50 protein-coding genes and 1 other RNA gene are annotated in these 56,267 nt (G+C 70.0%); 29 read left to right on the top strand and 22 right to left on the bottom strand.

Translation table 11 applies throughout. The features are described 5' to 3' along the window. Positions 1 to 56 precede the first annotated feature (56 nt). Positions 57 to 1,415, top strand: coding sequence for a UDP-N-acetylmuramate:L-alanyl-gamma-D-glutamyl-meso-diaminopimelate ligase (gene mpl / locus LRX76_RS04425; RefSeq protein ID WP_231802658.1), 1,359 nt, complete (start codon positions 57 to 59; stop codon positions 1,413 to 1,415). Between the two features lie 7 nt (positions 1,416 to 1,422). Then, positions 1,423 to 1,983, top strand: coding sequence for an LON peptidase substrate-binding domain-containing protein (locus LRX76_RS04420; RefSeq protein WP_231802463.1), 561 nt, complete (start codon positions 1,423 to 1,425; stop codon positions 1,981 to 1,983). 240 nt (positions 1,984 to 2,223) lie between these two features. Here LRX76_RS04420 and LRX76_RS04415 read toward each other — a convergent pair whose 3' ends face one another. Next, positions 2,224 to 4,236, bottom strand: coding sequence for a bifunctional DedA family/phosphatase PAP2 family protein (locus LRX76_RS04415; RefSeq protein ID WP_231802461.1), 2,013 nt, complete (start codon positions 4,234 to 4,236; stop codon positions 2,224 to 2,226). Between the two features lie 54 nt (positions 4,237 to 4,290). Beyond that, complete coding sequence (locus LRX76_RS04410; protein WP_231802459.1) at positions 4,291 to 4,968, bottom strand: HAD family phosphatase; 678 nt, start codon at positions 4,966 to 4,968, stop codon at positions 4,291 to 4,293. 256 nt (positions 4,969 to 5,224) lie between these two features. Here LRX76_RS04410 and LRX76_RS04405 point away from each other — a divergent pair, with 256 nt between their 5' ends. The 5 genes from LRX76_RS04405 (at position 5,225) to LRX76_RS04385 (ending at position 11,587) form a co-directional block, all read left to right on the top strand. Further along, positions 5,225 to 5,881: a serine/threonine protein kinase gene (locus tag LRX76_RS04405; protein WP_231802457.1), complete on the top strand. Its 657-nt coding sequence runs from the start codon at positions 5,225 to 5,227 to the stop codon at positions 5,879 to 5,881. A gap of 209 nt (positions 5,882 to 6,090) precedes the next feature. Next, complete coding sequence (locus LRX76_RS04400) at positions 6,091 to 6,909, top strand: NAD(P)-dependent oxidoreductase (protein WP_231802455.1); 819 nt, start codon at positions 6,091 to 6,093, stop codon at positions 6,907 to 6,909. Positions 6,910 to 7,139: 230 nt separating this feature from the next. Next, on the top strand, positions 7,140 to 8,321 hold the full coding sequence (locus LRX76_RS04395) for a glycosyltransferase (RefSeq protein WP_231802453.1): 1,182 nt from the start codon (positions 7,140 to 7,142) through the stop codon (positions 8,319 to 8,321). A gap of 82 nt (positions 8,322 to 8,403) precedes the next feature. Next, the gene (locus LRX76_RS04390) at positions 8,404 to 10,290 is read left to right on the top strand and encodes a glycosyltransferase family 39 protein (protein ID WP_231802451.1); all 1,887 of its coding nucleotides are present in this window, start codon (positions 8,404 to 8,406) and stop codon (positions 10,288 to 10,290) included. A gap of 70 nt (positions 10,291 to 10,360) precedes the next feature. Then, the gene (locus LRX76_RS04385) at positions 10,361 to 11,587 is read left to right on the top strand and encodes an acetylornithine transaminase (protein ID WP_231802449.1); all 1,227 of its coding nucleotides are present in this window, start codon (positions 10,361 to 10,363) and stop codon (positions 11,585 to 11,587) included. Between the two features lie 380 nt (positions 11,588 to 11,967). On the opposite strand, the gene LRX76_RS04380 is transcribed toward LRX76_RS04385, so the two are convergent. After that, entirely contained in the window at positions 11,968 to 12,582 is a 615-nt protein-coding gene (locus tag LRX76_RS04380; protein WP_231802656.1) for an HAD family phosphatase, read from the bottom strand. Between the two features lie 342 nt (positions 12,583 to 12,924). Between LRX76_RS04380 and LRX76_RS04375 the strand changes: the two genes are divergently transcribed. From LRX76_RS04375 to azu, 6 genes are all read left to right on the top strand, one after another. After that, entirely contained in the window at positions 12,925 to 15,276 is a 2,352-nt protein-coding gene (locus tag LRX76_RS04375; protein ID WP_231802654.1) for a TonB-dependent receptor, read from the top strand. 73 nt (positions 15,277 to 15,349) lie between these two features. Next, complete coding sequence (locus LRX76_RS04370) at positions 15,350 to 16,945, top strand: flavin monoamine oxidase family protein (protein ID WP_231802447.1); 1,596 nt, start codon at positions 15,350 to 15,352, stop codon at positions 16,943 to 16,945. Then, positions 16,942 to 17,370, top strand: a complete 429-nt coding sequence (locus tag LRX76_RS04365; RefSeq protein WP_231802445.1) for a cytochrome c — start codon at positions 16,942 to 16,944, stop codon at positions 17,368 to 17,370. Before LRX76_RS04370 ends, LRX76_RS04365 begins: the two co-directional genes overlap by 4 nt. Positions 17,371 to 17,408: 38 nt before the next feature. Next, on the top strand, positions 17,409 to 17,912 hold the full coding sequence (locus LRX76_RS04360; RefSeq protein ID WP_231802443.1) for a RidA family protein: 504 nt from the start codon (positions 17,409 to 17,411) through the stop codon (positions 17,910 to 17,912). A 63-nt stretch (positions 17,913 to 17,975) separates the two neighbouring features. After that, the gene (locus LRX76_RS04355; RefSeq protein ID WP_231802441.1) at positions 17,976 to 19,163 is read left to right on the top strand and encodes a pyridoxal phosphate-dependent aminotransferase; all 1,188 of its coding nucleotides are present in this window, start codon (positions 17,976 to 17,978) and stop codon (positions 19,161 to 19,163) included. Between the two features lie 36 nt (positions 19,164 to 19,199). After that, on the top strand, positions 19,200 to 19,712 hold the full coding sequence (azu, locus tag LRX76_RS04350; protein ID WP_331716750.1) for an azurin: 513 nt from the start codon (positions 19,200 to 19,202) through the stop codon (positions 19,710 to 19,712). Positions 19,713 to 19,775: 63 nt separating this feature from the next. Here azu and LRX76_RS04345 read toward each other — a convergent pair whose 3' ends face one another. Both LRX76_RS04345 and hemL read right to left on the bottom strand, forming a co-directional pair. Then, the gene (locus LRX76_RS04345; RefSeq protein ID WP_231802439.1) at positions 19,776 to 22,517 is read right to left on the bottom strand and encodes a LuxR C-terminal-related transcriptional regulator; all 2,742 of its coding nucleotides are present in this window, start codon (positions 22,515 to 22,517) and stop codon (positions 19,776 to 19,778) included. A 255-nt stretch (positions 22,518 to 22,772) separates the two neighbouring features. Then, positions 22,773 to 24,065: a glutamate-1-semialdehyde 2,1-aminomutase gene (gene hemL, locus LRX76_RS04340; protein WP_231802437.1), complete on the bottom strand. Its 1,293-nt coding sequence runs from the start codon at positions 24,063 to 24,065 to the stop codon at positions 22,773 to 22,775. Between the two features lie 472 nt (positions 24,066 to 24,537). Between hemL and LRX76_RS04335 the strand changes: the two genes are divergently transcribed. From LRX76_RS04335 to LRX76_RS04320, 4 genes are all read left to right on the top strand, one after another. After that, the gene (locus LRX76_RS04335; protein ID WP_231802435.1) at positions 24,538 to 27,762 is read left to right on the top strand and encodes a TonB-dependent receptor; all 3,225 of its coding nucleotides are present in this window, start codon (positions 24,538 to 24,540) and stop codon (positions 27,760 to 27,762) included. 135 nt (positions 27,763 to 27,897) lie between these two features. Further along, positions 27,898 to 29,130: a dipeptidase gene (locus LRX76_RS04330; RefSeq protein ID WP_231802433.1), complete on the top strand. Its 1,233-nt coding sequence runs from the start codon at positions 27,898 to 27,900 to the stop codon at positions 29,128 to 29,130. A 438-nt stretch (positions 29,131 to 29,568) separates the two neighbouring features. Further along, a complete protein-coding gene (locus LRX76_RS04325) occupies positions 29,569 to 31,329 on the top strand; it encodes a M14 family metallopeptidase (protein ID WP_231802650.1) in 1,761 nt (586 codons plus the stop codon). 218 nt (positions 31,330 to 31,547) lie between these two features. Then, positions 31,548 to 31,739 carry a rubredoxin gene (locus LRX76_RS04320; RefSeq protein WP_231802431.1) on the top strand — a complete coding sequence of 64 codons (192 nt, stop codon included), beginning with the start codon at positions 31,548 to 31,550 and terminating at the stop codon, positions 31,737 to 31,739. A gap of 170 nt (positions 31,740 to 31,909) precedes the next feature. On the opposite strand, the gene LRX76_RS04315 is transcribed toward LRX76_RS04320, so the two are convergent. From LRX76_RS04315 to LRX76_RS04305, 3 genes are all read right to left on the bottom strand, one after another. Beyond that, positions 31,910 to 32,755: a SirB1 family protein gene (locus LRX76_RS04315; RefSeq protein WP_231802429.1), complete on the bottom strand. Its 846-nt coding sequence runs from the start codon at positions 32,753 to 32,755 to the stop codon at positions 31,910 to 31,912. 71 nt (positions 32,756 to 32,826) lie between these two features. After that, a complete protein-coding gene (locus LRX76_RS04310; RefSeq protein ID WP_231802427.1) occupies positions 32,827 to 33,279 on the bottom strand; it encodes a DUF192 domain-containing protein in 453 nt (150 codons plus the stop codon). 124 nt (positions 33,280 to 33,403) lie between these two features. After that, a complete protein-coding gene (locus tag LRX76_RS04305) occupies positions 33,404 to 33,970 on the bottom strand; it encodes a hypothetical protein (RefSeq protein ID WP_231802425.1) in 567 nt (188 codons plus the stop codon). Between the two features lie 201 nt (positions 33,971 to 34,171). On the opposite strand from LRX76_RS04305, the gene LRX76_RS04300 reads away from it, so the two are divergent. Continuing rightward, complete coding sequence (locus tag LRX76_RS04300) at positions 34,172 to 34,546, top strand: helix-turn-helix domain-containing protein (protein ID WP_231802423.1); 375 nt, start codon at positions 34,172 to 34,174, stop codon at positions 34,544 to 34,546. Positions 34,547 to 34,606: 60 nt separating this feature from the next. On the opposite strand, the gene LRX76_RS04295 is transcribed toward LRX76_RS04300, so the two are convergent. The 8 genes from LRX76_RS04295 to LRX76_RS04260 form a co-directional block, all read right to left on the bottom strand. Continuing rightward, positions 34,607 to 35,041: a Fic family protein gene (locus tag LRX76_RS04295; RefSeq protein ID WP_231802421.1), complete on the bottom strand. Its 435-nt coding sequence runs from the start codon at positions 35,039 to 35,041 to the stop codon at positions 34,607 to 34,609. A 10-nt stretch (positions 35,042 to 35,051) separates the two neighbouring features. Beyond that, positions 35,052 to 35,273 (bottom strand): AbrB/MazE/SpoVT family DNA-binding domain-containing protein, encoded by a 222-nt coding sequence (locus tag LRX76_RS04290; protein WP_231802648.1) that lies wholly within the window; start codon positions 35,271 to 35,273, stop codon positions 35,052 to 35,054. A gap of 93 nt (positions 35,274 to 35,366) precedes the next feature. Then, entirely contained in the window at positions 35,367 to 36,014 is a 648-nt protein-coding gene (gene rpiA, locus LRX76_RS04285) for a ribose-5-phosphate isomerase RpiA (protein WP_231802419.1), read from the bottom strand. A gap of 164 nt (positions 36,015 to 36,178) precedes the next feature. Then, a complete protein-coding gene (locus LRX76_RS04280) occupies positions 36,179 to 36,649 on the bottom strand; it encodes an EVE domain-containing protein (RefSeq protein ID WP_231802417.1) in 471 nt (156 codons plus the stop codon). After that, positions 36,646 to 37,236: a 5-formyltetrahydrofolate cyclo-ligase gene (locus tag LRX76_RS04275; protein WP_231802415.1), complete on the bottom strand. Its 591-nt coding sequence runs from the start codon at positions 37,234 to 37,236 to the stop codon at positions 36,646 to 36,648. Before LRX76_RS04275 ends, LRX76_RS04280 begins: the two co-directional genes overlap by 4 nt. 328 nt (positions 37,237 to 37,564) lie before the next feature. After that, a non-coding RNA gene (gene ssrS, locus LRX76_RS04270) (6S RNA) lies at positions 37,565 to 37,749 on the bottom strand. Positions 37,750 to 37,847: 98 nt separating this feature from the next. After that, positions 37,848 to 38,147 (bottom strand): cell division protein ZapA, encoded by a 300-nt coding sequence (locus tag LRX76_RS04265; protein WP_231802413.1) that lies wholly within the window; start codon positions 38,145 to 38,147, stop codon positions 37,848 to 37,850. Then, positions 38,144 to 38,365, bottom strand: a complete 222-nt coding sequence (locus LRX76_RS04260; protein ID WP_231802411.1) for a TIGR02449 family protein — start codon at positions 38,363 to 38,365, stop codon at positions 38,144 to 38,146. Before LRX76_RS04260 ends, LRX76_RS04265 begins: the two co-directional genes overlap by 4 nt. Positions 38,366 to 38,543: 178 nt before the next feature. Here LRX76_RS04260 and LRX76_RS04255 point away from each other — a divergent pair, with 178 nt between their 5' ends. Both LRX76_RS04255 and LRX76_RS04250 read left to right on the top strand, forming a co-directional pair. Next, positions 38,544 to 39,092 carry a UPF0149 family protein gene (locus tag LRX76_RS04255; RefSeq protein ID WP_231802409.1) on the top strand — a complete coding sequence of 183 codons (549 nt, stop codon included), beginning with the start codon at positions 38,544 to 38,546 and terminating at the stop codon, positions 39,090 to 39,092. Beyond that, positions 39,092 to 40,447, top strand: coding sequence for an aminopeptidase P N-terminal domain-containing protein (locus tag LRX76_RS04250; protein WP_231802407.1), 1,356 nt, complete (start codon positions 39,092 to 39,094; stop codon positions 40,445 to 40,447). Before LRX76_RS04255 ends, LRX76_RS04250 begins: the two co-directional genes overlap by 1 nt. A 93-nt stretch (positions 40,448 to 40,540) precedes the next feature. On the opposite strand, the gene pepQ is transcribed toward LRX76_RS04250, so the two are convergent. The 5 genes from pepQ to rph all read right to left on the bottom strand — a co-directional run bounded on the left by pepQ (position 40,541) and on the right by rph (position 44,956). After that, on the bottom strand, positions 40,541 to 41,863 hold the full coding sequence (gene pepQ, locus LRX76_RS04245; RefSeq protein ID WP_231802405.1) for a Xaa-Pro dipeptidase: 1,323 nt from the start codon (positions 41,861 to 41,863) through the stop codon (positions 40,541 to 40,543). Positions 41,864 to 41,993: 130 nt separating this feature from the next. After that, positions 41,994 to 43,145 carry a radical SAM family heme chaperone HemW gene (gene hemW, locus LRX76_RS04240; protein WP_231802403.1) on the bottom strand — a complete coding sequence of 384 codons (1,152 nt, stop codon included), beginning with the start codon at positions 43,143 to 43,145 and terminating at the stop codon, positions 41,994 to 41,996. A 100-nt stretch (positions 43,146 to 43,245) separates the two neighbouring features. Beyond that, positions 43,246 to 43,845, bottom strand: coding sequence for an RdgB/HAM1 family non-canonical purine NTP pyrophosphatase (gene rdgB / locus LRX76_RS04235; protein WP_231802401.1), 600 nt, complete (start codon positions 43,843 to 43,845; stop codon positions 43,246 to 43,248). Continuing rightward, positions 43,842 to 44,234 (bottom strand): VOC family protein, encoded by a 393-nt coding sequence (locus tag LRX76_RS04230; protein ID WP_231802399.1) that lies wholly within the window; start codon positions 44,232 to 44,234, stop codon positions 43,842 to 43,844. Before LRX76_RS04230 ends, rdgB begins: the two co-directional genes overlap by 4 nt. Next, a complete protein-coding gene (rph, locus tag LRX76_RS04225; protein ID WP_231802397.1) occupies positions 44,231 to 44,956 on the bottom strand; it encodes a ribonuclease PH in 726 nt (241 codons plus the stop codon). Before rph ends, LRX76_RS04230 begins: the two co-directional genes overlap by 4 nt. Positions 44,957 to 45,066: 110 nt before the next feature. Here rph and LRX76_RS04220 point away from each other — a divergent pair, with 110 nt between their 5' ends. From LRX76_RS04220 to LRX76_RS04180, 9 genes are all read left to right on the top strand, one after another. Next, positions 45,067 to 45,927 (top strand): YicC/YloC family endoribonuclease, encoded by an 861-nt coding sequence (locus tag LRX76_RS04220; protein WP_231802395.1) that lies wholly within the window; start codon positions 45,067 to 45,069, stop codon positions 45,925 to 45,927. A 128-nt stretch (positions 45,928 to 46,055) separates the two neighbouring features. Continuing rightward, complete coding sequence (gene gmk / locus LRX76_RS04215) at positions 46,056 to 46,688, top strand: guanylate kinase (protein WP_231802393.1); 633 nt, start codon at positions 46,056 to 46,058, stop codon at positions 46,686 to 46,688. A gap of 113 nt (positions 46,689 to 46,801) precedes the next feature. Continuing rightward, complete coding sequence (gene rpoZ / locus LRX76_RS04210) at positions 46,802 to 47,101, top strand: DNA-directed RNA polymerase subunit omega (RefSeq protein ID WP_231802391.1); 300 nt, start codon at positions 46,802 to 46,804, stop codon at positions 47,099 to 47,101. A gap of 203 nt (positions 47,102 to 47,304) precedes the next feature. After that, the gene (locus LRX76_RS04205) at positions 47,305 to 49,473 is read left to right on the top strand and encodes a bifunctional (p)ppGpp synthetase/guanosine-3',5'-bis(diphosphate) 3'-pyrophosphohydrolase (RefSeq protein ID WP_231802389.1); all 2,169 of its coding nucleotides are present in this window, start codon (positions 47,305 to 47,307) and stop codon (positions 49,471 to 49,473) included. 133 nt (positions 49,474 to 49,606) lie between these two features. Further along, positions 49,607 to 49,990: a RidA family protein gene (locus LRX76_RS04200; RefSeq protein ID WP_231802387.1), complete on the top strand. Its 384-nt coding sequence runs from the start codon at positions 49,607 to 49,609 to the stop codon at positions 49,988 to 49,990. Positions 49,991 to 49,994: 4 nt separating this feature from the next. Next, positions 49,995 to 52,154: an ATP-dependent DNA helicase RecG gene (gene recG / locus LRX76_RS04195; protein ID WP_231802385.1), complete on the top strand. Its 2,160-nt coding sequence runs from the start codon at positions 49,995 to 49,997 to the stop codon at positions 52,152 to 52,154. 147 nt (positions 52,155 to 52,301) lie between these two features. Continuing rightward, positions 52,302 to 53,237 carry a nucleoside hydrolase gene (locus LRX76_RS04190; RefSeq protein WP_231802383.1) on the top strand — a complete coding sequence of 312 codons (936 nt, stop codon included), beginning with the start codon at positions 52,302 to 52,304 and terminating at the stop codon, positions 53,235 to 53,237. Positions 53,238 to 53,322: 85 nt separating this feature from the next. After that, positions 53,323 to 53,565: a type B 50S ribosomal protein L31 gene (locus tag LRX76_RS04185; protein WP_231802381.1), complete on the top strand. Its 243-nt coding sequence runs from the start codon at positions 53,323 to 53,325 to the stop codon at positions 53,563 to 53,565. Between the two features lie 229 nt (positions 53,566 to 53,794). Beyond that, positions 53,795 to 55,084, top strand: coding sequence for a citrate synthase (locus LRX76_RS04180; protein WP_231802379.1), 1,290 nt, complete (start codon positions 53,795 to 53,797; stop codon positions 55,082 to 55,084). 254 nt (positions 55,085 to 55,338) lie between these two features. Here the strand turns inward: LRX76_RS04180 and LRX76_RS04175 are convergent, their stop codons facing one another. Further along, positions 55,339 to 55,980, bottom strand: a complete 642-nt coding sequence (locus LRX76_RS04175; RefSeq protein WP_231802377.1) for a hypothetical protein — start codon at positions 55,978 to 55,980, stop codon at positions 55,339 to 55,341. Between the last annotated feature and the right edge of the window lie 287 nt (positions 55,981 to 56,267).

The raw sequence follows: 56,267 nt of genomic DNA, 5'->3' as shown, positions 1-56,267 counted from the left end.
ATGCGCACCTGCGTGCCGCGCTCGCCGATCACCAGGCGATGGGCGACAATCCGGGCATGAGCAAGATCCACATCCTCGGCATCGCCGGGACCTTCATGGGCGGCGTGGCCGCCCTGGCGCGCGAGCTGGGCCACGAGGTCGAGGGCAGCGACCAGTCGATCTACCCGCCGATGTCCACCCAGCTGGAAAAGCTGGGCATCGCGCTAAAGCAGGGCTACCTGCCGCAGAACATCGGCGCCGACAGCGCGCAGGTGCTGATCGGCAACGCGCTCTCGCGCGGCAACCCGGCGGTGGAGGCCGTGCTCGACGCGCGCCGCAGCTACACCTCCGGGGCGCAGTGGCTGGCCGAGCAGGTGTTGCCGGGCCGCACCACGCTGGCGGTGGCCGGTACCCACGGCAAGACCACCACCACCAGCATCCTGGCCTGGCTGCTGGAGTCGGTCGGCCGCGCGCCGGGCTTCCTGATCGGCGGCGTGGCCGAGGACTTCGGCGTCTCGGCGCGGCTGGGGCAGGGCGCCGAGTTCGTGGTGGAGGCCGACGAGTACGACACCGCGTTCTTCGACAAGCGCAGCAAGTTCGTGCATTACCGGCCATGGGTGGCGATCCTCAACAACCTGGAATACGACCACGCCGACATCTTCCCCGACGTGGCGGCGATCCAGCGCCAGTTCCACCACCTGGTGCGCACGGTGCCGGGCGGCGGGCGGCTGATCGTCAACGGCGAGGACGCGCGGCTGGCGCAGGTGCTGGAAATGGGCTGCTGGACGCCGGTGGAGCGTTTCGGCCTGGACCCGGCGTTCGAATGGAGCGCGCGGCTGCTGGCCGACGACGGCAGCCGTTTCGAGGTGCTGCATCGAGGCCGGCCGCTGGGCACGGCGCAGTGGGCGCTGCTCGGCCGCCACAACGTGATGAACGCGCTGGCGGCATTGGCCGCAGTGCATGCAGTGGGCGTGGACCCGGCGCAGGCGATCCCGGCGCTGTCCACCTTCCACAGCGTCAAGCGACGCCTGGAACTGCTGGGGCAGCGGCGCGGCGTCAGCGTCTACGACGACTTCGCCCACCATCCCACCGCCATCCGCACCACCCTCGAAGGCCTGCGCGCCAAGGTCGGCGATGCGCGCATCGTGGTGGCGATGGAGCCGCGCAGCAATTCGATGCGGCTGGGCGCGCATGCCGCCGCGCTGGCACCGGCGCTGGAAATGGCCGACGAAGTGGTGTTCCTGGCGCGGCCGGAGTTGCAATGGGATGCCGGCAAGGTGATCGCCGCCGTGCGCGGCCAGGCCTACGCGGTGGCGGACGTGGATGCGCTGCTGGCGCGGCTGGGCGAGAGCGTGCACGACGGCGACCACGTGGTGTTCATGTCCAACGGCGGCTTCGACGGCGCGCCGCGGCGGTTCCTGTCCGCGCTGGAGTGACGGGCCGATGGAGCGCAGGCTGCCGCTGTTCCCACTGCACACGGTGCTGCTGCCGGGGGCGGCGATCGGCCTGAGGGTGTTCGAGCCACGCTATCTGGACCTGGTGCGCAGCGGCGAGGGCTTCGGCATCAGCCTGATCCTTCAGGGCAGCGAGGTCGGCGTACCGGCGGTTCCGGCGGCGTGGGGGACCGAGGCGCGGATCGAGGATTTCGACGTCGGCAGCGATGGCGTGCTGGTACTGCGCCTGCGCGGCGCGCGCCGCTTCCATGTCCGCCAGACCCGGTTGCGCGACAACGGGCTGGTGGTCGCGCAGGTGGACTGGTGCGAACCGGATCCGGATGACGAACTGCTGCCGCAGCATGCGCTACTGGCGACGGTGCTCGAACGCATCGTCGAGCAGGCGGGAGCGGCCTATGCGCCGGCCCACCCGGCATTGCTGGAGCAGGCCGCCTGGGTCGGCTGGCGGCTGGCCGAACTGCTGCCGCTGAGCGAGCAGCAGCGCCTGTCGCTGCTGCAGCAGGCCGATCCGCACCGGCGCCTGGACCAGTTGCTGGCGTGGATGCCCTGAGGCCCCGCGGAGTCGCTCCCGCGACGGCATGGGGCGGGCCATGGCCCGCCGCGCGGCGCTCGCACTGCCGGGTACACGCAGCAGGGCCTCGATCGTCTTTTACCTGCGGCGTCAGTCCGCGAACCTGGCCAGCTCGGTGCTCACGGCAAGCGCCGCCGCGGTGGCCCAAGGCCCACCCTGTGCTCCCGGATTGGAAATCATCGGCGCCTGGAAAGGCCGTTGTTCCTGACCTGCCGGCTTCTACGGCGCCGGCGGCGGCGCACCCTCGGTACGCACCAGCAGCACCGGCAGTGCCGATTGCGGATGCACGTCGCCGCGGTGGGGCAAGGGACCGAGTGCGTCCCGCACCGCGGCCAGCGCCGGGTCGGCATCGCGCAGCGGCAGCCACAGCCCGACCAGGCCGAAGTGGCGCGCGTAGCGCAACGTCTGCGCGCTGCCCAGCCACAGCGGTTCGTCGCCGGGCTGCAGCCGCGCCGGCGCCGGCCACAGCCGCAGCGCGTACTGCTCGTCCGGGCGTTCGCCCTGGCGCAGCAGCAGCAGCGATTCGACCTGGGTATCGAGCGTGGCCGGCAGCACCGGGCTGTCGTCGGCATCGGCGTTGGCCTGCAGCAACTGCAGGGCCTGTTCCCAGCCGGCCTGCGGCTGTACCCGCCAGCCCTGCGCCTCGAACTGCGCGCGCAGCGGCGCCAGCGGGCCGGCGACCTGCACGTCCAGCGGCCAGCGCTGGTCGTCGTCGAACTCGTTGCGGCGTGCCGGCAGGGTGCGCCAGGCCTGGTCCCACCAGTGCTCGCCGGCGATGTCCACCGGCACCGGCGGGGGCGGCTCGAACTTGACCAGCTTGCGTTCGATGTCGCGCGGCGAAAGCAGCAGCGCCGCAGCCACGAACGTGCCGTAGAACAGCCACGACACCGGCTTGACCCAGAACGAGCGGTGCATGCGGCGGCGATAGGCGATGCCCAGCAGCAGCAGCCAGAAGATGCCGAACAGCATGCCGCCGACCACGTCGCTGAGCCAGTGCGCGCCCAGGTACAGCCGCGAGAAGCCGATCAGGGTGACCACCGCGCCGGACACCAGGTAGGGCCATACGCGGGTGCGCCCGGGCAGTTCGCGGGCGATCAGCACGGCGAAGAAACCGAAGGCGATGGTCGCCATCGTCACCGCCACCGAGGGGAAGCCGAAGCCGCTGCTGGCCGCCGGCGGGCGCACGACGTGCACGGTGGCGCCGAGCAGCTTGGTCAGCGCCAGGCCGAAGGCCAGCGCCGCCAGCCAGTGCGCGGCGGCCATCCAGCGCCGGCGCCAGAGCAGGTAGCCCATCGCCGCGCAGATCGCCGGCAGCAGCACCTGCCAGTCGCCCAGCGAGGCCAGCGCCGCCATCGGGTAGTCGGCCAGCGGATTGCGCAGGGTCAGCATCAGGTCGTGCACGGCCAGGTCCAGCGCCAGCGGCTCGCCGTGGGACACGACCGCCATCAGCAGCGCGAACCAGCCCCAGCCCAGCAGCAGCAACATCAGCGCCAGCATCGCCAGCGGCACCGCCTCGCGCCGGCTCGGGTCGAACAGCGCGCCGGTATAGCGGCCCAGCGTGGTGTGCCGGCGCGACCACATCAGCGCACGCGCCAGCCAGGCGTCCAGGTGGCCGGCCGACCAGCGGTAGCCGTACAGCACCAGCGCCCAGGCCGCGCCCAGCAGCACGCCCAGCAGGCCCAGCACCAGCACCAGCCGGCCGGCCACCGCGGCCACCGCGTCGTAGGCGTGTCCCAGCACCCAGCCCGGCAGCAGGAACAGCACCGCCCACGACACGCAGGCGATGCCGCTGGCCAGCGTGTAGCGGCGCAGCGGCATCTTCGCCATGCCGGCGATGGCCGGCACGAACGGACGGATGGCGCCGACGTAGCGCGCCACCAGGATGCTCTTGAAGGCGTTGCGGCGGAACAGCAGCTCGCCGCGGTCGAGCAGCTGCGGATAGCGCCGGAACGGCCAGAAGCCGCGCATCCGGTTGCCCCAGCGATGGCCGACCCAGTAGCTCAGCGCGTCGCCCAGGAACGCTCCCAGCGCGGCCGCGGCGACGGCGTAGGGGCCGGAGATCTGCCCCAGCCCGATCAGCACGCCGACGGCGAACAGCAGCGGCAGCGCCGGCACGATCGCGCCCAGGATGATCACCGCATCGCAGAAGGCGATGGCGAAGATGACCGCGCCGGCCAGGAGGGGATGGGTTGCGATCCACTCCAGGGTGGCGTCGATCCAAGGCGAGTTCATCGGGCGATTATAGGCGGCCGCGGGCATGAGCCCAGGCGCGCCGCCGGGCCGGGTTCAGGCTGTCGCGGCCGCTTCCAGCAGCGCCGGCAGCCGCTCCATGTCGTGGAACAGGTGGTGCACGCCGGCTTCGCGCAGTTGCGCGGCGCTGCCATGGCCGGGCCCGCCCGGGCAGTAGCCGAACACGGTGGCGCCGGCGGCCAGCCCGGCGCTGGCGCCGGTGGGGGTGTCCTCCACCACCGCGCAGCGGCGCGGGTCAACGCCCAGGCCGGCCGCCGCGGCCAGGTAGACGTCCGGTGCCGGCTTGCCGTGCGGGACCTCGTAGCCGCTGTAGATGCGGCCTTCGAAGTAGCGGTACAGCCCGGTCTTGCGCAGCTGCAGGTCGAGCTTGCCGCGGTCCGAGCCGGAGGCGCAGGCGATGCGGCCGTGGTAGGCCCGGTACAGCGTGTCTACGGCGGCCTCGGCGCCGGGGATCGGCTGCAGGTGCAGCGAGAGCGCCTCGTCGCGGCGGCGCCAGAAGTCCTGCAGCCACTGCCGGGTGAACGGCTGGCCGGTGCGCTCGGCGATCAGCTCGGCCTCGTCGCTGACCTGGCGGCCGAGGAAGTGCGCGTCGCACTCGGCCTGGCTCATCTTCCAGCCACGCTGTTCCAGCACGTCGCGCAGCACGCCCAGGGTGATCGGCTCGGAATCGACCAGGACGCCGTCGCAATCGAACAGCACGGCCGCGAACGGCATTTCATCTGTATTTGGAATAGACATCCGTATAGGGTAGGGCAAGCCGCCGGGGCGGGCATCTCCCCCGGCTGGGGCTGGCAGGCTTTCGTGGTCATGGGCTACCGTGGCGCAGGCTGCCGCGGCGACTGTCGCGCGAGCCGGTGGCCGGTGGCCCGCAAGGCACGGGTGGGGCGCCTCCGGGTGGCGCCGTATGCGGGGTCCGCTCTATGCCCGTGCCCCTGGGCGCGGGAGTGCGTGGAGAACCATAGAATGCGTCATGCCCCCGACATCGTCCGAGCGAGCCCTCAAGTCCGACAGCTTCGGCCGCATCCTGCTGGTGCGCCGGGGCGATGCGGTGTTCGTGCGCCGCGACCTGGCCGCCTCGCCGTGGTGGCTGCGGTTGCCGGCCTGGTGGCTGGCGCGGCGCGAGGCGCGCGCGCTGGAGCGGCTCGGCGGCATGCCGGCCACGCCGCGGCTGCTGCGCTGGAACGGCACCTGGCTGGACCGCAGCTACCTGGCCGGCGACGCCATGTACCAGCGCCCGCCGCGCGGCGACCTGGGCTACTTCCGTGCCGCGCGGCGGCTGCTGCAGCAGGTGCACCGGCGCGGCGTCGCCCACAACGATCTGGCCAAGGAAGCCAACTGGCTGGTGCTGGAGGACGGTTCGCCGGCGCTGATCGACTTCCAGCTGGCGGTACGCGGCAACCCGCGCTCGCCGTGGATGCGCCTGCTCGCCCGCGAGGACCTGCGCCACCTGCTCAAGCACAAGCGCATGTATTGCCGCGAACACCTCACGCCGGTGGAGAAGCGCCTGCTCAAGCGCCACTCGTGGATGCGCGGATTGTGGTTCGCCACCGGCAAGCCGGTGTACCGTTTCGTCACCCGCCGGATCCTGCACTGGGAGGACAACGAGGGGCAGGGACCGAAGCCGTGAAGGCCGGGATTGGGGATTCGGGATCGGGGATTCGTAGGAGCGGCTTCAGCCGCGATGGGGCTTCCCCGGTGAAACCCCATCGCGGCTGAAGCCGCTCCTACGGAAGGCGGTGGGCGGTTACGCTTTACCCCGAATCCCGAATCCCGAATCCCGAATCCCGAATCCCGAATCCCGAATCCCCAATCCCCAATCCCCAATCCCCAATCCCAATGACCACCCTCGCAGGCAAGACCCTGTTCATCACCGGCGCCTCGCGCGGCATCGGCCTGGCGATCGCGCTGCGTGCGGCCCGCGATGGCGCCAACGTGGCGATCGCGGCCAAGTCGGCGGTGCCCAATCCCAGGCTGCCCGGGACCATCCACAGCGCCGCCGAGGCGGTGACCGCCGCCGGCGGGCAGGGCCTGGCGCTCAAGTGCGACATCCGCGACGAGGAACAGGTGCGTGCCGCGGTCGCCGCCACCGTCGATGCCTTCGGCGGCATCGACATCCTGGTCAACAACGCCAGCGCGATCTGGCTGGCCGGCGCGCTGGATACGCCGATCAGGCGCTTCGACCTGATGCAGCAGGTCAATGCCCGTGGCAGTTTCCTGTGCGCGCAGGCCTGCCTGCCGCAACTGCTGCGCGCGCCCAATCCGCACATCCTCACGCTGTGCCCGCCACCCAGCCTGGACCCGAAGTGGTGGGCGCCGCACACCGGCTACACCCTGGCCAAGATGGGCATGAGCCTGGTGACCCTGGGCCTGGCCGGCGAGTTCGGCCCACAGGGCGTGGCGGTCAACGCGCTGTGGCCACGCACGCTGATCGCCACCGACGCGCTGAACATGATCCCGGGGGTGAGCGCGGCCAACGCCCGCCGCCCGGAGATCGTGGCCGATGCCGCGCACGCGGTGCTGACGCGGCCGGCGGCGGGCTTCAGCGGCAACTTCCTGGTCGACGACGAGGTGCTGGCGGCGGCGGGCGTGACGGACCTGGACCGCTACGCGGTCGATCCGGCCTGCGCACCGCTGCCGGATCTGTTCCTCGACTAGCGCGGGTTGCCGAACCCAGGCTGACCGGGGGCACGCCATCGCGGCGCCCGGGATTTCCCGGAGACGCCAAGAAGCGGCGGCCATGGCCGTGACTCTTGTCCTGCGCCGGCATCTGTGCCGCCGGTGTCCGTCGCGTGTCATGGGTGACACGACGTTCCCGCATCCGAACAATCCGTTCCGCGGCACCCCGCCTAGCCTCCCCGCATCGTCCGCAATGCCTGGGAGCGCCCGTGGGAAACGATCTGCCCGATGACGCGGCTGCCGATATCGAAGTCTCCGTCGTCATCTGCACGCTTGACGAACATGCCGCCATCGGCGCGGTACTGCGCGATGTCGGCGCACGACTGGCACATCTGCGGCACGAGATCGTCGTGGTGGACGATTCCCGCGATGACCGTACCGCGGCGGTGGTGCGCGCCTTCGCCGGCGGCGGCCGCTCGGTGCGCCTGCTGCGCCGCCAGGGCGGCAGCGGCCTGGCCTCGGCCGCGATCGCCGGCTGGGATGCCGCCAGGGGCCGCTTGCTGGCGATCATGGACGGCGACGGCCAGCACGATCCGGCGCTGGTCACGCGCATGGTCGAGGCCTGCGCGCGCGAGCAGGCCGACGTGGTGGTGGCCAGCCGCTACCTGGAAAGCCGTGCCTCCGGCCTGGGCGGGCTGCGCCACGCGATGAGCCGCGCGGCGGTCATGCTGACCCACGGGCTGCTGGGAGTCCGGCTGGCCGACCCGATGAGCGGCTGCTTCCTGATGACGCGCCAGTGGTACCGGCACGTGCGTCCGCGGCTGTCCGGGGTGGGCTTCAAGATCCTGGTCGACGTGGTCGCCTCCGGCACGCGCCGTCCCCGCACCGCGCAGATCGCCACCGTGCTGGGCGAGCGCCGCGGCGGCAGGTCGAAGATGAGCGTGCGGGTGGCGCTGGAGCTGGTCATGCTGTTGCTGGAGAAGCGCAGCGGCGGCCTGGTTCCGGCGCGGATGGCCATGTTCTTCGCCGTCGGCCTGACCGGGCTGGCGGTGCACCTGGCGGTGGTGGCGGCGCTGGTGTACGCGGGCTGGCCGTTCTGGGCCGGGCAGGCGGCGGCGATCCTGACCGCCATGACCTGGAACTTCCTGCTCAACAACAGCCTGACCTTCGGCGACCGGAAACTGCACGGCCGGCGCATGCTGCGCGGCCTGCTGCTGTTCTACCTGGCCTGCCTGGGAGGCTCGTTCATCAACGAGGGCGTGGCGCTGGGCCTGCATGCGCTGGGCCTGCACTGGTCGCTGGCGGCGCTGGCCGGCGGCGGCGTGGCGGCGCTGTGGAACTACCATGCCTCCAAGCGCACGGCGTGGTCGGCCCAGGTGAACCGGGCGGAGGCGGTCGCGGTGGAAGAGTGGCCGCAGCCCTCGGCCCGGACCGAGGAAAAGGCCGCCTAGTGCCGCCGCATGCAGGAGCCGCGCCGGTCGCGCAGAATCCGTGCGGCGGCGCTGCGCCGTTGACCTGGAACGAGGTGGCCTGATGGATACCGCTGGCGGCGGCGCACGCGATCGCATCGCGCTGGCGTACCTGGGCGTGGCCGGCGTTGCCGCGGTGTTCGCCTTCGTCGGCTTCGGTGCCAGCAACTACTGGACCGACGAGCTGTTCACCCTGCACGTGATCGGCCACGGCGGCGGGCTTGCCGAGGTATGGCGACGCGCGCTGACCGATACCCATCCGCCGCTGTACTACATGCTGATGTACCCGTGGGTACAGGCGCTGGGCCAGCAGGAGTGGGTGTTGCGGCTGCCCGGCGCGGCCGCGGCCGTCGCCGCCCTGGCGATGTTCTTCCTGGCGCTGCGGCGGCGCTTCGAGGCCCCGGCGTTGGCCTTCGCGACCGCCGTGGCGGCGTTGTCGACGTTCTGGTTCGAGCAATCGCAGAACGGGCGCAGCTACGCGCTGGCGCTGGCGCTGTCGGCGGCCATGCTGTGGGCCGCGCTGGCCTTCCGCGAACGCATGGCCCGGCGCGAGCGCGGTGCCTGGGGCGCGTTGGCGTGGTTGCTGGGGCTGGGCATGGCCGGCAGCCTGACCCACTCCTACCTGCTGCTGTCCACCGGCATGGTCCTGCTGTACCTGCTGCTGGCGGTGCCGGACCGTCGCGCAAGGGTGCTGCTGGTCGCCGGCGGGCTGGCGATCCTGGCGGTCAACCTGGCATACGTGGCGATCCTGCTGCGCTCGACCCAGCAGGACGTGCACAACCTGTGGTTCGACAACGGCGCGAGGTTCTTCTGGGGACAGGTGCGCATCGCCTGGCACGATCTGCTCCCGGCCGGCGGCGTGTACGCGGTGCTGGTGCTGCTGCTCGCCATCGGCCATCGCCGCTGGGGCCGCGGCGCGGCGGCCGCGCGCCTGCCGGCGCCGGCGCAAGAGGCGGCATGGATGTCGCTGTTCGTGCTGGCCGGCGTGGTCGCCAGCGGCATCGCGGTCAGCTACCTGATCGCGCCGTCGTTCTCGGCGCGCAACGTATCCACGGCCTCGCCGTACGCGTGGCTGCTGCTGGCGGCGCTGTACCAGAAGGCCGGACCCGATCCGCGCACGCGCGGCGGGCGCTGGCTTGCGTTGGCGGTGCTGGTGCTGGTGGCGGCGCAACTGGCGCTGCTGCGCGGGCGCCTGCTGCAGCGCAACGAGGCCTGGCGCGACTCGGCGCACTTCATCGCCGCGCTGCCGGCATGCGCCGGGCAGGACCTGGCGGTCGTGCTGCCGTACAAGTTCGGCCCGTCCACGCCGCCGTTCCGGCGCTTGGCCGAGCAGGCCTTCTTCGGCCGCTACCTGGGCAACGGCATGCGCCTGCACGCCTGGCTGCCGGCGGAGATCGGCGACCGTCGGCATGTTCCCGAACTGCAGCGACAACTGGCCGAACGTGCGCGGCAGGCGGCGGCGGGGGGCTGCCCGGTCCTGGCCTGGGGCGTGCACGACCTGGAGGGCTGGACCGCGCTGGAGCTGGCGCAGGACCTGGCACGGCTGCCGGGAGTGTCGCCCAACCGCATCGTGGTGCAGGAATTCCAGCGCTACCGGCGGCGCTCGCTGGGATGGCGCCGGATCGGCGACGGCTGGGTGTTCCTGCTGGCGCCACCGCTGCCGGCCGGGACGCCGCTGCGCGATCCGGGCGCGGCGCTGGCGCTGCCGGCCGCTGCCGCGCTCGGCGAGCGGCGGGTGGTCTCGCATCTGTACCGTTTCGACGGCCGTGACGGTCCCGCCTATACCCTGGACGGATTCTCCATCCAGCGCTGGCCGGCGGGCGGCGCCGCGCCGCGCGAGGACTTCGTGGTGGCGCGGCGCATGGCCTGCGATCCGCCGCCGGGCGCGGGCCGCAACGACCTCTGGCCCGATCCCGCCGCGCCGGGCTGCTCGCAGCGGCCGGCGCCCTGACGCCGTGGCCGATGCGCCGGCCGCCGCGATGCGCGAGAATGCCGGGCTTCTTCCACTGCCCCGCACCGCGATGACTGCCCAGGCCGATCCGCTGTTGTCCCTGTCCGACTACTTCCTGCCGGTCTACCGGCCGCGCCAGGTGGTGCTGGAGCGAGGACAGGGCGCGCGCGTATGGGACAGCCACGGCAAGGAGTATGTCGACCTGGCGGCCGGCATCGCGGTCAGTGCCTTCGGCCACAACGACCCGGAGCTGTTCACCGCGCTGGTCGAGCAGGCCGGCAGGATCTGGCACACCAGCAACGTCTTCTACAGCGAACCGCCGCTGCGGCTGGCCGAGGAACTGGTGCAGGCCTCGCGCTTCGCCCGCCGGGTGTTCCTGTGCAACTCCGGCGGCGAGGCCAACGAGGCGGCGATCAAGCTGGTGCGCAAGTGGGCGTCGCAGCAGGGGCGCAAGCCCGACCAGCGGGTGATCGTCACCTTCCGCGGCAGTTTCCACGGCCGCACCCTGGCCACCGTCACCGCCACCGCGCAGCCGAAGTACCAGGCCGGCTACGAGCCGCTGCCCGGCGGCTTCCGCTACGTCGATTTCAACGAAATCGCGCAGCTGGAGATCGCCATGGCCGCCGGCGACGTGGCCGCGGTGATGATCGAGCCGGTGCAGGGCGAGGGCGGCGTGCTGCCGGCCGCTCCGGGCTTCCTGCAGCAGGTGCGGCGGCTGTGCGACCACCATGGCGCGCTGCTGGTGCTGGACGAGATCCAGTGCGGCATGGGCCGCAGCGGGACATTGTTCGCGCACTGGCAGGACGGCGTGGTGCCGGACATCGTCACCCTGGCCAAGGCGCTGGGCGGGGGCTTCCCGATCGGCGCGATGCTGGCCGGCCCCAAGGTCGCCGACGCGATGCAGTTCGGTGCCCACGGCACCACCTTCGGCGGCAACCCGCTGGCTGCGGCGGTGGCGCGCACGGTGCTGCACAAGCTGCAGCGGCCCGAGCTGGCCGCCAACGTCGGCCGCCAGTCGCAGGCGCTGCGCGAGGGCCTGGAGCGGATCGGCCGCGAGTTGGGGGTGTTCTCGCAGGTGCGCGGGCGCGGACTGATGCTGGGCGCGGTGCTGGCGCCGGCGCATGCCGGACAGGCCGGCGCGATCCTCGATGCCGCCGCCGAGGAGGGACTGCTGGCATTGCAGGCCGGCCCCGACGTGCTGCGCTTCGTGCCGGCGCTGAACATCTCCGATGCCGACCTGGGCGATGGCCTGAAGCGGCTGCGCGCCGCGTTCGAAAGGTATCTCGCGCGGTCCTGAAGCCTGCCGTGGCGGCAGCGCAGGCAGGGCCGAGGGCCGACCCGGGACGGAAGTCGCGCGCCGGCCCCTCCGGGTGCGCTGCGCTTACCCGGGCTGTGCTTCAGCGCGCCGCGCTCGGAAGTCAGCTGGTGCTGGCCTGGTGCCGGCCCGCGCGGTGGCATGAAGGTCGATCGCCATCGTGCAGGGGCGGCGCAAGCTGCGATGCTCTGCTTGCTGCAAGGCCGTGGACAGGTGCCCTGATCTGTGGGGCGACTTCGGTCGCGATGGGGCTCTATCGGTAAGGCCTCATCGCGACTGAAGTCGTTCCTACGGTCGCTCCTACGGTCGCTCCTACGGTCGCTCCTGCGGACGTCGCTGCGGTCCATGCCGGGATGCCCCGGTCAGAGCAGCCGGTAGCGCTTGAGCAGGCGCGCCAGCGATCGGCTGTCGCGCGCGCTGTCGGCATGCAGGCCGGCGGCGCGTGCGCCGCGCACGTTGACGAACAGGTCGTCGACGAACAGGGTCTGCGCCGCATCCGCGCCCAGCCGTTCCAGCGCAAGCCGGTAGGCCGCCGGATCGGGCTTGCGCGTGCCCAGCGTGCCGCTGCACAGGATGCGGCCCCGTAGCGCCGGGGCGGCGGGCACCGCCAGCTGGTTGACGATCGCTTCCATCAACGCGCCGTTGTTGGTCAGCACGGCGACGTCCGTGCCTTGCGAAACCGCCTGCAGCAGGGACAGGGCACGCGGTTCGGGGCGTGTGGCCGCCAGCCGCGCCGCGCTCCAGGTGGCGGCGTCGACGGTGCCCGACAGGCGTTCGCCCAGTTCGGCCAGGTAGCCGGCGGTGTCGACCTGGCCGCTGTCGTAGCGGGTCTCCAGCCCCGAGCCGAACAGCGCCGCTTCGACCGATGCGTAGCGCCGGTCCAGCGCCGCGGCCAGGTGCAGCACGCGCGCGTGCCGCGAGTAGCGCGCGAGCACGCCGTCGAAATCGAACAGCACCAGGCGCAGCGGCGGGGCGATGAAGGGCATGCGGCGATTGTGCCCGCTCGCGGCTGGCGTCGTCCCGGTCGTTCAGCTTCCTGGCTACGGCGGCGCGGCGACGGGTAGTGCGCGCATCGATGCGGCGGCCCGCCGGCGTGCCGACGCGGCGAGGCTTTCGCCGACCCACGCGGCGTCCGCTCCTGTCCGCCCCTACCCGTCGATCGATGACCTACCCGCCGTGCCCGGTCTGCGCCGGGGCCTGTCTGGGTATGTTCGAAACGCCGAGGCGATCGAGCCTGCGGTCCTGCCGCCAGCGGCATCCGGACCCCGGCATCCCGATTCGAACAGCTTTCCAGGAGGTCGACAGCAATGGGCAAACGCATCAAGGCAGCGCGTCTGGCGGATTCGGTTTCGACCGTGCTCAAGGGGGTTCGCAGTTCGGGCAGGGTGCCGCTGGCCTCGCTGCTGGTGGTCGCCGGCATCCAGGCGACCCCGGCATTCGCGCAGAGCAGCGGCACGTCCGACGCCAGGACGCTGGACGCGATCAGCGTCATCGGCACCGGCTCCACGCGCACCACCGCGGCGGTGACCGCCGACGAGATCGAGGCGCAGGTGCCCGGCGTGGCGCCGCAGCAGCTGCTGGCCACGCTCCCGGGCGTGAACGTGCAGACCACCGATCCGTTCGGCCTGTACGAATTCGGCGACTCGATGCGCGTACGCGGGTTCTCCTCCAACCAGATCGGCGTGACCCTGGACGGCATCCCGATCGAGACCGCCGATACCCGCGAGGGCGGCCCGATCTCGCGCTACATCTCGTCCGAGAACCTGCTCGATGCCAGCGTCTCGGCCGGTTCCGGCGACGTGACCCAGCCCTCCTACCATGCGCTCGGCGGTGCCATCCGCTACACCAGCATCGGCCCCAGGGGCGGCGACACCTGGAGCGGCAAGGCCAGCCAGACCTTCGGTTCGGACGACCTGGTACGCACCTTCGTGCGCCTGGACACGCCGGAGTGGTGGGCCGGCGGCCCGGTCGCCTACGTGTCGGCCTCGCGCACCCGCGGCGGCGTCTGGGACCTGGAACCGGCCACCCAGAAGAGCGACCACTTCGAGACCAAGATCCGCCAGGACTTCGAGAAGGGCCACCTGACCCTGGGCTGGATCTGGAACAACCGCAAGGACTACGACGTCCAGAGCTACAACTCCGACGGCTCGCTGGCCTGGGACATCCACGAGCGCCTGACCGGCGACCCGGAGACCGATGCCGAGCACTACACCGAGTGGCAGAACGGCCGCCGCGATTCGCTGCTGAGCCTGGGCGGCGACTTCATGTTCACCGACAGCGTCGGCCTGAAGTTCACCGGCTACTACGAGAACAAGCACGGCTACGGCATCGGCGGCACGCCGCCGAGCACCGCCACCGGCCTTTACGAGGACGCGATGGCCGGCACGCCGGGGCGCACCGACATCTATATCCGCGATCCGCAGCTCTACCAGGTCGACAGCGATGGCAACTACGTGCTCGACGCCGACGGTAACCGGATCGTCACCCATGTCGGCTCGATGACCCGCCGCGAGGAGATCATGTCCGGCGACCGCAAGGGCGTGACCGCGGCGCTGTCGTGGGAAACCGACAGCAACAAGCTCGAGGTCGGCGGCTGGTACGAGACCTACGACTTCGACCAGGTGCGGCCGCTGTACAACCTCACCGACACCGGCGACCTCGACAAGTCGGTGCCGTACATCGTCAACTACTACGACAACCACTTCAGCACCGACGTCACCCAGCTCTACGTCAAGGACACCCTGCGCCTGCTCGACGACCGCCTGACCCTGGAGTTCGGCGCCAAGGGCCTGAGCGTGGACCGCAAGTACCACGGCATCGCCAACCTGGACGACTTCAACAGCAACACCACCCGCAATACCGCCAAGAAGGACAAGGACTGGTTCCAGCCGCAGGTCGGCGCCAGCTTCACCCTGGCCGAGGGCACCGAGGTGTTCGCCAACTATGCGGAGAACTTCAGCGCCGCCCCGCGCCTGGCGCTGACCGCCGGCTACTTCAACCCTGACATCAAGCCGGAGGAATCCAAGAACATCGATGTCGGCATCCGTACCGAGCAGGGCAACTGGAGCGGCTACGTCGCGCTGTACCACATCGACTACCAGAACCGCATCATCGCCCTGACCGATCCGGACCCGCTGGTGATCGCCAGCGAGATCTACCAGAACGTGGGCGACATCAAGACCGACGGCGCGGAGATCTCCGGGATGTGGCGCCCGGCCGAGGGCTGGCGCCTGGGCGCCTCGCTGAGCTACAACAAGTCCGAGTTCAAGGACAACTACTACGGCTACCGCGACGACGGCAGCGGCATCCAGGACGTGCTGCGCCCCTCCAAGGGCAACGAGGTGCCGGACTCGCCCAAGATCATGCTCAGCTTCAACGGCGGCTGGGAAGGCGAGCACTTCTTCGCCAACTGGGATGCCAAGTACACCGGCAAGCGCTACGGCGACACCATGAACACCGACCGCGTGGACGCCACCTTCATCGCCAACGGCAGCGTCGGCTACAAGGGCGGCCGCGATGGCTTCCTCGGCGGCGGCCGGGTGATGCTGTCGGTCTACAACCTGTTCGACAAGGACGATGCGATCGGCGCGGTGTTCCCCAACGAGGACTATGGCTCCTACAACCTGGTCGCGCCGCGGCAGGTCTTCGCCAGCCTTTCCTACGATTTCTGATCGTTGCAGGCACGCGCCGCAACGGGCGGTGACAACACGGGGCCAGGGACGGCCGCAAGCCATAGAGGTCTGAATGCAACACCACCGTGGTTCGATGACGCGCCGCCAGCTGCTGGCCAGGATCGGCCTGACCGCCGGCGGCGCGATGATGTACCAGGCCATGAGCAGCCTGGGCATGGCCGCAGAGTCCGACTGGAAGGGACCTGCGAAGCTGGAGGGAAATCCCGGCGGCGCCTCGGTACTGATCCTGGGCGCCGGCCTGGCCGGCATGACCGCCGCCTACGAGATGCGCAAGGCCGGCTACAAGGTCAAGGTGCTCGAGTTCAACAGCCGCCCCGGCGGGCGCAACTGGACGCTGCATGGCGGCGACAGCTATACCGAGCTGGGCGGGGCGACCCAGCACTGCGGCTTCGACCAGGGCCTGTACCTCAACCCCGGGCCTTGGCGGATCCCGCACCACCACCGCGCAGTGCTGTCCTACTGCAAGCAGTTCGGGGTGGCGCTGGAATCGTTCGTGCAGGTCAACTACAACGCGCTGCTGCACAGCCAGAAGGGCTTCGGCGGCAAGCCGCAGCGCTTCCGCGACATCGATGCCGACTACAAGGGCCATGTCGCCGAGCTGCTTGCCAAGAGCACCCGGCAACGCGCGCTGGACCAGCTGGTCAGCAAGGAGGACCAGGAGATCCTGCTCGAGTCGTTGCGCAACTGGGGCGCGCTGGACCACGACTTCGGCTACGTGAAGGGCAGGGAGAGCAGCGAGCGCCGCGGCTTCGCCAAGTATCCCGGCGGTGGCGTGTCCGGCGCGCCGGAGTTCTCCGAGCCGTTCACCACCTCCGACATCCTGCGCTCGCGGCTGTGGACCGCGCTGGCGGCCGGCAACAACTACGAGATGCAGACCACCATGTTCCAGCCGGTCGGCGGCATGGACCAGATCGGCAAGGCGTTCGCGCGCCAGCTCGAAGGCGTGATCGAGTACCAGGCCAAGGTCACCCGCATCGACCAGGACGACGCCGGGGTCAGCGTCAGCTACCAGGCCGGCGGCGGCGAGCACGTGGCCAAGGCCGACTGGTGCATCTGCACCATCCCGCTGTCGGTGCTCAGCCGCATCCCGATCACCGTCGGCGACGCGATGAACGAGGCCATCGGCAAGCTGCCGTACGCGGCGTCGGTGAAGATGGGGCTGCAGTTCAAGCGCCGCTTCTGGGAAGAGGACGAGGCGATCTACGGCGGCATCAGCTACACCGACCTGCCGATCACCCTGATCAGCTATCCCAGCACCGGCTACCACAGCCCCGGCAAGGGCGTGCTGCTGGGCGGCTACGTGTGGGGCCTGGAGGCCTACGAGTTCACCTCGATGTCGCCGGCCGAGCGCGTGCGCAAGGCGGTGGAGTACGGTGCGCAGCTGCATCCGCAGTATCCGCGCGAGTTCGACAACGGCATCGCCGTGGGCTGGCACCGGGTGCCGTTCACGCATGGCTGCTTCGGCCAGTGGAACGAGGAGCTGCGCTCGCAGTACTACTCCACCCTGTGCCAGATCGATGGCCGCATCGCGCTGGCCGGCGAGCATATCTCCTACATCCCGGCCTGGCAGGAGGGCGCGATCCTCTCCGCGCTGGATGTCGCCGGGCGCCTGCATCACAAGGTGATGGCCACGGGAGGCAGGGCATGAAGCGCAGTCACGCGACCTGGCTGGGCATGGCCGTGCTGGCGGCGGTGGGCGGGCTGATGCTGCCGCCGGCACTGCCGCCGGCGCAGGCGCAAAGCTCCGACGCCACCCCGCTGTTCCCGCAGGCGGCCTTCGCCGAGGTCTCCGGCGAGACGGTGTACGCGGCGATCTGCCAGGGCTGCCACATGCCCGGCGGCGAGGGCGCGCTGGGAGCCGGCGAGTATCCGGCGCTGGCCGGCAACCCCAAGCTGGCGGCATCGCCGTACGTGGCGATGATGGTGCTCGACGGCCGCGGCGGCATGCCCGGCTTCTCGCACATGCTCAACGACCAGCAGGTGGCCGAGGTGGTGCAGTACGTGCGCACCCACTTCGGCAACGATTACCCTGACCGCATCAGCAGCCAGGACGTCCAGGCGCTCAGGCGCTGAAGGCCCGCGCGATTCCCCCATCCTCCAAGGAGCCAACCATGAACCCCAAGACCCCCCTGCGCGCCGCCGCGATGCTCGCCTTGGCGCTGCCGGCCATGGCCGCTGCCGCCGACGTCGTGCGCCACGGCATTCCCGGCAGCGATTTCCCCATCGCCGCCGCGGTCGAGGTGCCGGCCGGCAAGACCACCGTCTACGTCAGCGGCAAGGTGCCGGGCGTGACCAACCCCGACGCGCCCAAGGGCTCGCTGGAGGCCTACGGCGACACCAAGGCGCAGACCGTCAACGTACTCAACCAGATCAAGGAACAGCTGGAGACGCTCGGGCTGGGCATGAAGGACGTGGTGAAGATGCAGGTGTTCCTGGTCGGCGGCCCGGAGACCGACGGCAAGATGGACTTCGCCGGCTTCATGGAAGGCTATCGCCAGTTCTTCGGCAAGGAGGCCAACCAGCCCAACCTGCCGGCGCGCTCGGCGTTCCAGATCGCCGCGCTGGGCAACCCGAACTACCGCGTCGAGATCGAAGTCGTCGCCGTCCGTCCCTGATCGCGCCGGCGGCGCCGGCACCGATCCGATCCGCCTGCATCACCGAGAACCCCGGAGTCCGTCATGAAATCCTCGCTTTCCCGTCGTTCCTTCCTGCGCGACTCGGTGCTGGCCGCCGGCGCCGCCGGCATCGGCATGCCGGCGCTGGCGCTGGCCGATGCCGCGCCGACGGCCGCCGGCGAGGTGCCGCGGGTGCAGATCGGCGCCAACGAGTACCCCGACGGGCCTTCGCCCGCCGCGCTCAAGGCCATCGTCGAGATCGCCCCGCAGGGCGGGCGCTACCTGTTCGAGTCGCAGCTCGAACTGCTCGGCGAACTGTCCCGGCAGCTCGGCGTGGGCATGGACCACCTGATGCCGTACGCCGGCTCGACCGAGCCGCTGGACTACGCGATGCTCGCCTTCACCTCGCCGCAGAAGCCACTGGTGACGGCCGACCCCACCTTCGAATCCGGCTGGCGCGCGGCCGAGCGCAATGGCGCCCGCGTGGTCAAGGTGCCGCTGCGCAAGGACTGGTCGCACGACGTCCAGGCGATGTGCGCGGCGGAGGCGGGGGCCGGCGTGATCTACATCTGCAACCCCAACAATCCCACCGGCTCGGCGACCTCGCGCAAGGACATCGAGTACGCGCTGGCGCACAAGCCGGCCGGTAGCGTGCTGGTGGTCGACGAGGCCTACATCCATTTCTCCGACAGCGTCGTCAGCGCCGTGGACATGGTGGCCGCCGGCGAGGACGTGGTCGTGCTGCGCACGTTCTCCAAGCTCTACGGCATGGCCGGCATCCGCCTGGGCTACGCGGTGGCGCGCCCGGACCTGCTGGACAGGCTCAAGTACTACAGCATCAACAGCCTTCCCGTCACCGCGGTCGCCGCGGGGCTGGCGAGCCTGCGCGATCCGCAGCTGGTACCGGCCAGGCGCGCACGCAACACCCGCCTGCGCGAGGACGTCGTCGCCTGGCTCGCTGCGCGCGGCTATGCGTGCAGCGCCTCGGAGAGCAACTGCTTCATGCTCGACGTGAAGCGGCCGGCGCAGGACTTCATCGACGCCATGGCCACCCACGGGGTGATGGTCGGGCGCAGCTGGCCGGGCTTCCCGACCCAGTCGCGCATCACCATCGGCACCCCGGCCGACATGGCGCGCTTCAAGGAAGCGTTCGCGCTGGTGGAGGCTGGCAAGCAGGGGCCGCTGCCGGTGCCGAAGCGGCAGCGCCTGGCCGAGCGCTACGTGCAGCAGACCGGCGTCCAGTTGTCTTGATCCATCCCTTCGCCGCCGCGCGCGCGGCGAAGTAGCATGGGTACGCGGCCGTGTCCGCGCATCCCGGGTTTCCCGCCACTAAGTTCCAGGAGTCCGTCCGTGAAGTTGTCTTCCGTCTTGCTGGTCGCGTGTTTCGTGTTGCTCGCTCCCTCCGCCTGGGCCCGTACCTGCGCGGTCACGATCGACGGCAACGACCAGATGAAATTCGACAAGTCCGAGATCAAGGTCGCCGCCGACTGCACCGAGGTCAGCCTGACCCTCAAGCACACCGGCAAGATGGCGGCCAACGTGATGGGGCACAACTGGGTGCTGACCAAGACCGCCGACGTCGCCGCGGTGGCCAACGCCGGCATGCGCTCCACGCTGGCCGACAGCTACCTGCCCAAGGGCGATGCGCGGGTGCTGGTCTTCACCAAGACGATCGGCGGCGGCGAGTCCACCACCATCAAGTTCCCGACCAGCAAGCTCGCCAAGGGCGGCGACTACACCTTCTTCTGCTCGTTCCCGGGCCACTGGGCGATGATGAAGGGCAAGTTCGTCTTTGGTTGAGGGCAGGGATTCGGGATTCGGGATTGGCAAGAGCCTCTCCGAATCCCGAATCCCCAATCCCGTCTAGAACCGCACCAGTCCGCGTTGCATGGCCATCGCCAGGGCCGCATCGCGGTTGCCTGCGTCGAGCTTGCGGTACAGGTTCTTCAGGTGGAACTTGACCGTGTTTTCCGACAGGTTGAGCTGGCGCGCGATGTGCTTGTTCGACGAGCCCCTGGCCAGTTCCGCCAGCACCTCCAGTTCGCGGCCGCTGAACAGTTCGCTGGCGGCCTCGTCCTCGTGGTGCAGCTTGTCCAGCAGGGTCTGGATGGTCAGCGCACGGGTGGTGCCGGTGCCGATCTCGCTGTCGTGCTGCCGCGCCAGCCGCAGCATCGCCTTGGCCGGCATGCCCAGTTCGATCACCACCAGCCATGCACGGGTATGGGCGATGTAGTCCAGGGCATGGCGCAGGTAGGGCAGGGCGTCGTCGATCTGCCCGCGCTGCTGCAGCACCAGGGCGATGCGCGCCTGGGTGCGTGCCAGGTGGTGGCGGTTGCCGGCGAGGTCGCAGCGCTCCTCGATGGCGTGCAGCAGCGCCAATGCGGCATGGCTGCGCCCGGACACGCCGTGCCAGTGCGCCAGCGCGAACCCCAGCGCCGCGAGCTGGCGCCAGTTCTGTGGGCGCGCGAGCGCATGGTTGAAGGCGGCCTCGCCGCCGGCGCTGGCCACCAGCAGCTCGACGCCGAGGCCGGCCTGCTGGGTCAGCACGGTTTCCAGGCGCCAGGCGCAGGCCAGGTCGGCCAGGCGCGAGAGCCGGCGCCGGCGTGCCAGCTCGTCGATGCCGTCGAGCAGCGCCAGCGCGTTGCGGCCGCTGCGGTCGCGCTGCTGCGCCAGTGCCAGCGCGGTCTCGTAGCCGGCGGCGAAGATGTCCAGCCAGCCATCGTGCTGTTCGATGAAGGCCAGCGCCGGCTCCAGCAGGTCGGCCGCCTCGTGGTAGCGGCCGTGCTCGCACTGCAGGCGGGCGAGCAGGCAGCGGCACACCGCCTGCAGCACCGGGTCGGTGCCGTCGTGGCGCTCGGCCAGCGCCTGCGCCTTGAGGTAGACGGCCTCGGCCTCGTCCAGGCGGCCGCGGTAGAAGAAGCTCTGGCCCAGGTGGGTCAGCGCATAGGTGGCGCCGACTTCGCTGCCGGCCTGGCGCATCATGCGTTCGCCGTCGCCGGCGAACTGCTCGGCCTGGGCGAACTGGCCGCGTCCCAGCGCCGAGGTCGCGGCGATGCACAGCAGGGTGCCGCGGCCGAGGAAGTCCTCCTCGTCCAGCGCGCTCGCCTGGGAGGCGATCTGGACGATGCCCTGCGGGTTGGCGCAGATCTCGTCGAGCAGGTCGCGCAGCAGCGCGATCACCACCGTGTAGTCGCGCTCGAACGGCGCGCGCACTTCGGCGGGGAAGTCGCGGAAGCGTTCCAGCAGGGTCTGGGCATGGCTGAACTCGCCCAGCTTCATGTGCAGGTAGGCCTGGGTGAGGTTCAGCGCCGGGGTATCGCGGATGCAGGCGTTGCCGAACTGCCGCAGCAGCGCGCGTACCTCGGCCGGGCCGTGCTCGAGCAACAGCTGCCAGCTGCCGGCGCGGGCGATGTAGTCGGCCGCGCGTGGCGCATCGCCGGCCTGCAGGGCATGGCGGACCGATTCCAGCAGCCGCCCCTGGACGGAGAACCATTGCGCGGCGCGCAGGTGCATCGCCGCCGGCAGTCCCGGTTCGCTGCGTTCGAGCTGCAGCCGCAGGTACTCGGCGAACAGCGGGTGGTAGCGGAACCAGTCGTGCTCGCTGTCGAGTGGCACGAGCAGGCCGTGGAAGTGGTCCAGCCGCGCCAGCAGTGCGCCGCTGTCGTCGCGCTGGCGCACCGCGTCGGCCAGCGAGGCGTTGAAGGTGTCCAGCAGCGAGGTCTGCAACAGGAACTCGCGCAGCGGCGGGTCGAGGTCGTTGACCACCTGTTCGGCCAGGTAGGCGGCGATGCCGGCCGAGCGTCCGGAGAAGTTCGCCACTTCGTCGCGCCGCTGCGCGTTGCCGTCCATCCACAGCGCGGCCAGGTGCAGCGCCACCGGCCAGCCCTCGGTGCGCTGGCGCAGCTGCTGCGCGGCCTGCGCCGGCAGGTCGGGACCGAGCAGGGCGCCGGTTTCCTCGTCGTCCAGCGCCAGGTCCTGTGCCAGCAGGTGTTCCAGGTTGCCGTGGACGGCCAGGCGCGACAGCGGCAGCGAGGGCCGGCGGCGGGTCGCCAGCAGCAGGTGCAGGCGCGTGCCGGCATGTTCGATCAGGCGCCCCAGCAATTCGTCGATGGCGTGGCCGCGCACGCGGTCGTAGTCGTCGAGGATCACCACCAGCCGCCGCGGCGCGGTGCGGATGGTGGCGACCAGCGCAGCGAGCGCCAGCGACAGGTCCGCGTTCTGCCAGCGCTGCATCAGCGCCTGCATGGCGGGTGCGGGCTCGGCGCCGGCCTGGCCCAGCGCCTGCCCCAGGTAGGCGACGAAGCGGCCCGGGTCGCTGTCGTCCTCGTCCAGCGACAGCCAGCCGGTGCCGACATCGATGCGCTGGCGCAGGCGCTGGTGCCATTGCGCCAGCAGCGTGGTCTTGCCGAATCCCGGTGGCGCCAGCATGACCGTCAACGGCAGTTCTACCGCGCGGTCGAGCCGGTCCAGCAGCGCGTTGCGTGCGATGGCGGTGATGCGCTGGGGCGGCGGCTCCAGCTTGCTGCCGAGCATCCACTCGGCGGGCAGCCCGTCGCGCTGGGGCGCGGAGGGGCGGGGGGTGAGCAACGCGACGGGCTTGAGCATGGGGGCGGGCACGATCACGGTTGGTCCGATGCGGATGAAAACACCGGGAGGGCGAACGGGTGGCCTGCAGCGGATATCCGCACATGGGGCGGATCGTCGATGCTGGCCATCATCGGGTCCCCACCCTTCGCCCCTCCCTTGACGCTTGGGATTGAACTTATGACAGGAGTGTGTCGGAAGTAAAGGCTTCGTTAAGTTTCAGATGTTCCCATTTGCCGTGATGTGGCCGTGCCTTGCCACGGTGTGGCTGCCCGCTCAGGCAGACGCGGTTTCGCGCAGGGCCTGGCGTGCCGCCTCCACCGTCCGCTCCACGACCTCGGCGGTGTGCGCGCTGGAGACGAAGCCGGCCTCGTAGGCCGACGGCGCCAGGAACACCCCGCGTTCCAGCATCGCGTGGAAGAAGCGATTGAAGGCGGGCACGTCGCAGGACGTGGCCTGGGCGTAGGTCTCCACCTTCTGGTCGGTGAAGAACAGGCCGAACATGCCGCCGACCTGGTTGGTGGTCAGCGGTACGCCCGCCTCGCGGGCCGCTTCCTCCAGGCCGCGGCACAGCGTGGCGGCGGTTTCCGACAGGCGCTGGTGGAAGCCCGGGGCCTGCACCAGTTCCAGCATCGCCAGGCCGGCGGCCATCGCCACCGGGTTGCCGCTCAGGGTGCCGGCCTGGTAGATCGGGCCGGCCGGGGAGATCTGCTGCATAAGCTCGCGGCGGCCGCCATAGGCGCCGACCGGCATGCCGCCGCCGATGATCTTGCCGAAGGTGGTCAGGTCCGGGGTCACGCCGTAGTGGGCCTGGGCGCCGCCCAGCGCCACGCGGAAGCCGGTCATCACCTCGTCCAGCACCAGCAGCGCGCCGTGCCGGGTGCACAGTGCGCGCAGGTGCTGCAGGTAGCCCTCGCGCGGCGGGATGCAGTTGGCGTTGCCGACCACCGGTTCCACGATCACGCAGGCGATCTCGCCGCCGATCCGCTCGAACAGCGCGGTGGCGGCCTCGAAATCGTTGTAGCTGAGGGTGGAGGTCAGCTCGCCCAGCGCCGCCGGCACCCCCGGCGAGGTCGGTACGCCCAGGGTCAGCATGCCGCTGCCGGCCTTGACCAGGAACGAGTCGCCGTGGCCGTGGTAGCAGCCCTCGAACTTGACGATGCGGCTGCGGCCGGTGGCCCCGCGCGCCAGCCGGATCGCCGACAGCGTGGCCTCGGTACCGGAATTGACCATGCGCACCATCTCGCACGAGGGCACCAGCCGGGCGATCGTCTCGGCCATGGTCACCTCGGCCGGGCAGGGCGCGCCGAACGAAAGCCCGTCGCGCACGGCCTTCTCCACCGCCTCGCGCACGGCCGGATGGTTGTGGCCGGCGATCATCGGCCCCCAGGAGCCGACGTAGTCGATGTAGCGGTTGCCGTCGACGTCGTACAGGTAGGGGCCGTCGGCACGCTGGACGAAGAACGGCTCGCCGCCGACCGACTTGAATGCGCGCACCGGCGAGTTCACGCCGCCGGGGATCAGCGGCTGTGCCTGGGCGAAGAGGTCGTGGGAGCGGGAGTGGTTCATTGCTGGGATCCTTGCAGGAGCGGGAGGCACGGGCCGGCAGGTGGCCCGCGCCTATTGTCGTGACTGGGGCCTGCCGGCGCCATGCCGGACAGGCTGCGTCGTGTCTGCAGGCGCTCTGGCCGGGCACGCGCAACCAGGGGGGCTCTCGCCGCTGCCGGCCCGGGTGCGGTTTTAGGCCTTGCTCGGCCCCCATGCGGCCCCGGTGAAATGCGCTGCAGCCGGGACAGGTCGCTGCCACGCGCATACCGCCGACCTACCCGCCGATGCCGCACCTACCCGCCGATGTCCGTGCGGTGGCGGAACTTTCCTGCCTAGCATCGGGCACGCCATCTCGCGCGTCGGCCTCATGAGGTGATGGCGCAAGATCATTTGGCACCGGGACCTTGGCTGTCCGAGGGTCGGGTTGTTTCAGCAGTGCATTGCCGCCGGGCCTTGCCCGCCGGAATTTTCCTCTTGGGAGAGAGCAAAGAAGATGAAGCGGATTCTGCACAGGAATGCCCTGGCCCTTGCGCTCGTGCTGGCGGCCGGGAGCAGCTACGCCCAGTCCACCACCGGCAGCATTTTCGGAACGGTGGCCGGCGCAAGCAACTCGGAGACGGTGCTGCTGGAGAACAACAGCGGCTTCAGTCGCGAGGTGCCGGTGGACGCGCGCGGCCGCTACTCGGCCGGCAACCTGCCGCTGGGAACCTACACCGTCACGGTCAAGCGCGACGGCGCGGTGGTGGACACGCGCGAGAACGTCACCCTCACCGTCGGTGCCGGTACCGACGTGTCCTTTGCAGCCGCCGGCTCCGGTGCCGGCGTGCAGACGCTGGACGGGGTCAGCGTCACCGCCACCAGCCTGCAGTCCATCGACGTGAGCAGCGTGGACACCCGTACCGTCATCACCTCCGAGCAGCTGCAGCAGCTGCCGCTGGGGCGCAGCGCCGAGGCCATCGCGCTGCTGGCACCGGGCGTGGTCGTCAACAGCGGCGGCTACGACAACGGTCCGCTGGGCGGCTCGCTGCCCAGCTTCGGCGGCTCGGCGGCCTCCGAGAATGCCTACTACCTCAATGGCTTCAACACCACCAACTCGGCCACCAGCCTCGGCGGCCTGACCCTGCCCTACGGCGCGATCGACCAGCAGGAGATATTCACCGGCGGCTACGGCGCGCAGTTCGGTCGTTCCAACGGCGGCGTGATCAACCAGATCGGCAAGCGCGGCACCAACGAGTGGAAGTTCGGTGCGTCGGTGATCTGGGAGCCGAACAGCCTCAAGGCCAAGCAGAAGGACATCTACTGGCGTCCGGACAGCCAGACCGCGACTTTCCCTGCCGGACAAGAGCCCGGGGCATACACGTACGCCAAGGCGGCCAACGGCCTGTACCAGCCGCTGAGCGAGGCGGAAGCCAACCAGACGACCTATAGCGCCTACGTTGGTGGCCCCATTGTGCAGGATCGGTTGTTCTTCTTTCTGGCTGCGGAGAAGGTGGATTCCGATGGGGTCCGGATCGTCCCCAATCGCGACGCGGGCAGCGGCGGCCTGACCGACTACGACTACGACCAGAAGCGCTGGTACGCCAAGCTGGACTGGTACATCACCGACAACCACCTGCTGGAATTGACCGGTGCCAGCGACGAGGCCGAGACCAGCGGTAGGGTCTACCGATACGACTACCTCAACCGTGTGCGCGGCGAGTACGACACTGACGAATCCAAGTCGAAGATTGGTCCGACGCTGTATACGGGCAAGTACACCGGCTACTTCGGTGACAACCTCACCCTGACCGCGCTGTGGGGCCGGATGACCACGCCGGACGAAGTGATCCTGTCCAATTACGATCCGGCCAACGGGCCGGTGATCGGCGACTTCCGGCTGCAGAACCCGGCGTACACCGGCGGCACGCCGATTGAGGGCAGGCAGCCGTCCACCAACGGCTCGCTCACCTCGCCCGATCGCGAGTACAGGAAGGACAACCTGCGCCTGAACCTGGAATGGCGCCTGGGCGAGCATACCCTCAGCTTCGGCGTGGACAACCAGAAGGCCCAGGGCAACGAGTTGGGTTCCTACAGCTCAGGCCCCGGCTATTCGTGGACCTATGGCCGGACTGACGATCCTTATGGTGTGAAGAGCGGCGGCCTGATCACCACCGCGGCGAACGCCAACGGCGGCCGCGGCGCGCCCAGCCCGGCGTTGGTGGACCCGGTCTACGGTGCCAGCGGCTATTACGTGACCCAGAACGTCAGCAACTCGCTGTACTCGAACCGCGCCGAGCAGGAGGCCTACTACATCGAGGACAAGTGGCAGGTGACCGACAACCTGCTGCTCAGCCTGGGCCTGCGTGGCGACAAGTTCGCCAACTACCGACCCAATTCCAGTGAGGCCTTCGTCGATACCGACACATTGTGGGCGCCACGCGTGGGCTTCAGCTGGGACGTGTTCGGCGACTCCTCGTTCAAGGTGTTCGGCAACGTCGGCCGCTACTACCTGGGCTTGCCGAGCAACTCGTTCGCCGGCTTGTTCTCCGGCGGTTCCGCCATCAGCACCACCACCTACTACACCTACAGCGGGGTGAACCCCGACGGCACGCCGATCATCGCCAGCCAGCTGGGCTACCCGGTGTCGGCCAATTCCCAGTTCGGCGTGGACGGCAAGGCGATCGAGACCAGCTCGGCCAAGGATCTCAAGGGCGAGAACCAGGACGAGATCATCCTCGGCTTCACCAAAGTGCTGGGCGACAGTGGCTGGGTGGGCGGCGTCCGCGCCACGCACCGCCGCCTGAACGTCGGCATAGACGATGTCAACGTGGATCTGGGCAATACCGGCCTGGTGAACGCCGCCATCGCCGCCGGTCTTCCCTCGCAGGAACTGCAGGGCGAACTCTGGTACTGGGATCCGGACAGGACCTATGGCTCGGCGGCGGTCAACCCGGGCGAAACCAATATCTACCGCGTGGTCGGCTGGGATGGCCAGGTGCATGAGCTCTCGGTGAGCCGCCAGCAGCAGGGCTTCCCGAAGTTCAAGCGCAACTACTCGGCGCTCGAGTTCAACCTGGAGCGTCCGTTCGACGGCAAGTGGTACGCCAAGGCGAACTACGTGTGGTCGCACAGCTACGGCACCACCGAGGGCCAACTGCGCTCGGACCTGTGGCGCACCGGCGGCGCGCTGGGCAGCTACCAGGGCCAGGCGGCGGTATCGACCACGCAGAGCTGGGACCACGCGGCATTGATGGAGTACTTCAACGGCGACCAGTCCAACGACCATCGCCACCAGCTCAAGCTGTACGGCTACTACCAGTTGACACCGGAGTGGGGCGTCTCCGGCAACGCCAGTGTGATTTCCGGCGCGCCGCGCAACTGCCTGGGCAACTACGTGGATCCGACCGACCCGAAAAATACCGATCCGGCCGGCTACGGCGGCAGCGCGATCACCGGCGGCCCGTACCACTTCTGCCAGGGCGAGCCTTCGCCCCCGGGGTCGCGTGGCCGCCTGAGCTGGGTCAGCCAGTTCGACCTGGGCGTGACCTACAAGCCCGGTTTCGCCGACGGCAAGCTGGCCTTCAACCTCAACGTGTTCAACATCACCAACGAACAGGCGGCGACCAATATCTATCCGTTCTCGCAGCTGCCCACCGGCACCGTCAACCCGTTGTGGAACCAGGCCATGGCCTACCAGACGCCGCGCTACGCCCGCCTGAGCGTCAGCTACGACTTCTGAGTTCCTGCCGGCATGCCATCCCCTCTCCGTGGCATGCCGGCTCCTTCCATCGATCGCCGCACTCGACCGCGCCGTCGCACGCCGCAGCATCCCGGGCGGCGGCTGCGGTCGGCGGGCAAGTCATGCAGGAACACCATGTCGAAAAAGATCCTTGCGGCCCTGCTGCTGTCGCTGGCCACTGCTCCCGCTCTGGCCGCCGATGCGCAGACCCGAGCGCGTGCGCTGCACGAGCGCTTCCCGGTGCTGGACACGCACCTGGATACTCCGGCCAACCTGGCCCGGCCCGGCTGGAACATCCTCGACCACCACCATTACGACGAGGACGGCACCCAGGTCGATTACCCGCGCATGGTCGAGGGCGGGCTGGACGGCGGCTTCTGGGTGATCTATACCGCGCAGGGGCCGCGCACCGCGCTGGGCAACCGCCAGGCGCGCGATTTCGGCCTGCAGCGCCTGGCGCAGATCCGCGAGATGGTGGCCGCCAATCCCGACAAGTTCGAGCTGGCGACCACGCCGGAGGATGCGGCGCGGATCAAGGCCGCCGGCAAGCGCTCGGTCTACATCAGCATCGAGAACGCCTATCCGCTCAGCGCCGATCCCAGCCTGCTGACCGCTTACTACCGGCTCGGCGTGCGCATGCTGGGGCTGGTGCACACCTCCAACAACGACTTCGCCGATTCGTCCACCGATCCCAAGGGGCCCGAGTGGAACGGCCTCAGTCCCAAGGGCAGGGAACTGGTGGCGCAGGCCAACCGCCTGGGCATCGTGCTCGACCAGTCGCACGCCTCCGATGCGGTGTTCGACCAGCTGATCGAGCTGTCCAGGGCGCCTATCATCCTCTCGCACACCGCATCGCACGACCTCAATGCGCATCCGCGCAATCTCGACGACGCGCGCATCCGCAAGCTGGCGGCCAAGGGCGGGGTGATCCAGGTGAACTCGCTGTCCGGCTATCTCATCCCGACCAACCGCAGCCCCGAGTACAGCGCCGAGCTGCGCGCGCTGTTCGCCGGCTACGGCGGCCGCCAGGGGCTCAAGCCCGAGCAGTACAAGGAAGTGATGGCCAAGCGCCGTGCGCTGGATGCCAAGTACGGCATCAGGCAGGCGACCTTCGACGACTACATGAAGCACATCCTGCACATCCTCGACGTGGCCGGTCCCGATCATGTCGGGCTGGGCGCGGACTGGGACGGCGGTGGCGGCGTGGCCGGGCTGGAGGACGTCTCGCAGCTGCCGCGCATCACCGAGGCGCTGCTCCAGGCCGGCTACAGCGAGCAGCAGATCGCCAACATCTGGGGCGGCAACCTGCTGCGTCTGCTCAAGCAGGTGCAGGACCTGGCCGATCCGGCCGCGCTCGCCGAGCTCTAGAAACTGTCCACGATCTCCTAGGGGGTGCGGCCTTGCATGCCGTTGCTGCGCGTCAGCTGCCGATCGGCATGCGCAGTCGGGATCGTGGACAGGCCGACAGGAGGTGTTGCCGGCCCTGCCGGGGAGGGTGGCGGATGGCTTCGGCGCGGCAGCACCGTTGTTGCGCGCAAGAGTGGGGAGACACCCTTTTGGAGGCGGCGTCGTGCCGTCAGCACCGGCGCCAGGTGACGTGCGCCGCCGCCTGTGGCATGAAGCAGTTTTTCCGATGGCGCCGCGCACGCGGCAGGAAGCAGGATGGCGATGAAGACAGGCGGGTCGTGTCCGGGTGCCGGTGACGCCAAGACGGAGGCATGGGCGAGAGCCAGCGATGACAGTCCGCGATCGCCGTCGCCGGGCCGGGCGCCGCGGCTCTCCCGCAGCGCGGTCGCGGCGCTGGGTCTGTGGCTGGTGGCGCTCGTCGTGCCTGCCGCCGCGCGCGAGAACGCCGCGTTGACCACCGTGGGCGAACGTTCGCGCTTCGTCGAGACCGGGCGCTATGCCGAGGTGGAAGCGCTGTGTCCGGCCTTTGCCCAGGCCTATCCGCAGGCCGTGCGCTGCACGCGGTTCGGGACCACGCCGGAAGGACGCCCGTTGCTGGCGCTGGTGGCCTCGCGCAGCGGTGCGCTCGATGCGCAGGCCGCGCGCGCGCGCCGCCTGCCGGTGCTGCTGGTCCAGGGCGGCATCCACGCCGGCGAGATCGAGGGCAAGGATGCCGGCCTGCTGGCATTGCGGCAGATGCTCGACGGCGAGGCCGCCCCCGGCGCGCTGGACAGGCTGGTGCTGGTGTTCGTGCCGGTGTTCAACGTCGATGGGCACGAACGCTTCGCGCGCTGGAACCGTCCCAACCAGCGCGGCCCCCGCGAAATGGGCAAGCGCGCCACCGCGCAGAACTACAACCTCAACCGCGACTACATGAAGGCCGATGCGCCCGAGATGCGGGCGATGCTGGGGCTGGTCGCGCAGTGGGATCCGATCCTGATGGCGGACCTGCATGCCACCGATGGCGCGCAGTTCCAGCACGACGTGGCGGTGCAGATCGAGCCGCTGCATGCCGGCGATGCGCAGCTGGCGCAGCTGGGCCGGTCATTGAGCGATCGCCTGCTGGCGCGGCTGGGCGAGCAGGGCTCGCTGCCGCTTCCGTACTATCCCAGCCTGCTGCGCCGCGACGACCCGGCTTCCGGCTTCGCCGCCAACGTCTACGAGCCGCGCTTCTCCACCGGCTATTTCCCGCTGCGCAACCGCTTCGCCGTGCTGGTGGAGACCCATTCGTGGAAGGACTACGCCACCCGGGTGCGGATAACCCGCAACTTCATCGTCGATCTGGCCAGCGATGCCGCCGTCCACGGACCGGCCTGGCTGCAGGCCGCGCAGGCGGCCGATGCCCGTGCCGCCACGCTGGGCGGCCAGCCGCTGGCGCTGGACTGGAAGGCCAGCGACACCTCGCACCCGGTGGACTTCCTCGGCTACGCCTACAAGCGCACGCCCTCGCCGGTGTCCGGCGCGCTGGCGACGCGCTACGACGAAAGCAGGCCGCAGGTCTGGCGCGTGCCGCTGTACGACGAGGTGGTGCCCGCGGTGAGCGCCACCGCGCCGCGCGCAGGCTACCTGGTGCCGGCCGCGCAGGCCGTGCGCATCGCTCCGCTGCTGGACCTGCACGGCATCGCCTACCAGCCGGTCGCCACGGCGCAGGCGCAGCGCCCGGTGCAGGTCTTCCGCGCCACCCGGGTCGAACTGGCGGCGGCCTCGTTCGAAGGCCGCCAGCGTGCCGAGGTGGACGGGCAATGGCAGGACGAGCGGCAGGACGTGGCGGCCGGCTCGCTGTTCGTGCCGATCGCCCAGCCCAGGGCGCGGCTGCTGGTGGCGCTGCTGGAACCGCAGGCGCCGGATTCGTTGCTGGCCTGGGGCGAGTTCAACACCATGTTCGAGCCCAAGGAGTACATGGAGGCCTATGTCGCCGAGGAGGTGGCCATTCAGCAGCTGCGCGATCCCGCGGTGGCGGCCGAGTTCGCGAAGAAGCTGGGCGAGGACGCCGACTTCGCCCGCGACCCGCGCGCGCGGCTGGCCTTCTTCGCGCGCCGTCATGCGTCGTGGGACCCGAGCCTGAACCTGTACCCGGTGTACCGGTTGGATGAGCCGCTGTCGCGGGTGCCGGCGCGGTAGCGCTTGTGCGGCCTAAAGCTCGCCGTGCCCCCGGCCCGCGCCGCGGTCGGCGAACTTTTCGCATCGAGCGGCGCTGGCCTGGCATGTGTCCCGGATCGCGCGCGCCCGCGCGCCGCAGCATGGCGGCACCGCGCCTCGCGGCGTTCAGCCGCGCAGCTTCCGGTGCCCGGGCGGGAGTGGGACAATGTGCGGCCGCCGAACGATCCCGCCGAGACCCCATGACCGACGCCGTCGCCCCCCCTTTCCGCGCCTGGATGTGTGTCGTGTGCGGCTTCATCTACCGCGAGGCCGACGGACTGCCGGAGGAAGGCATCGCGCCGGGTACCCGCTGGGAAGACATCCCCGATACCTGGACCTGCCCCGACTGCGGGGTGACCAAGGACGATTTCGAGATGGTGGAGCTGGGCTGAGCCGGGCGACGTCGATCGCCCGCTGCGGCGTGGCGGCACCTGTAGGAGCGACTTCAGTCGCGATCAGGGCTCCCCGGTAAAGCGCGATCGCGACTGAAGTCGCTCCTACACGAAAGCGGTTGTCCGGGTTTCATCAGAGTCGAGGACGTGGCCCCGTCCGCCGCGACCGCTCAGTGCATCCGCTGCGGCTGCGTGTTCAGTTCGATCAGCCGCTCGCGGACCGCGGCGACATCGTCCGCTTCCGGGTTCAGCTGCAGGTAGCGCGACAGGTCCTGGCGCGCGCCCGAGCGGTAGTCCAGCTGCTGGTAGGCCAGGCCGCGATCGCGCAGCGCCTCGGGCTGGTCGGGCACGAGCTTGAGCACGCGGTCGGCACTGCGCGCGGCGCGGTCCCACTGCTCGCGCTCGGCATACGCGCTCTGCAGGTTGCGCAGGATGCGCACCAGGATCGCCCGGTGCGGCGCCGGGTCGAGGATCTGCAGCAGCACCCGGTCGTCCGGTATCTGCCCGCCCAGGTGCGTTCGCGCGCGCTCGCGCAGTTCGTCCACGCCCAGCGGCCGGCCGCCGTTGAACGGGTCCATCACCAGCAGGCCGTCGTCCACCGGCAGCCGTACCAGGAAGTGGCCGGGGAAGGACACACCGTCCAGCGGCACGCCCAGCCGGCGCGCGACCTCCATCTGCACCAGCGCCAGCGAGATCGGGTTGCCGCGGCGGCGCTCGAACACCTGGTTGAGGTAGCTGTTGCGCGGGTCGTAGTACTCGTCGTGGTCGCCGGCGTAGCCCAGTTCGTCGAACAGGTGGCGGTTGATGGCGGCCATCTTCAGCGGCCACAGCTCGATGGAGTCGACCTCGGTGCGCAGGTGGTTGGCGTGGCTCTGCACCAGCGCGTCGTATTGCGCGGCGTCCAACTGCGGGTACTCGTCGTGCGCGATCAGCAGGGCGCTGGACAGCAGCGGCAGCGCGTCGTCGTCCAGATTCGCCAGCGAGTTCCAGTCGGGCAGTGTCAGTCGATCCCCCATGGCGGAAGACTGGAGGCAAATCCGCTGCGGTTCAAGCCCGCCGGTCAATCCCGGTCAGGCGCGGGTAGCGCTCAGTGCGGCGCGGGCACCGCGGGGCCGAAGCCCAGTTCCTGGCCATCCTTCAGGTCCAGCTTGTCCGCCTGCCCGGCGTTGAGCTCGAGCACGTAGCGCGCGGGCTTGCGGCTGGGGTAGGAGGGGCAGGCGTTGCCGGCCGAGCAGGGCGGCACATTGCGCTGTTGCGCCACCAGCCTGCGGGCGCTGTCGAAGTAGAGGATGTCCAGCGCGATCTTGCAGTTCTTCATCCAGTACGCCTGCGGTTCCTCGTAGTCGTGGATGAACAGCATGCCGTGGTCGGCGGGCATCGAATCGCGGAACATCAGCCCGCGCGCGCGGGTGGCGTCGTCCTGGGCGATCTCCACCTGGTAGCGCTGGCCGCCCAGTTCGACCCAGGTGCCGCCGGCACTGGCGCAGCCGCTGAGCACGAACAGGAAGGCGAGTGCGGCGAAGCGGAGCAGGGGCGTCATCGTGGCGTTCCGGTGGCAGTGATCGTCGCGCACCTTCGGTGAAGCGCGGCGCGGCGTCAAGCGGCTGGCGACGGGGCGGGCTGCCGTTGCGGTGGCGTCGGCTCGATCGTGGCGGGCGGGCGCTTCAGGCCGGGTCGACCGCCCCGGCAGGATCGGCCGGTTCGACGACCGGTGCCCGCGTCGTGACGGAGCCGGCCAGCACCTGGGCCTGGAACAGTTGCCGGGTCTCGGCCTCGATCATCGAGACGATGGCGGGCGTGGGCTCGGCGAACAGCTGGCAGGCCAGCGCCAGCGAGACCGCCTTGATTCCCTGGGGATCGTCGTCGCGGCGGCCGAGGGTGAAGAAGCGGTCGTACAGGTCGAAGCGGCTTTCCACCAGGCTGCCGATCCAGCCGCCCAGCACGCGTTCGATCTCGTATCCGTCGGCCCGCAGCGGCAGCGGCCAGTCACGGGGCGGCAGGACGACGGGCATGGCGTCAGCCGTGTGCAGGCAGCCGTGGCAGTGAACGCAGCAGGTCAGCCAGAAGCGGAACAGGCACAGCTCGGCGATGGCGACCGCCCGCTCCGGGTGCAGGCGCAGCAGGCCGGCGTAGCGGCGGGCGTAGTCCACCTGGAGGTAGTTGGCTTCCGGTCCGGAAGCACCGGCATCGGTTGCGGCGAACCAGGCCTGCGTCGATCGGCACGGGAACATGGCGTATCTCCTTGTGGTGGACCTGTATCGCGGACCTCCGGGCGAGGGCGGCGGTCGCGGAGCCGGCTCCGATGGCATGCGTGTGGCGGCGATGTACGGCCCCGCGTCGCGCCGCTGGACACTCGCATGCACTCGATAAGTTAATCATAATGCACTCAACTGGTGAAATGGCGTTGAACGTGCTCCGTAACGTTCCGGGGCATGAGCAACGAGCGTGAGGAATTCGCCAGCCGGCTGGCCGAGGCAATGCGTGCGGCGGGATACGAGCCCCGGCCGGCGACGCTGTTCCGTGTGTTCAATGCGCGCTACCGGGGACGCTCGGTGAGTTTCCAATCCGCCTCGCGCTGGCTTCGCGGCCGCTCCTATCCCGAGCAGGACAAGCTGCAGGTACTGGCCGAACTGTTTGGCGTGGAGCCGCAATGGCTGCGCTACGGAGGCCGCCGCGTATCCGAGCCGCTCACCGTCTGGCCAGCGGTCGGTGCACGCGAACGCGAGATCGTCGATGCCTTCCTGGCCTTGCCCGCCAAGCAGCGGGAACTGGTCGGCGAACTGATACGGGCACTGGCCAAGGCGTGAGCGTCTGGCCGTGCCGTTGCGGCGGCCGGCACGGGCAATGGCACCGGCCGCAGCGGTGGCTCAGCGCTGGCGCCGGTAGCGCGTGGCCGGTTCCTGCACGGTGCGGCCGGCTTCCGGCTTCAGCCGCGGGCGTAGCCAGGCGGCGAAGTCGGCCTCGGGTAGCGAGCCATCGGCCAGGGCGAGATACAGCGGATACAACTCGAGGTCGCTTGCCTGCAGCGCGGCGCCGTTGAGCAGCAGGAAGGTTTCGGTGGCGACCGCGGCGGTGGGCTTGTTGCCGTCGATGAAAGGACGATTGCGCGCAAGGCCAAAGGCCAGACTGGCCGCAAGGTCGGCCAGGTCCGGCGGCGGCTCGCCGTAGGCATGCAACCGCTGCGGGCGGGCCAGGGCGGATTCCAGCAGGGCTTCGTCGCGCACGCCGGAACTGCCGCCATGCTCGGCCAGCTGCCGCTCGTGGATGGCCAGGGCAAGGGCGCGTTCGATCCAGACGATCATGGCGCCCCCGCTACTGGGCAAGCTTGCGCAGCAGATCGCGACGGTTGCGCATGACCTGTTCGGCCATTTCCATCTGCGCGGCCAGCTCGGGGTCGTAGGCGCTCAGGCGGATGCCGTCCGGGGTTTCGACCGCGTAGAGCTCGTCGCCCTTGTCCACGCGCAGCCGTGCCAGCAGTTCCTTCGGCAGGATGACGCCGGCGGAATTGCCGATGGTGGTGATCTTCAGCTTCATGGCGGTGTTCCGGTCGCGTTCGACGTTGTAACCAATGTTGTACGCGCGCGCCGGCAGCGGCAAGCGGCGCTGCCGCGACCTCGGTCGCTGCGCTCAGAGCACCTGCGGCGGTTCGCCGCCGACGATCACCACGTCGGCGCGTCGGCGGGCGAACAGGCCCACGGTGACCACGCCGGGGATCTGGTTGAGATCGCGCTCCACCGCCACCGGGTCGGTGATCGACAGGTGGTGCACATCGAGGATGAGGTTGCCGTTGTCGGTGACGGTGCCGTCGCGCCAGACCGGCTGGCCGCCGGTGCGGGCGAGGATCTCGCGCGCCACCAGGCTGCGTGCCATCGGGATGACTTCCACCGGCAGCGGGAACCGGCCCAGCACCGGTACCTGCTTGCTGGGATCGACGATGCAGACGAACTTCTCGCTTGCCTCGGCGATGATCTTCTCGCGTGTCAGCGCGGCGCCGCCGCCCTTGATCAGGCACTTGCCCGGATCGCATTCGTCGGCGCCGTCCACGTACAGCGACAGGTTGCCGGTGTGGTTGAGGTCCAGTACCTCGATGCCATGCTGCTTCAGCCGGGCGGTACTCTGCTCGGAGCTGGACACCGCGCCGGCGATGCGATCCTGGATCCGCGCCAGCGCATCGATGAAGTAGGCCACGGTGGAGCCGGTGCCGACGCCGACGACCATGCCGTTGTCGACGAACTCGATGGCCTTCTCGGCGGCCAGGCGCTTTGCTTCGGACATGGGGATTCTCGTGTGTGGAGTGTGGGGATGTGTACAGCTGCGGCTGCGGGACGGCTGTTGCAGGAGCGACTTCAGTCGCGATCGGGCGTTACTAGGAAAGCCCCATCGCGACTGAAGTCGCTCCTACGGTCGCTTCTGCAGTTGCTTTTGCAGGATTCGTGGGGTCATTCGAGCGACAGCAGCAGCTTCCATTGCGCCGCGGTGACCGGGAACACCGACAGCCGGTTGCCGCGGGCGGTCAGCGCGAAGCCCTCGCCGAGCTCGTCGGCGTGCTGCTTGATCCGTTCCAGCGGGATGGCCTGCGCCAGCTTGCGCTCGAACGCCACGTCCACCAGGTACCAGCGCGGTTGCTCGCGGGTGGCCTTGGGGTCGTGGTAGTCCGACTTCGGATCGAACTGGGTGTCGTCCGGATAGGCCGGGCTGGCCACCGTGGCGGTGCCGACGATGCCGGGCACCTTGCAGTTGGAGTGGTAGAACAGGATGCCATCGCCGACCTTCATGCCGTCGCGCATGAAGTTGCGTGCCTGGTAGTTGCGCACGCCGTTCCATGGCTCGGTGCCGACGCGCTGCAGGTCGTCGATGGAGAACGCGTCCGGTTCGGACTTCATCAGCCAGTAGCGCTTGCGGGCGGTCATGCGGAAGGGCTTTGCAGGAGGAGGGTTTCGCGTTCCGTGCAGATCGCGTCGGCCGGCACGTCCCAGCCGGCGACGGCCAGCGACGGCAGCCGTTGCGCGGCGAAGCCGACGCCGACCAGCCACGGCGGCGGCGCCTGGCGCTGCCGGAAAGCGAAGCTGCGATCATACCAGCCGCCTCCCATGCCGAGCCGGTTGCCGGCGCCGTCGAAGCCGACCAGCGGCATCGCCACCAGCGCCATGGCCTCGGCCGGCAGCGCCTGTGCCGGATCGATGTCCGGCTCGGGGATGCCGAAGCGGTTGCTCGTCAGCGCCTGCCCGGGGCGCCACGGGGCGAAGCGCAGGACCTGCCCGTGCAGTACCGGCAGGCAGTAGACGACCCCGGCCGGCAGGCTCAGCTGCCAGCGGTGCAGGGCGATCTCCCCGTCCGCGGCCCAGTAGCCGGCGACGTGGCCGCTGGCCGGGACGAAGGGCAGGGCGAGCAGGCGCTGCGCCAGTGCGTCGGCGGCGGCGATGCGTTCGGCGGCGGGAATGGCGCGGCGGCGTTCGCGCAGCTGCCGGCGCAGGGTGTCGCGGTCGTGGGCGGTCATCGGGCGTGGGCCGTGGAGTACGCCGGCATTGTCGATGCCGGCGCGGCCGCAGCCAATACTCCCGTGCCGCGACCGCGCTCGAATGCCGGTCCGGGACCTGTCCTCGACTCGCATCGCCGCATTGCGGAACTTGCCAGGACGGGCAGTCCTGGTGGCGTTCGGCGGCTTGCGCTGCAAGCCGACGGCGGCGCGCACTACCGGCATTCGAGCGCTGTCGCGACACCGGTGCCGGGGCGGGGCAACCATGCACGCATGGGGATATGCGGGATTGTGCGAGAGGCCCGCACAAAAAAAGGAACGGCGCCTTTCGGCGCCGTTCCGGAATATTGCATTCTCCGCCATGACGATGCGTGCGAAACGACCTTGAACCCGGGGTTCAAGTGGGGACGCTGGGAAACCATCGGGCTTTCCGCTGCAAGGCAGACCTGCACACCCGGCTTCGTCGCGCCCCCGTGGTCGTCATTAAGGGACAAGGCGAATGTTTGCACACGCCGTCGTTCACGGCAGAGAACGCAAGCCGATTATAGCCGGCTGCCGCGATCTGGCTAGTGCGACAGAACTGTTCCCGTTCCCTGCGGATTCATTTTTCCAATCGCCGCGCGTATTGGGCTTCAGTCCAGCGTATGGGTGGCGCGATCGAGCTGGCGGTTGAGCTCGTCCAGCGTGCGCGCCAGCTCGCGCTGGGTCTGCGCCTGATCGTCGCGCAGCTGCTGCAGTTCGTGCGCCAGGTTGAGCGCGGCCAGCACGGCGATGCGGTCCACCCCGGCCATGCGGTTGCTGCCGCGGATCTCGCGCATGCGCAGGTCGAGCAGGCGCGCGGCGGCGGTGAGGCTGTCGCGCTCGTTCTCCTCCACGCCCACGGTGTACTCGCGGTCGAGGATGCGGACGCTGACCGGTGCGGTAGTGCTCACGTGTGCTGCTCCAGCGACTTGAGCCGGGTGATCATGGCCTCCACGCGCGAGCGCGCCTGCTCGTTCTTGCTCAGCAGTTGCGAGCGTTCGCCCAGCAACTGCTCGTGCTGCTGGCGCAGGCTGCGGTTCTCCTCGGCCAGCCGCTGGCTGCGCTCGGCCAGCAACTGGATGCGGGCCGACAGGGCTTGCAACTGGGCGAGGATATCGGCGTTGTCCATAGGCGGCACGATAGGCATGGGGCGCGATGGCGGTCAAGGCGCCGATGGTGGCACCCGGTGCAGGCGTCGGTTTCCGGACGGCACGAGCTGTCCGGGAATCGATGACACGCCCTACACTAACCGATGCCGCCGTCACGCCGTCACGCCGTCACGGCTCCGCCCGACACTGGAAATCCGCATGACCGAACTGCCCGAAGTCACCGAACTCGAACAGGCCAGCCGCCAGCTGGGCCTTGCCGCGAGCGTCTCCGAACTGCACGGTGCGCTGTGCGGCTGGCTGGCCGGCGGCGGCGGCGCCGACGTGGCTGGCTGGCCGGCGAAGGTGATGGCCGACGAGGACCTGCCGGAGCCGTCGCCAGGGGATGCCCTGGACCGCATGCGCCAGGCCACGGCCGAACAGCTGGAGAACCGGGACTTCGCCTTCGAACTGCTGCTGGCTGGCGACGATGCCGAGCTGGCGCAGCGCACCGCGGCGCTGTTCGAATGGTGCCGGGCCTTCCTGGGCGGCTTCGGCCTTGCCGCGGGCGGCCAGCCGGCGCTGTCGGAGGAGTCCGAGGAGGCGCTGAACGACCTGGCGCGCCTGGCCCAGGCCGCGGGCGAGGAGTTCGAGAGCGCCGAGGAGGACGAATCGGCGCTGGCCGAGATCGAGGAGTTCGTGCGCGTGGCCGTGCTGCTGCTGCACAGCGACCGCGTCCTCGGGGCGCGCCACCGCCAGCGCCTGAACTGATGAAGCGGCGCACCGGGATCGGTACGGCCGAGTACGCGCGCCGTCGCCGGCAACTGATGGGGATGGCCGGCGAGAACGCCATCCTGGTGCTGCCGGCCGCGCCCGAGCGCGTGCGCAGCCACGACACCTTCTATCCGTACCGGCAGGACTCGGACTTCTGGTACCTGAGCGGGTTCGAGGAAGCCGATGCGGTGCTGGTGCTGGTGCCCGGCCGCCGCCATGGCGAGGTCATCCTGTTCTGCCGCGACCGCGATCCCGAGCGCGAGGCCTGGGACGGTCCGCGCGCCGGCCCCGAGGGCGTGGTCGAGCGCTACGGCATGGACGATGCCTATCCCATCGACGACCTCGACGAGATCCTGCCCGGACTGCTGGAAGGGCGCTCGCGGGTGTACTACCACTTCGGTCGCGATGCCGACTTCGACCTCAAGCTGATCGGCTGGGTCAACCGCGTGCGTGCGCAGGTACGCCACGGCGCGCAGCCGCCGCACGAGTTCCTGGAGCTGGGCCACCTGCTGCACGAGCAGCGCCTGTTCAAGTCGCCGGCCGAGATCGCGCTGATGCAGCAGGCCGCCGACGTCAGCGTTCGTGCGCACCTGGCGGCGATGCGCGCGGTGCGTCCGGGCGTGCACGAGTACCAGCTGCAGGCCGAGATCGAACGCGAGTTCCGCGCCGCCGACGCCTGGCCGGCCTATGGCAGCATCGTCGGTGCCGGCGGCAACGGCTGCGTGCTGCACTATCGTGCCAACAATTCACGCTGCGGCGACGGCGATCTGGTGCTGGTCGATGCCGGTGCCGAGTACCGCGGCTACGCCGCCGACATCAGCCGCACGTTCCCGGTGAGCGGCCGCTTCAGCCGCGAGCAGCGCGCGCTGCACGACCTGGTGGGGCGGATGCAGGCCGCGGCACTGGAACAGGCGCGGCCCGGCATCGCCTACGAGGATGGCCACCTGGCCGCGATCGAGGTGCTCACCGAGGGCCTGCTGCAACTCGGCCTGCTCAAGGGCCGGCTGGAACCGAACCTGGTGGAGCGCAGCTACCGGCGCTTCTACCCGCACAAGACCGGGCACTGGCTGGGGCTGGACGTGCACGACGTCGGCGACTACCAGCTCGCCGGCGAGTCGCGGCTGCTGGAGCCGGGGATGGTGTTCACGGTCGAACCCGGTATCTACGTCCGCCCGGACGACACCTCGGTGGATGCCCGCTGGCGCGGCATCGGCATCCGCACCGAGGACGACGTGGTCATCACCGGGGACGGCCATCGCGTATTGACTGCCGCGCTGGCGCGCAGTGCCGACGAGATCGAGGCGGTGATGGCCGATCGCGGCCAGGCCCTGCAGCGACCGGGCGATCTGTAGGAGCGACTTCAGTCGCGATGGGGATTTACCGGTAAAGCTTCATCGCGACTGAAGTCGCTCCTACAGGGGGTTGCACATGCCTGTCGGGATTGCTCAGTGTGCCGCGAACAGCGGCCGTGTCAGGTTGTCCGGCTCGCCTTCGGTGCACAGGATGTTGTCCTCGATGCGGATGCCGCCGTAGGGCTTGAACTGCGCCACCCGGTTCCAGTCCACGCTGGCGCCGTGGCCGGATTTGTTCACCTCGTCCAGCAGCATGTCCACGAAGTAGATGCCCGGCTCGATGGTCACCACCATGCCCGGTTCCAGCACCCGGGTCAGGCGCAGGTAGGGATGGCCGGCCGGGCGCTCGATGCGGCCGCCGCGGTCGCTGGCGGCGAAGCCGGCGACGTCGTGCACCTGCAGGCCCAGCAGGTGGCCGATGCCGTGCGGGAAGAACGCGGCGCTGACGCCGGTGGCCAGCGCCTCCTCGGCGGAGACCTTGATCACGCCGAAGTCCCGGAGAATGCTGGCCAGCGCAAGGTGGGCATCGAGGTGCAGCTGCTTGTAGTCGAAGCCGGCACGCACGGCCCGGCCCATTCCGACCTGCGCCGCATCCACCGCATCGATCAGCGCCTGGAACTCGCTGCCGGCTTCGGCGGCGTAGGTGCGGGTGATGTCGCTGGCGTAGCCGCCGGTACCGGCGCCGGCGTCGATCAGGAAGCTGCGCAGCGGCGACGGCACCTCGGTCTGCATCTGCGTGTAGTGCAGCACGGCGCCGTGCTCGTTGAGGGCGACGATGTTCCCGTACGGCAGCTCGGTGGCGTCCTGGCCGACCGCGGCGCAGTAGGCCATGTGGATGGCGAATTCGCTGCGGCCTTCGCGGAAGGCGGCCTCGGCGGCGCGGTGGCCACGCACGGCCAGTACCTGCGCCTGCCGCATCAGCGCGATCTCGTAGGGCGTCTTGTAGGTGCGGTGGTACTCCAGGTAGTCGATCACCGGCTGCGGGTTGTTGGGCCCATGGTCGCCCAGCGCGCTCTGCGGCTCGCCCAGGATCGCGCTGCGGGCGGCCGGCGGCAGCAGCGGCAGCGCTTGCTCGGGGCTGCGGATGATGTGGATGTCGCAATGCTCGACCCACCAGCCGCTGGGCGCGGCCGGCACCACGTGCCAGTAGTCGTGCGGCTGGTGGAAGATCACCTGCGGGCGCTTGCCCGGCGTGTACACCAGCCAGCTGTCGGGCACGTGCGTGAGCGGCAGCCAGGCCTTGAACTGCGGGTTCACCGCATACGGATAGTCGCGGTCGTCGAAGACCTGGTAGTGCGCGGTGCCGCTGGGTACCACCAGGTGATCGAAGCCGCCGCGTGCCAGCGCCTCGTCGGCGCGCCGCCTGAGCTCGTCCAGGTGATCGGAATACAGGACGCTGGGATCAGGCAGGTTCATTGCGGCGGTCTCTTCGTTGTTGCGAGGGCAAAGCGCAATTCTGCCGCAATCGGCCGGCTGCCGCAGTCTTCGGGAGCGAGCCGGCGCGATGGCGGGCCTGCCTGTCGCACTCGGGCAGCAGGCGGCGCGTTCAGGCCAGGAACAGCTCGATCACGTCGTTGGTGAAGCGCCGGCCCAGCTCGGTCGGCTGCACTCGGTCGCCGGCCACCTGCAGCCATCCATTGGCGATGGCGCGTTCCAGCGCAGGGGCGATGTCGCCGCGGCCGAGCCCGGTGCGCGCCTGGAAGTCGCGCAGCGAGAAGCCATCGTTGAGGCGCAGGGCGTTGAGCATGAACTCGAACGGCAGCCGCTGCACCGGCAGGACCTCGTCGCCGCCGATGGCCTGCGCGCTGCCGGCGTGGGCGAGGTAGTGCTGCGGGTGCTTGAGCTTCCAGCGGCGCAGGATCGATTGCCCGGCGCCGGAGCTGATCTTGCCGTGGGCGCCGGCGCCGATGCCCAGGTAGTCGCCGAAGTTCCAGTAGTTGAGGTTGTGCGCGCACTGCCGCCCCGGCCGGGCGTAGGCGCTGACCTCGTACTGCGCGTAGCCGGCCGCGGCCAGCAGCGCCTGGCAATGCTCCTGCATGTCCCAGGCCGCGTCCTCGTCGGGGATCCCGCGCGGCGGCCGGGCGAAGAACACGGTGTTGGGCTCCAGCGTCAGCTGGTAATGGCTCAGGTGGGTGGGCTGCAGCGCGAAGGCGCGCTCCAGGTCGGCCTCGGCCTGCGCCAGGGTCTGCTGCGGCAGCGCATACATCAGGTCGATGTTGAAGTTGTCGTAGCCGGCATCCTGCGCCAGCCTGACCGCGCGCTCGGCCTCGGCGCTGTCGTGGATGCGGCCCAGGCGCCCGAGCGCGTCATCGTCGAAGCTCTGGATGCCGAAGCTGATGCGGTTGACCCCGGCGGCGCGGTAGCGGTCGAAGCGGCCGTGCTCGGCGGTGCCGGGGTTGGCCTCCAGGGTGATCTCGAGGTTCGGCGCGAAGCGCAGCCGTGCGCTGGCCGCCTGCAGGAAGCGGTCGATCGCCTCGGGCGGGAACAGGCTCGGCGTGCCGCCGCCGAAGAACACCGAATGCACCACCCGGCCCCAGACCAGCGGCAGGTCGAAGTCGAGGTCGCGGATCAGCGCATCGACGTAGTCGTCGAACGGCAGCGCGCCCTTGGCCGCATGCGAGTTGAAATCGCAGTACGGGCACTTGCGCACGCACCAGGGCAGGTGGACGTATAGCGACAGGGGCGGCGGGATCAGCATGGGGGTGGTCGGGGATTGGGGATTCGGGATTGGGGATTTGTAACAAACCGCACTGACCCGCTTTTGCGAATCCCGAATCTCCAATCCCGAATCCCGGCTCCTACAGGCCCTGCCCTGCCAGCCGCTGCCGCAATGCCGCCAGCGCCTTGCCGCGATGGCTGAGTCGGTTCTTCAGCTCGGCGCTCATCTCCGCGGCGGTCAGGCCGTGGGCCGGATCCAGGAACACCGGGTTGTAGCCGAAGCCGCCGTTTCCACGCGGGGCGAAGGTGATCTCGCCTTCCCAGCTGCCCTCGGCGATCAGCGGCTGTGGATCGGCGGGATGGCGCAGCAGCACGATCACCGCGTAGAAGCGCGCCTGGCGGCGTTCGGCGGGAATGTCGCGCATCGCCTGCAGCAGCTTGGCGTTGTTGGCGGCGGCATCGGTCGGGCTGCCGGCGTAGCGGGCGCTGTACAGTCCGGGGGCGCCATCGAGTGCATCGACGATCAGCCCGGAGTCGTCGGCCAGCGCCGGCAGGCCGGTCGCCGCGGTGGCGTGGCGGGCCTTGATCAGCGCGTTCTCGACGAAGGTCAGGCCGGTTTCCGGCACGTCCTCCACGCCCAGCTCGCCCTGCGCCACGATCTGCAGCGGCAGCGCGGCGAGCATGGCCCGCAGTTCCTCCAGCTTGCCGGCGTTGCCGCTGGCCAGTACCAGTTTCTTCATCGTTTCGGTTCCAGCAGGTCCCAGCGGGTGCCGTACAGGTCGCGGAACACCGCCACCGTGCCGTAGGCCTCCTGGCGCGGGGTTTCGAGGAATTCGACGCCCTGTGCCAGCATCGCGGCGTGGTCGCGGCGGAAGTCGTCGGTGTACAGGAAATGATCCACGCGCCCGCCGGTCTGGTCGCCGATGCGTGCGCGCTGGCGATCGTCGCCGGGCTGGGCCAGCAGCAGCGCCGCGTCCTGCGCATCGCCCGGGCCGATCACCACCCAGCGCTTGCCGCCGCCCAGGTCCCGGTCTTCCAGCAGGTGGAAGCCGAGCGCGCGGGTGTACCAGGCGATGGCGGCCTCGTAGTCGGCCACCAGCAGCGTGGTCAGCGCGATGCGGCGCTTCATGCCGTCAGCGCGGCCTGTTGGGCGGCCAGCAGTTCGCCGATGCCATGCTCGGCCAGCGCCAGCAGCGCGTCGAGTTCGTCGCGGCGGAAGGCATGGCCTTCGGCGGTACCCTGCAGCTCGATGAAGCCGCCGCCGTCGTTCATGACCACGTTCATGTCGGTGTCGCAGTCGCTGTCCTCGGCGTAGTCCAGGTCCAGCACCGGCACGCCGCGATAGACGCCGACCGAGACCGCGGCCACAGCGCCCACCAGCGGGTGCTTCTTGATGTCGCCGCGCCTGCGCAGCAAGTTGACCGCATCCACCAGCGCCACGTAGGCGCCGGTGATCGCCGCGGTGCGGGTGCCGCCGTCGGCCTGCAGCACGTCGCAGTCCAGGGTGATGGTGCGCTCGCCCAGCGCCTTGCGGTCCACGCAGGCGCGCAGCGCGCGGCCGATCAGGCGCTGGATCTCCAGCGTGCGCCCGCCCTGCTTGCCGCGAGCGGCCTCGCGGTCGCTGCGGGTGTGGGTGGAGCGCGGCAGCATGCCGTACTCGGCGGTCACCCAGCCTTCGCCCTTGCCGCGCATGAACGCCGGCACCTTGTTGTCGACGCTGGCGGTGCACAGCACCCGGGTGTCGCCGAAGCTCACCAGCACCGAGCCCTCGGCGTGGCGGGTGAAGGCGCGTTCGATGGTGACGGGACGCAACTGCTCGGCCGTGCGGCCGCTGGGACGTGAGAAGGGCATTCGGGATCCGGGAATTCGGGAGTGATGTGAGCGGCCCGGGCGGCAGGTCGAAGGCCGGCTTCCGGGACGCCTAGGGTACCATTGCCGGTTTCGCCTGCCGTGGAAATCGCATGATCCGTAGCATGACCGCCTTCGCCGGCGGTGAACGCAGCACGTCCTGGGGCACGCTCGCTTGCGAGCTGCGCTCGGTCAACCACCGTTTCCTGGAAGTGGGCGTGCGCCTGCCCGAGGAACTGCGCGCGCTGGAGCCGCAGCTGCGCGAGCGCGTCGCCGCGCGCGTCAGCCGCGGCAAGCTCGACCTGGTGCTGCGCCTGCGCGCGCCCGAGGCGGCGACCTCGCTGGCGGTGAACGAGCCGCTGCTGGCGCAGCTGGGCGAGCTGGCGCTGCGGCTGGATGCGAAGTTCCCGCACCTGCGCGTGCAGTTCGCCGACCTGCTGCAGCTGCCGGGCGTGCTGCAGGGCGCGCAGGCCGATGCCGCCGCGCTGCAGGCCGAGGCGCTGGCGCTGCTGGACGAGGTGCTCGACCAGTTCGTCGCCGCGCGCGAGCGCGAGGGCGGCAAGCTCGCCGCCGCCATCTCCGAGCGCGTGGATGCCATCGCCGGCATCGCCGCGGCCGTGCGCGAGCTGATCCCGGTCATCCGCGAGGGCCAGCGCGCCAAGCTCGCCGCGCGCCTGGCCGACCTGCCGCACCCGGTCGATCCGGGCCGCGCCGAGCAGGAACTGGTGCTTTGGCTGCAGAAGCTGGACGTGGACGAGGAACTGGACCGGCTGGACAGCCACGTCGTCGAGATCCGCCGCGTGCTGCGCCAGCGCGAGCCGGTCGGCCGGCGCCTGGACTTCCTGCTGCAGGAGTTCAACCGCGAGGCCAACACCCTGGGCTCCAAGTCGGTGGACAGCCGTACCTCCAACGCCTCGGTGGAGCTGAAGGTGCTGATCGACCAGATCCGCGAACAGGTGCAGAACTTGGAATAGCCGGGATTCGGGATCGGAGATTCGGGATTCGCAAAAGCGTTAGGATTCCGGCGGCTCCGATCTCGATGCCCGTCCTGGTGTCGTCGTCGTCGAACCCCCAATCCCCAATCCCCAATCCCGGCTCTAACATGCGCGGTACCCTCTACATCGTCGCGGCCCCTTCCGGCGCCGGCAAAAGCAGCATCGTCAACGCCGCCCTGGCGCGCGATGCCGACATCTGCCTGTCCATTTCCTTCACCTCGCGCGGGCCGCGCCCGGGCGAGGAGCAGGGGCGGCACTACCACTTCGTCACCTCCGCCGAGTTCGAGCGGATGATCGGCGCGGGCGATTTCTTCGAGTACGCCAAGGTCCACGAGGACTGGAAGGGCACCGCCCGCCAGTCGGTGGAACCGCAGCTGGCGGCCGGGCGCGACGTGCTGCTGGAGATCGACTGGCAGGGCGCGCGCCAGGTGCGCGCGCAGGTGCCCGACGCGGTCGGCATCTTCATCCTGCCGCCGTCGCGCCGGGCGCTGGAGGAGCGCATGCGCAAGCGCGGGCAGGACAGCGAGGCGGTGATCCAGCGCCGCCTGGCCGCCGCACACGAGGAAATGTCCCATTACGACGAGTTCGACTACGTCATCGTCAACGAGGATTTCGACACCGCCGTCGGCGAGATGTGCGCCATCTTCACCGCCAGCCGCCTGCGGCGGCCGATGCAGCAGCTGCGCCACGGCGCCCTGATCCACGCGCTGCTGGGGCCGCAGGATGGGCCAACTGGCTGATTGGAAAGGAAACCCCGCCGCGCCGGCTTGATCCGGCAGCGGCCTTGCCATTACAATCCGACCCCTTTCCCTCATCCGATCGAGCGGCCGCAGCTTGGCCGCCGGGAGCCCGCATGGCCCGCATTACCGTAGAAGATTGCCTGGAAGTCGTTAACAACCGTTTCGATCTGGTCGTGATGGCGGCCAAGCGCGCGCGCCAGCTGGCCAACGGCGTGCAGGCCACGCTGGACAACAGCGAGACCGACGACAAGCCCACCGTGCTGGCGCTGCGCGAGATCGCCGCGCGCAAGATCGACGACGCGCTGATCGACGAGGTCGAGAAGGCCGAGCGCGAGCGCGCCGAGCGCGAGGCGCTGGAATGGGCCGCCGCCGAGGTGGTGGCCGACGAGGACATGTCCAAGAACGACGACTGAACGATCCGGTCGCCGCATCGCATGTCCCCTGGACAGCCCGCCGAGCGCGGGCTGTTTCGTTATGCGGCTCCCTCCGCAGGAGCGCGGCCTTCCCTGGCCCGGTTTGGAATGCGGCTCCCTCCGCAGCAGCGCGGCCTTCGACGTCCGCGGATTCGAATCCACCGGCAATTGCCGTCTCATTCCCGCTGGCATAGTCTTCTGCAATGAACCCAGGCCCGTCCGCCCAGGTAGTCGCTGCCGTTTCGCCGCCCGGCGAAGCCGTGCCCGACTACGTGCTCGAACTCGAGCGTGCGGCCAGTTACCTGCCTGCCGAACAGCGGCCGCTGCTGCGGCGCGCCTGGGAGGTCGGCGCCGCCGCCCACGCCGGGCAGACCCGCAAGTCGGGCGAGCCCTACATCACCCACCCGATGGCGGTGGCCGGCATCCTCGCCGAGCAGGGGCTGGACGTGGAGGCGCTGATCGCGGCGATCCTGCACGACACCATCGAGGACACCCCGCTCACCCGCGAGGAACTGGCGGCCGAGTTCGGCGAGGCGGTGGCCGAACTGGTGGACGGCGTCACCAAGCTGGACAAGCTCAAGTTCCGCGACCGCCAGGAAGCGGCGGCCGAGAGCTTCCGCAAGATGCTGCTGGCGATGTCGCGCGACCTGCGCGTGATCATGATCAAGCTGGCCGACCGCCTGCACAACATGCGCACGCTCGGCGCGCAGAGCGACGAGGCGCGAAAACGCATCGCCCGCGAGACGCTGGAGATCTACGCGCCGATCGCCCAGCGCCTGGGCATGAGCCTGATGAAGTCCGAGCTGCAGAACCTCGGCTTCCGTGCGCTGTACCCGTGGCGCCACGCCATCATCGAAAAGCACATCCGCAGCCAGCCGGTGGTCCGCCGCGAGGCGATGGCGCAGGTCGAGGTGATGCTGTCCCAGCGCCTGGCCAAGGAGGGGCTGGAGCACCGCCTGGTCAGCCGCATCAAGACGCCCTGGAGCATCTACAACAAGATGCGCGAGGACAACAAGACCTTCGACCAGGTGATGGACGTGTTCGGCTTCCGCCTGGTGGTGCGCTCGGTGCCGGACTGCTACCACGCCCTGGGCGCGGTGCACGCCGCCTTCAAGCCGCTGGACGGGCGCTTCCGCGACTTCATCGCCATCCCCAAGGCCAACGGCTACCAGTCGCTGCACACGGTGCTGTTCGGCCCCTACGGCTCGCCGATCGAGGTGCAGATCCGCACCGAGGAGATGGACCTGATCGCCGAGCGCGGCGTGGCCGCGCACTGGACCTACAAGTTCGGCGGCGACACGCCCAACAGCGCGCAGAGCCGCGCCCACGCCTGGATCGTCGAGCTGATCGAGTCGCAGCGGGCGGCCGGCTCGTCGCTGGAGTTCCTCGACAACGTCAAGGTCGACCTGTTCCCGGACGAGGTCTACCTGTTCACGCCCAAGGGCAAGATCCTCGCCCTGCCGCGCAACTCCACCGCGCTGGACTTCGCCTATGCCGTGCACACCGACATCGGCAACCGCGCGGTGGCCTCGCGCGTGGACAAGAAGCTGGTGCCGCTGCGCACCAAGCTGGCCAGCGGCCAGACCGTGGAGATCGTCACCGCGCGCTCGGCCACGCCCAAGCCGCAGTGGCTGGAGTTCGTGGTCAGCTCCAAGGCGCGCACCGCCATCCGCCACCAGCTCAAGCAGCTCGAGCACGAGGACGCGGTGCAGCTGGGCCACCGCATGCTCGACCGCGCGCTGGAGGCGATGGACAGCTCGCTCGAACGCCTGCCCAAGGGGCGGCTGGACGCCTTCCTGGCCGAGCACCGCTACCCGCGGCTGGAGGCGCTGCTGGCCGACGTGGCGCTGGGCAACTGGATGCCCAGCCAGGCCGCGCAGGCGCTGATGGCCTACGCCGAGCTGCGCGCCGGCGGCCATTCCAAGCACTCGCACGAGAAGATCCTGATCGACGGCAGCGAGCGCGGGGTGATCAGCTTCGCCAACTGCTGCCAGCCGATCCCCGGCGACGAGATCATGGGCTACCACACCGCCGGCAAGGGCATCGTGGTGCACCGGCTGGACTGTCCCAACCTGGCCGAGCTGCGCAAGTCGCCCGAGCGCTGGGTGCCGATCGGCTGGGACAACAACGTCACCGGCGACTACGACAGCGCGCTGGTGGTGGAGGTGGAGAACCGCACCGGCGTACTGGCGCAGCTGGCCGCCGCGATCGCGCAGAGCAAGTCCAACATCGAGCGGGTGGACTACCTGGACCGCGACTTCAACGCCGCGGTGCTGCGCTTCAACATCCAGGTGCGCGACCGCAACCACCTGGCCGAGGTGATGCGCCGGCTGCGCCGGCTGCACGTTGTGCAGAGCGTGCGCAGGGTCTGATTGGGCGGGGATTGAGGATTCGGGATTGGGGATTCGTGAAACGCAGGTTCGCTCCTGCTCTTGCGAATCCCCAATCCCGAATCCCGGCTTCTCACCTAAAATGTGCAGCCCACGTTCTCACAGCGGAGCCACCATGTCGCACCAGATCATCCACACCGACCGCGCCCCGGCGGCCATCGGCCCGTACTCGCAGGCGGTCAAGGCCGGCAACACCGTGTACTTCTCCGGGCAGATCCCGCTGGATCCGGCCAGCGGCGAGATCGTCGGCGGCGGCATCGAGGCGCAGGCGCGGCAGGCGTTCGACAACCTCAGGGCGGTGGCCGAGGCGGCCGGCGGTTCGCTGGACAGGATCGTGCGCGTCGGCCTGTACCTGACCGACCTGGGCGAGTTCGCCGAGGTCAATGCGGTGATGCAGGACTACTTCGCCGCGCCGTTCCCGGCGCGTTCGACCATCGAGGTGTCGGCGCTGCCCAAGGGCGCGGGGTTCGAGGTCGATGCGGTGATGGTGCTCGACTGAGCCCGTGCCGCGTCCGCGGACCCCGGCGCCGACCCTGACCGCCGCCGGCGAGGCCTCGCTGGCGACGCTGCCGGGCGTTGGCGCCAAGCTCGCCGGCAAGCTCGCCGAGCGCGGGCTGGTGACGCTGCAGGACCTGTGGCTGCACCTGCCGTTGCGCTACGAGGACCGCACCCGGGTGGTGCCGGTCGCGTCGCTGCAGCCCGGCGTGCCGGCGCAGGTCGAGGGCCGCGTGGAGGCGGTCGAGCGCGGCTTCCGCTACCGGCCGCTGCTGCGGGTGGCGCTGGCCGACGATTCGCACGCCACCGTGGTGCTGCGCTTCTTCCATTTCCGTGCCGCACAGGTGGCGCAGTTCGCGGTCGGCGCGCGGGTGCGCTGCTACGGCACGCCCAAGCCGGGCCAGCACGGCCTGGAGATCGTCCACCCCAGCTACCGCGTTCTCGATGACGACGACGGCGGCGACCTGGGCCAGAGCCTGGACCCGGTCTATCCGGCGGTGGAGGGCGTCGGCCCGGCCACGCTGCGCAAGCTGATCGGGCTGGCGCTGGACCGGCTGCCGCAAGAGTCGGTGCTGGAGCTGCTGCCGGCATCGTGGCTGGCGCAGCGCGGGCTGCCGTCGCTGCGCACTGCGTTGCTGACCGCGCACCGGCCCCCGGTGGCTACCGACGTGGCGGCGATGAGCGACGGCCGCCACCCGGCGCTGCAGCGGCTGGTGCTGGAGGAACTGCTGGCCCATCACCTGAGCCTGCGGCGCCAGCGCATCGCCCTGCAGCGGCACCGGGCGATGGCGCTCGGCGGCAAGGACGCGCTGGTGCGGCGGCTGCTCAAGCAGCTGCCGTTCCGGCTCACCGGCGCGCAGCAGCGCGTGTTCGAGCAGATCCGCGCCGACCTGGCGCGGCCGCAGCCGATGCTGCGGCTGGTGCAGGGCGACGTCGGCAGCGGCAAGACCGTGGTCGCCGCGCTGGCGGCGATGCTGGCGGTGGAGCAGGGCGCGCAGGTGGCGCTGGCCGCGCCGACCGAACTGCTGGCCGAGCAGCACCTGAACAACCTGCGCGGCTGGCTGGAGCCGCTGGGCGTTCGCGTGGCCTGGCTGGCCGGCAAGGTCACCGGCAAGGCGCGCGCGCAGGTGCTGGCGCAGGTCGCCTCGGGCGAGGCGCAGGTGGTGGTCGGCACCCATGCGCTGATGCAGGAGTCGGTGAGCTTCCGGCGGCTGGCGCTGGCCATCGTCGACGAGCAGCACCGCTTCGGCGTGCACCAGCGGCTGGCGCTGCGCGACAAGGGCCAGGCCGGCGACGGCATGCCGCACCAGCTGGTGATGACCGCCACGCCGATCCCGCGCACGCTGGCGATGGCCGCCTATGCCGACCTGGACGTGTCGGCGATCGACGAGCTTCCGCCCGGGCGCACGCCGGTGCAGACCATCGTCATCAGCAGCGAGCGCCGCGCCGAGCTGGTCGAGCGCATCCGCGCCGCCTGCGCCGAGGGGCGGCAGGCGTACTGGGTCTGCACGCTGATCGAGGACAGCGAGGAAAGCGAAAAGTCCGGCCATGGCGGGCCGGGCGCCGGCGCCGGCAACCGCGTGGAAGCCACCGCCGCGCAGGCGACGTTCGAAGCCCTGTCGGCGCAGCTGCCGGAACTGCGCGTGGGCCTGGTCCACGGCCGCATGAAGGCGGCGGAGAAGCAGCAGGCGATGGCCGCGTTCAAGCGTGGCGAGGTCGGCCTGCTGGTGGCCACCACGGTGATCGAGGTCGGCGTGGACGTGCCCAACGCCTCGCTGATGATCATCGAGAACGCCGAGCGCCTGGGCCTGGCGCAACTGCACCAGCTGCGCGGGCGCGTGGGCCGCGGCGCGGCCGCCTCGGCCTGCGTGCTGATGTACCAGCCGCCGCTGTCGGCGCTGGCGCGGCAGCGCCTGCAGACCATGCGCGAGACCAGCGACGGCTTCGTCATCGCCGAGAAGGACCTGCAGCTGCGCGGCCCGGGCGAACTGCTGGGCACCCGCCAGACCGGCCTGGCGGCCTTCCGTGTGGCCGATCTGGCGCGTGACATCGACCTGCTGCCGCAGGTGCATGCCCTGGCCGAGGAACTGCTGGAGCACTCGCCGGCACTGGCCGAGCGGCTGGTGGACCGCTGGATCGGCGGCGCGGCGCGGTATGCCGCCGCTTAGCGCGGCGGGATTCGGGATTCGGGATTCGTAAGAGCAGGGGCAGGGGAGGCCTCGCTTTTCACTAATCCCGAATCCCCAATCCCGGCTCCCTTCCCAGCCCCTCGCGACGGTGCCAGACTCGGCAGCCGATCCAGAAGAACGAACACAATGAGCAAGAAGATCCCTCTGCTGATCGATACCGATCCGGGCGTGGACGACGCGCTGGCCCTGCTGATGGCCTTCAACGACGAGCACCACGACGTCGTCGGGCTGACCGTGGCCGCCGGCAACGTCGGCCTGCGGCACACCGTGCGCAATGCCCTCAAGCTGTGCGAGATCGCCGGCCGCGACGACGTGCCGGTGTTCGCCGGCTGTGCCGACCCGCTGGTGCATCCGTCGGTGGACGCGGCGCATGTGCACGGTGTGGACGGTTTCGGCGACGTCGACCTGCCGCCGCCGTCGCGCCGGGCCGAGGCCGAGCACGCCGCGCTGGCGATCCTGCGCCTGTCGCACGAGCATGCCGGCAAGCTGCTGCTGGTGGCGCTGGGGCCGCTGACCAACATCGCGCTGGCGCTCCGGCTCGATCCCACGCTGCCGCAGCGCATCGCCCGCTTCGTGGTGATGGGCGGGGCGATCAACGGCCACGGCAACATCACCCCGGTGGCCGAGTTCAACATCGCCTTCGACCCGGAGGCCGCGCACGTGGTGCTTTCCGCCTTCGATCGCTTCGAGCTCGCCGACTGGGAGGCCACGCTCGCCCATGGCCTGCCGCATCGCAAGGTCGAGCAGTGGCTGGCCGTCGACTCGGACAAGGCGCGCTTCTACGAGCTGGTCTCGCGCAAGACCCGGCTGTGGTCGGAGGACGGCCGCGGCGAGCACTGGTATGCCGCCGATGCGCTGGCGATGGCGCTGGCGCTGCGGCCGGAGAATGCGATCGAGGTCGAGCCGCGCCCGCTGCAGGTGGAGCTGGACGGCAAGCTGACCCGCGGTGCCACCGTGGTGGACTGGAACCGGCAGCTGGGCCTGGCCGACAATGCCTGGCTGCTGATCCGCTACGAGCAGGGTGCGTTCGAGTCGCTGGTGCGCGGCGCGGTGGGGGCGTGAAGGCGGCCATGGCCGCCCCTTGCACCGGCTGGGCGCAGCCCCCTATAATGCTCGTCTTGTCCCGCAGATCTTACGGTGCGTGCCCATGAAGGCCGACATCCATCCCCAGTACCACGACGTCGTCTTCCACGACGTGACCTCCGATTTCAAGTTCCTGACCCGTTCGACCATGTCCTCGAAGGACACGGTCAAGTGGGAGGACGGCGAAGAGTACCCGCTGATCAAGGTCGAAATCTCCTCGGCTTCGCACCCGTTCTACACGGGCAAGCACAAGGTCATCGACACCAGCGGCCGTATCGACAAGTTCCAGAAGCGCTACGCGCGCTGAACGGACCTGCCACGCCGCAAGGTCACGGCCGCGCCCTGCGCGGCCGTTTCTTTTGGGGCCGGCCAGTGCGCTAGACCCTTTCCGTACGGAACGGTATTCGACTTCCGTCCAAGCGACGGCCGAAATGCTGCCATGCGATAATGGAGCGATCCAAGGCGCGAGCCTGGAGCCTGCCAACACACCTGCCGATCCCCCTCGGCGGGTGTTTTCCACTGAGGAGCGCACACTAGTGTCCGATCTTGATCAGGTCACCCTCAACGCCGGCGAGAAGTCCGTCGTTCTGCCTGTACTCAAGCCCACCCTGGGCAACGATTGCGTCGATGTCTCGAAGCTGACCAAGGAGACCGGTCTCTTCACCTACGACTCCGGTTTCACCGCCACCGCCAGCTGCAAGTCCGCCATCACCTACATCGATGGCGACAACGGCGTGCTGCTGTACCGCGGCTACCCCATCGAGCAGCTGGCCGAGAAGTCCAGCTTCTTGGAGGTGGCCTACCTGCTGATGAACGGCGAGCTGCCGAGCGAGGCCGAGTTCCAGCAGTTCGACCACGATGTGACGCATCACACGATGATGCACGAGTCGCTGAAGTCGTTCCTGAAGGGCTTCCACTACGACGCGCACCCGATGGCCATGCTGGCCGCCTCGGTCGCCTCGCTGTCGGCCTTCTACCACGACACCCTGGACCTCAACGATCCGGAGCAGCGCCGCCAGGCGGCGATCCGCCTGATCGCCAAGGTGCCGACGCTGGCCGCCGCCGCGCATCGCTACGCGCTGGGCCAGCCGATCCGCTACCCGCGCAACAACCTGCCCTACGTCGACCGCTTCCTGCACATGATGTTCGAGGTGCCGAGCGAGCCGCTGGAGCTGAACCCGGTGGTGGCCAAGGCCATGGACCTGCTGTTCATCCTGCACGCCGACCACGAGCAGAACGCCTCCACCTCGACCGTGCGCCTGGTCGGCTCGACCGGCGCCAACCCGTACGCCTCGGTGGCGGCCGGCATCACCGCGCTGTGGGGTCCCGCGCACGGCGGCGCCAACGAGGCGGTGCTGAAGATGCTCGAGGAGATCGGCACCCCCGACAAGGTCGAGACCGCGCTGGCCAAGGCCAAGGACAAGAACTCGCCGTTCCGCCTGATGGGCTTCGGCCACCGCGTCTACAAGAACTTCGACCCGCGCGCCAAGATCATCCGCGAGATGACCCACAAGGTGCTCGGCGAGCTGGGCGTCAACGACCCGCTGCTGGAAGTGGCGATGAAGCTGGAAGAGGCCGCGCTGAAGGACGACTACTTCGTGCAGCGCAAGCTGTACCCGAACGTCGACTTCTACTCGGGCATCATCTACAAGGCGCTCAACATCCCGGTGGAGATGTTCACGGTGATGTTCGCCATCGCCCGCACCGCCGGCTGGGTCTCGCACTGGCTGGAGCAACAGGTGGATCCGGAACTGAAGATCGGCCGTCCGCGGCAGATCTACACCGGCTACGACGTGCGCGACTACAAGAGCGCCGGCCAGCGCTGATCGCAGGCCGCCGGACTGGTCCGACCGACGCCCCGCGAAAGCGGGGCGTCGTCGTTTGCGTCGGTGGGCGGGGCCTGCGCTCGCCCACCGGTGCCGTTCCGCGATGGTCGTTCGGCGAGCGCAGGTCGGCTCGACGCGGCCGCCGCGCGCGATGACTGCGGCTCGCGAGGCGTCGGGGTGTGGCCCCGACCTGCGCCGAGTGATCATGAGCCGGCCGCCGCGGTTGCCGCGCAGGGCTGTGGCCGGCACGGATATCAGCGGCCGAGCGGCGCCGGTACCTCGTGCTCGTCGATCAGGCGCTGCAGCTGCGCCGCGGACGCCCGCTGCATCGGCTTGCCGTCGATGGAGGAGAGCGGTGGCTGGCGCAGGGCGTCGAACGGCAGCACGACCAGTTCGAACGGCACCTCGTCGGCGGTGAACGTCCATGCCGGGAACCGTTCGTCGTGTGCACGATCCAGGCGCATGCGCCGGCTGCGCGACTGCGCCGGGATGTGCCGGGCCTGCAGGAAGCGCGCCACTTCCTCGGCGTCGTCGCTGTGCAGGTGCAGGCTGACCGGGGAGGTGGCATCGGCGGTGCCTTCGAGCACCGGCCCGGCCAGGCGCGGGGAAAACGCCTCGAGGAACGCCATCGCCTGGCCAGCGGCTTCGCGCCGCCGGCGCAGGAAATCCGCATGCGCGGGGCCGGCGAACAGCCGCTGGTACTCGCGCAGCGCCGCTTCGATGTCCTGGTTGCGCGGCAGCTCGGCGTCGTCGTGGATCCCCAGCCGGCGTGCCGCCCTGAGCTTGGCCTGCTGGAAGTCGCCGACGCCGGCTTCGCTCATCAGCCGCGCCATCTCGTGGGCGAGGCGCCGCCGCCGTTCCTGGCTGCGCCGTGGATGTTGCCGTGCGCCGGGCATGTGGGCTCCAACCTATGCAAACCGCCGGCAATGTACCGCAGCCGCCGGTGAGTCCCGCGTGTCCGCGGCCATGCGCATGCGTGCCCGAAGGGGGCGATGCGGCGTGACTTCCCGCGTGCAAGCCCCGCTTCATCGCGTCGATGGAGGAGGTCCTGGTTGCCCGGCGCCGCATGAGGACCGGCAGGTGCGCCACTCGATGTGCCGGCGGGCCCCGGATGCGGTCTGGCCGCATCCGGGGCCCGCCGCCATCAGAAGATGTCGAACGCCTTGTCGTCGGCCTGCGGGTC

The sequence above is a fragment of the Stenotrophomonas sp. MMGLT7 genome, assembly GCF_021168555.1.
Lineage (GTDB): Bacteria > Pseudomonadota > Gammaproteobacteria > Xanthomonadales > Xanthomonadaceae > MMGLT7.
This window is presented reverse-complemented; position numbering and strand designations above follow the sequence as displayed.

Bases quoted from the DNA above. Each gene is read 5' to 3' on its own strand.
- mpl (WP_231802658.1), top strand. From the start codon at position 57: ATGAGCAAGATCCACATCCTCGGCATCGCCGGGACCTTCATGGGCGGC.
- LRX76_RS04420 (WP_231802463.1), top strand. From the start codon at position 1,423: ATGGAGCGCAGGCTGCCGCTGTTCCCACTGCACACGGTGCTGCTGCCG.
- LRX76_RS04415 (WP_231802461.1), bottom strand. From the start codon at position 4,236: ATGAACTCGCCTTGGATCGACGCCACCCTGGAGTGGATCGCAACCCAT.
- LRX76_RS04410 (WP_231802459.1), bottom strand. From the start codon at position 4,968: ATGCCGTTCGCGGCCGTGCTGTTCGATTGCGACGGCGTCCTGGTCGAT.
- LRX76_RS04405 (WP_231802457.1), top strand. From the start codon at position 5,225: ATGCCCCCGACATCGTCCGAGCGAGCCCTCAAGTCCGACAGCTTCGGC.
- LRX76_RS04400 (WP_231802455.1), top strand. From the start codon at position 6,091: ATGACCACCCTCGCAGGCAAGACCCTGTTCATCACCGGCGCCTCGCGC.
- LRX76_RS04390 (WP_231802451.1), top strand. From the start codon at position 8,404: ATGGATACCGCTGGCGGCGGCGCACGCGATCGCATCGCGCTGGCGTAC.
- LRX76_RS04385 (WP_231802449.1), top strand. From the start codon at position 10,361: ATGACTGCCCAGGCCGATCCGCTGTTGTCCCTGTCCGACTACTTCCTG.
- LRX76_RS04370 (WP_231802447.1), top strand. From the start codon at position 15,350: ATGCAACACCACCGTGGTTCGATGACGCGCCGCCAGCTGCTGGCCAGG.
- LRX76_RS04365 (WP_231802445.1), top strand. From the start codon at position 16,942: ATGAAGCGCAGTCACGCGACCTGGCTGGGCATGGCCGTGCTGGCGGCG.
- LRX76_RS04360 (WP_231802443.1), top strand. From the start codon at position 17,409: ATGAACCCCAAGACCCCCCTGCGCGCCGCCGCGATGCTCGCCTTGGCG.
- LRX76_RS04355 (WP_231802441.1), top strand. From the start codon at position 17,976: ATGAAATCCTCGCTTTCCCGTCGTTCCTTCCTGCGCGACTCGGTGCTG.
- azu (WP_331716750.1), top strand. From the start codon at position 19,200: ATGGGTACGCGGCCGTGTCCGCGCATCCCGGGTTTCCCGCCACTAAGT.
- LRX76_RS04345 (WP_231802439.1), bottom strand. From the start codon at position 22,517: ATGCTCAAGCCCGTCGCGTTGCTCACCCCCCGCCCCTCCGCGCCCCAG.
- hemL (WP_231802437.1), bottom strand. From the start codon at position 24,065: ATGAACCACTCCCGCTCCCACGACCTCTTCGCCCAGGCACAGCCGCTG.
- LRX76_RS04335 (WP_231802435.1), top strand. From the start codon at position 24,538: ATGAAGCGGATTCTGCACAGGAATGCCCTGGCCCTTGCGCTCGTGCTG.
- LRX76_RS04330 (WP_231802433.1), top strand. From the start codon at position 27,898: ATGTCGAAAAAGATCCTTGCGGCCCTGCTGCTGTCGCTGGCCACTGCT.
- LRX76_RS04320 (WP_231802431.1), top strand. From the start codon at position 31,548: ATGACCGACGCCGTCGCCCCCCCTTTCCGCGCCTGGATGTGTGTCGTG.
- LRX76_RS04315 (WP_231802429.1), bottom strand. From the start codon at position 32,755: ATGGGGGATCGACTGACACTGCCCGACTGGAACTCGCTGGCGAATCTG.
- LRX76_RS04310 (WP_231802427.1), bottom strand. From the start codon at position 33,279: ATGACGCCCCTGCTCCGCTTCGCCGCACTCGCCTTCCTGTTCGTGCTC.
- LRX76_RS04305 (WP_231802425.1), bottom strand. From the start codon at position 33,970: ATGTTCCCGTGCCGATCGACGCAGGCCTGGTTCGCCGCAACCGATGCC.
- LRX76_RS04300 (WP_231802423.1), top strand. From the start codon at position 34,172: ATGAGCAACGAGCGTGAGGAATTCGCCAGCCGGCTGGCCGAGGCAATG.
- LRX76_RS04295 (WP_231802421.1), bottom strand. From the start codon at position 35,041: ATGATCGTCTGGATCGAACGCGCCCTTGCCCTGGCCATCCACGAGCGG.
- LRX76_RS04290 (WP_231802648.1), bottom strand. From the start codon at position 35,273: ATGAAGCTGAAGATCACCACCATCGGCAATTCCGCCGGCGTCATCCTG.
- rpiA (WP_231802419.1), bottom strand. From the start codon at position 36,014: ATGTCCGAAGCAAAGCGCCTGGCCGCCGAGAAGGCCATCGAGTTCGTC.
- LRX76_RS04280 (WP_231802417.1), bottom strand. From the start codon at position 36,649: ATGACCGCCCGCAAGCGCTACTGGCTGATGAAGTCCGAACCGGACGCG.
- LRX76_RS04275 (WP_231802415.1), bottom strand. From the start codon at position 37,236: ATGACCGCCCACGACCGCGACACCCTGCGCCGGCAGCTGCGCGAACGC.
- LRX76_RS04260 (WP_231802411.1), bottom strand. From the start codon at position 38,365: ATGGACAACGCCGATATCCTCGCCCAGTTGCAAGCCCTGTCGGCCCGC.
- LRX76_RS04255 (WP_231802409.1), top strand. From the start codon at position 38,544: ATGACCGAACTGCCCGAAGTCACCGAACTCGAACAGGCCAGCCGCCAG.
- LRX76_RS04250 (WP_231802407.1), top strand. From the start codon at position 39,092: ATGAAGCGGCGCACCGGGATCGGTACGGCCGAGTACGCGCGCCGTCGC.
- pepQ (WP_231802405.1), bottom strand. From the start codon at position 41,863: ATGAACCTGCCTGATCCCAGCGTCCTGTATTCCGATCACCTGGACGAG.
- hemW (WP_231802403.1), bottom strand. From the start codon at position 43,145: ATGCTGATCCCGCCGCCCCTGTCGCTATACGTCCACCTGCCCTGGTGC.
- rdgB (WP_231802401.1), bottom strand. From the start codon at position 43,845: ATGAAGAAACTGGTACTGGCCAGCGGCAACGCCGGCAAGCTGGAGGAA.
- LRX76_RS04230 (WP_231802399.1), bottom strand. From the start codon at position 44,234: ATGAAGCGCCGCATCGCGCTGACCACGCTGCTGGTGGCCGACTACGAG.
- rph (WP_231802397.1), bottom strand. From the start codon at position 44,956: ATGCCCTTCTCACGTCCCAGCGGCCGCACGGCCGAGCAGTTGCGTCCC.
- LRX76_RS04220 (WP_231802395.1), top strand. From the start codon at position 45,067: ATGATCCGTAGCATGACCGCCTTCGCCGGCGGTGAACGCAGCACGTCC.
- gmk (WP_231802393.1), top strand. From the start codon at position 46,056: ATGCGCGGTACCCTCTACATCGTCGCGGCCCCTTCCGGCGCCGGCAAA.
- rpoZ (WP_231802391.1), top strand. From the start codon at position 46,802: ATGGCCCGCATTACCGTAGAAGATTGCCTGGAAGTCGTTAACAACCGT.
- LRX76_RS04205 (WP_231802389.1), top strand. From the start codon at position 47,305: ATGAACCCAGGCCCGTCCGCCCAGGTAGTCGCTGCCGTTTCGCCGCCC.
- LRX76_RS04200 (WP_231802387.1), top strand. From the start codon at position 49,607: ATGTCGCACCAGATCATCCACACCGACCGCGCCCCGGCGGCCATCGGC.
- LRX76_RS04190 (WP_231802383.1), top strand. From the start codon at position 52,302: ATGAGCAAGAAGATCCCTCTGCTGATCGATACCGATCCGGGCGTGGAC.
- LRX76_RS04185 (WP_231802381.1), top strand. From the start codon at position 53,323: ATGAAGGCCGACATCCATCCCCAGTACCACGACGTCGTCTTCCACGAC.
- LRX76_RS04175 (WP_231802377.1), bottom strand. From the start codon at position 55,980: ATGCCCGGCGCACGGCAACATCCACGGCGCAGCCAGGAACGGCGGCGG.